This is a genomic window from Flavobacterium sp. (assembly GCF_044341265.1).
Classification (GTDB): Bacteria; Bacteroidota; Bacteroidia; order Flavobacteriales; family Flavobacteriaceae; genus Flavobacterium.
In genome coordinates, this window is sequence record NZ_JBIISA010000025.1 from 1 (window position 1) to 56,051 (window position 56,051).

48 protein-coding genes are annotated in these 56,051 nt (G+C 32.3%); 14 read left to right on the forward strand and 34 right to left on the reverse strand.

All coding sequences use genetic code 11. The annotated features are described in order from the left end of the window. Window positions 1–307: 307 nt before the first annotated feature. The 5 genes from ACIQ06_RS11855 to ACIQ06_RS11875 all read right to left on the reverse strand — a co-directional run bounded on the left by ACIQ06_RS11855 (window position 308) and on the right by ACIQ06_RS11875 (window position 7,088). The gene (locus ACIQ06_RS11855; RefSeq protein WP_396146576.1) at window positions 308–805 is read right to left on the reverse strand and encodes a hypothetical protein; all 498 of its coding nucleotides are present in this window, start codon (window positions 803–805) and stop codon (window positions 308–310) included. Between the two features lie 10 nt (window positions 806–815). After that, window positions 816–1,697, reverse strand: a complete 882-nt coding sequence (locus ACIQ06_RS11860) for a hypothetical protein (protein ID WP_396146578.1) — start codon at window positions 1,695–1,697, stop codon at window positions 816–818. 1,049 nt (window positions 1,698–2,746) lie between these two features. Beyond that, window positions 2,747–3,640, reverse strand: coding sequence for a tyrosine-type recombinase/integrase (locus ACIQ06_RS11865; protein ID WP_396146580.1), 894 nt, complete (start codon window positions 3,638–3,640; stop codon window positions 2,747–2,749). A gap of 61 nt (window positions 3,641–3,701) precedes the next feature. Then, window positions 3,702–4,616 (reverse strand): tyrosine-type recombinase/integrase, encoded by a 915-nt coding sequence (locus ACIQ06_RS11870; RefSeq protein ID WP_396146582.1) that lies wholly within the window; start codon window positions 4,614–4,616, stop codon window positions 3,702–3,704. Between the two features lie 195 nt (window positions 4,617–4,811). After that, the gene (locus tag ACIQ06_RS11875; RefSeq protein ID WP_396146584.1) at window positions 4,812–7,088 is read right to left on the reverse strand and encodes a toprim domain-containing protein; all 2,277 of its coding nucleotides are present in this window, start codon (window positions 7,086–7,088) and stop codon (window positions 4,812–4,814) included. A gap of 156 nt (window positions 7,089–7,244) precedes the next feature. Between ACIQ06_RS11875 and ACIQ06_RS11880 the strand changes: the two genes are divergently transcribed. Genes ACIQ06_RS11880 through ACIQ06_RS11890 form a run of 3 tightly spaced genes read left to right on the forward strand, consistent with a single transcriptional unit; the run spans window position 7,245 to window position 8,085 of the window. Then, window positions 7,245–7,613: a helix-turn-helix domain-containing protein gene (locus tag ACIQ06_RS11880; RefSeq protein WP_396146586.1), complete on the forward strand. Its 369-nt coding sequence runs from the start codon at window positions 7,245–7,247 to the stop codon at window positions 7,611–7,613. A gap of 6 nt (window positions 7,614–7,619) precedes the next feature. After that, entirely contained in the window at window positions 7,620–7,829 is a 210-nt protein-coding gene (locus ACIQ06_RS11885; protein WP_396146588.1) for a hypothetical protein, read from the forward strand. Further along, window positions 7,822–8,085, forward strand: a complete 264-nt coding sequence (locus tag ACIQ06_RS11890) for a Txe/YoeB family addiction module toxin (protein ID WP_396146590.1) — start codon at window positions 7,822–7,824, stop codon at window positions 8,083–8,085. Before ACIQ06_RS11885 ends, ACIQ06_RS11890 begins: the two co-directional genes overlap by 8 nt. 54 nt (window positions 8,086–8,139) lie before the next feature. Here ACIQ06_RS11890 and ACIQ06_RS11895 read toward each other — a convergent pair whose 3' ends face one another. From ACIQ06_RS11895 to ACIQ06_RS11915, 5 genes are all read right to left on the reverse strand, one after another. After that, on the reverse strand, window positions 8,140–8,682 hold the full coding sequence (locus tag ACIQ06_RS11895; RefSeq protein ID WP_396146592.1) for a hypothetical protein: 543 nt from the start codon (window positions 8,680–8,682) through the stop codon (window positions 8,140–8,142). Continuing rightward, the gene (locus ACIQ06_RS11900) at window positions 8,669–9,463 is read right to left on the reverse strand and encodes a hypothetical protein (RefSeq protein ID WP_396146594.1); all 795 of its coding nucleotides are present in this window, start codon (window positions 9,461–9,463) and stop codon (window positions 8,669–8,671) included. The genes ACIQ06_RS11895 and ACIQ06_RS11900 overlap by 14 nt, the downstream gene beginning before the upstream one ends. 1,049 nt (window positions 9,464–10,512) lie before the next feature. After that, the gene (locus tag ACIQ06_RS11905; RefSeq protein WP_396146580.1) at window positions 10,513–11,406 is read right to left on the reverse strand and encodes a tyrosine-type recombinase/integrase; all 894 of its coding nucleotides are present in this window, start codon (window positions 11,404–11,406) and stop codon (window positions 10,513–10,515) included. Between the two features lie 61 nt (window positions 11,407–11,467). Then, window positions 11,468–12,382: a tyrosine-type recombinase/integrase gene (locus tag ACIQ06_RS11910; protein WP_396146582.1), complete on the reverse strand. Its 915-nt coding sequence runs from the start codon at window positions 12,380–12,382 to the stop codon at window positions 11,468–11,470. Between the two features lie 195 nt (window positions 12,383–12,577). Next, a complete protein-coding gene (locus ACIQ06_RS11915; RefSeq protein WP_396146584.1) occupies window positions 12,578–14,854 on the reverse strand; it encodes a toprim domain-containing protein in 2,277 nt (758 codons plus the stop codon). Between the two features lie 156 nt (window positions 14,855–15,010). Here ACIQ06_RS11915 and ACIQ06_RS11920 point away from each other — a divergent pair, with 156 nt between their 5' ends. From ACIQ06_RS11920 to ACIQ06_RS11930, 3 genes are read left to right on the forward strand one after another with little or no spacing between them, the layout of a single operon-like run. Next, window positions 15,011–15,379 carry a helix-turn-helix domain-containing protein gene (locus tag ACIQ06_RS11920; RefSeq protein ID WP_396146586.1) on the forward strand — a complete coding sequence of 123 codons (369 nt, stop codon included), beginning with the start codon at window positions 15,011–15,013 and terminating at the stop codon, window positions 15,377–15,379. 6 nt (window positions 15,380–15,385) lie between these two features. Then, window positions 15,386–15,595, forward strand: a complete 210-nt coding sequence (locus ACIQ06_RS11925; protein WP_396146588.1) for a hypothetical protein — start codon at window positions 15,386–15,388, stop codon at window positions 15,593–15,595. Beyond that, entirely contained in the window at window positions 15,588–15,851 is a 264-nt protein-coding gene (locus ACIQ06_RS11930; protein ID WP_396146590.1) for a Txe/YoeB family addiction module toxin, read from the forward strand. The genes ACIQ06_RS11925 and ACIQ06_RS11930 overlap by 8 nt, the downstream gene beginning before the upstream one ends. Window positions 15,852–15,905: 54 nt before the next feature. Here the strand turns inward: ACIQ06_RS11930 and ACIQ06_RS11935 are convergent, their stop codons facing one another. The 5 genes from ACIQ06_RS11935 to ACIQ06_RS11955 form a co-directional block, all read right to left on the reverse strand. Further along, window positions 15,906–16,448, reverse strand: coding sequence for a hypothetical protein (locus ACIQ06_RS11935; RefSeq protein WP_396146592.1), 543 nt, complete (start codon window positions 16,446–16,448; stop codon window positions 15,906–15,908). Next, window positions 16,435–19,992, reverse strand: coding sequence for a DUF6443 domain-containing protein (locus ACIQ06_RS11940; RefSeq protein ID WP_396146596.1), 3,558 nt, complete (start codon window positions 19,990–19,992; stop codon window positions 16,435–16,437). Before ACIQ06_RS11940 ends, ACIQ06_RS11935 begins: the two co-directional genes overlap by 14 nt. Before the next feature lie 5 nt (window positions 19,993–19,997). Further along, window positions 19,998–23,459 carry an RHS repeat domain-containing protein gene (locus ACIQ06_RS11945; protein WP_396146598.1) on the reverse strand — a complete coding sequence of 1,154 codons (3,462 nt, stop codon included), beginning with the start codon at window positions 23,457–23,459 and terminating at the stop codon, window positions 19,998–20,000. 3 nt (window positions 23,460–23,462) lie between these two features. Continuing rightward, a complete protein-coding gene (locus ACIQ06_RS11950) occupies window positions 23,463–25,433 on the reverse strand; it encodes a T9SS type A sorting domain-containing protein (RefSeq protein WP_396146601.1) in 1,971 nt (656 codons plus the stop codon). A gap of 764 nt (window positions 25,434–26,197) precedes the next feature. After that, the gene (locus ACIQ06_RS11955; protein WP_396146603.1) at window positions 26,198–27,196 is read right to left on the reverse strand and encodes a GntR family transcriptional regulator; all 999 of its coding nucleotides are present in this window, start codon (window positions 27,194–27,196) and stop codon (window positions 26,198–26,200) included. 103 nt (window positions 27,197–27,299) lie between these two features. On the opposite strand from ACIQ06_RS11955, the gene ACIQ06_RS11960 reads away from it, so the two are divergent. The 7 genes from ACIQ06_RS11960 (at window position 27,300) to ACIQ06_RS11990 (ending at window position 36,905) form a co-directional block, all read left to right on the forward strand. Then, on the forward strand, window positions 27,300–28,343 hold the full coding sequence (locus tag ACIQ06_RS11960; protein WP_396146605.1) for an aldose epimerase family protein: 1,044 nt from the start codon (window positions 27,300–27,302) through the stop codon (window positions 28,341–28,343). A gap of 4 nt (window positions 28,344–28,347) precedes the next feature. Beyond that, window positions 28,348–29,430 (forward strand): arabinogalactan endo-beta-1,4-galactanase, encoded by a 1,083-nt coding sequence (locus tag ACIQ06_RS11965; RefSeq protein ID WP_396146607.1) that lies wholly within the window; start codon window positions 28,348–28,350, stop codon window positions 29,428–29,430. Between the two features lie 2 nt (window positions 29,431–29,432). Beyond that, window positions 29,433–30,440, forward strand: a complete 1,008-nt coding sequence (locus ACIQ06_RS11970; protein WP_396146610.1) for an arabinogalactan endo-beta-1,4-galactanase — start codon at window positions 29,433–29,435, stop codon at window positions 30,438–30,440. Between the two features lie 2 nt (window positions 30,441–30,442). Next, complete coding sequence (galA, locus tag ACIQ06_RS11975; RefSeq protein ID WP_396146612.1) at window positions 30,443–32,845, forward strand: beta-galactosidase GalA; 2,403 nt, start codon at window positions 30,443–30,445, stop codon at window positions 32,843–32,845. Window positions 32,846–32,864: 19 nt separating this feature from the next. Then, complete coding sequence (galK, locus tag ACIQ06_RS11980; protein ID WP_396146614.1) at window positions 32,865–34,034, forward strand: galactokinase; 1,170 nt, start codon at window positions 32,865–32,867, stop codon at window positions 34,032–34,034. A gap of 48 nt (window positions 34,035–34,082) precedes the next feature. Further along, window positions 34,083–35,129 carry a UDP-glucose--hexose-1-phosphate uridylyltransferase gene (locus ACIQ06_RS11985; protein WP_396146616.1) on the forward strand — a complete coding sequence of 349 codons (1,047 nt, stop codon included), beginning with the start codon at window positions 34,083–34,085 and terminating at the stop codon, window positions 35,127–35,129. A gap of 105 nt (window positions 35,130–35,234) precedes the next feature. Continuing rightward, window positions 35,235–36,905, forward strand: coding sequence for a sodium/sugar symporter (locus ACIQ06_RS11990; protein WP_396146618.1), 1,671 nt, complete (start codon window positions 35,235–35,237; stop codon window positions 36,903–36,905). A 5-nt stretch (window positions 36,906–36,910) separates the two neighbouring features. Here the strand turns inward: ACIQ06_RS11990 and ACIQ06_RS11995 are convergent, their stop codons facing one another. The 19 genes from ACIQ06_RS11995 to aspS all read right to left on the reverse strand — a co-directional run bounded on the left by ACIQ06_RS11995 (window position 36,911) and on the right by aspS (window position 54,726). Then, window positions 36,911–37,351 (reverse strand): LexA family protein, encoded by a 441-nt coding sequence (locus ACIQ06_RS11995; protein WP_396146620.1) that lies wholly within the window; start codon window positions 37,349–37,351, stop codon window positions 36,911–36,913. Then, a complete protein-coding gene (locus ACIQ06_RS12000) occupies window positions 37,342–38,616 on the reverse strand; it encodes a Y-family DNA polymerase (protein ID WP_396146622.1) in 1,275 nt (424 codons plus the stop codon). The genes ACIQ06_RS11995 and ACIQ06_RS12000 overlap by 10 nt, the downstream gene beginning before the upstream one ends. A 115-nt stretch (window positions 38,617–38,731) precedes the next feature. Further along, window positions 38,732–40,111 carry an NADH-quinone oxidoreductase subunit N gene (locus ACIQ06_RS12005; protein ID WP_298303820.1) on the reverse strand — a complete coding sequence of 460 codons (1,380 nt, stop codon included), beginning with the start codon at window positions 40,109–40,111 and terminating at the stop codon, window positions 38,732–38,734. A gap of 5 nt (window positions 40,112–40,116) precedes the next feature. Continuing rightward, window positions 40,117–41,559, reverse strand: a complete 1,443-nt coding sequence (locus ACIQ06_RS12010) for a NuoM family protein (RefSeq protein ID WP_396146624.1) — start codon at window positions 41,557–41,559, stop codon at window positions 40,117–40,119. Window positions 41,560–41,570: 11 nt separating this feature from the next. Continuing rightward, a complete protein-coding gene (gene nuoL / locus ACIQ06_RS12015; RefSeq protein ID WP_396146626.1) occupies window positions 41,571–43,463 on the reverse strand; it encodes an NADH-quinone oxidoreductase subunit L in 1,893 nt (630 codons plus the stop codon). Window positions 43,464–43,469: 6 nt separating this feature from the next. Further along, window positions 43,470–43,790 (reverse strand): NADH-quinone oxidoreductase subunit NuoK, encoded by a 321-nt coding sequence (gene nuoK, locus ACIQ06_RS12020; protein ID WP_345092040.1) that lies wholly within the window; start codon window positions 43,788–43,790, stop codon window positions 43,470–43,472. A gap of 2 nt (window positions 43,791–43,792) precedes the next feature. Then, window positions 43,793–44,314, reverse strand: a complete 522-nt coding sequence (locus ACIQ06_RS12025) for an NADH-quinone oxidoreductase subunit J (RefSeq protein WP_298303829.1) — start codon at window positions 44,312–44,314, stop codon at window positions 43,793–43,795. Window positions 44,315–44,316: 2 nt separating this feature from the next. Next, window positions 44,317–44,862 carry an NADH-quinone oxidoreductase subunit I gene (locus ACIQ06_RS12030; protein WP_298303831.1) on the reverse strand — a complete coding sequence of 182 codons (546 nt, stop codon included), beginning with the start codon at window positions 44,860–44,862 and terminating at the stop codon, window positions 44,317–44,319. An 11-nt stretch (window positions 44,863–44,873) separates the two neighbouring features. Beyond that, complete coding sequence (gene nuoH, locus ACIQ06_RS12035; RefSeq protein WP_345092030.1) at window positions 44,874–45,905, reverse strand: NADH-quinone oxidoreductase subunit NuoH; 1,032 nt, start codon at window positions 45,903–45,905, stop codon at window positions 44,874–44,876. Continuing rightward, complete coding sequence (locus ACIQ06_RS12040) at window positions 45,905–46,951, reverse strand: 2Fe-2S iron-sulfur cluster-binding protein (RefSeq protein ID WP_396146630.1); 1,047 nt, start codon at window positions 46,949–46,951, stop codon at window positions 45,905–45,907. Before ACIQ06_RS12040 ends, nuoH begins: the two co-directional genes overlap by 1 nt. Window positions 46,952–47,004: 53 nt before the next feature. Next, complete coding sequence (locus tag ACIQ06_RS12045) at window positions 47,005–47,625, reverse strand: hypothetical protein (RefSeq protein ID WP_396146632.1); 621 nt, start codon at window positions 47,623–47,625, stop codon at window positions 47,005–47,007. A 13-nt stretch (window positions 47,626–47,638) separates the two neighbouring features. Further along, on the reverse strand, window positions 47,639–49,006 hold the full coding sequence (gene nuoF, locus ACIQ06_RS12050) for an NADH-quinone oxidoreductase subunit NuoF (protein ID WP_396146634.1): 1,368 nt from the start codon (window positions 49,004–49,006) through the stop codon (window positions 47,639–47,641). A gap of 4 nt (window positions 49,007–49,010) precedes the next feature. Beyond that, a complete protein-coding gene (locus ACIQ06_RS12055) occupies window positions 49,011–49,541 on the reverse strand; it encodes a complex I 24 kDa subunit family protein (protein WP_396146636.1) in 531 nt (176 codons plus the stop codon). A gap of 79 nt (window positions 49,542–49,620) precedes the next feature. Next, complete coding sequence (gene nuoD / locus ACIQ06_RS12060; protein ID WP_298303839.1) at window positions 49,621–50,856, reverse strand: NADH dehydrogenase (quinone) subunit D; 1,236 nt, start codon at window positions 50,854–50,856, stop codon at window positions 49,621–49,623. Between the two features lie 28 nt (window positions 50,857–50,884). Next, window positions 50,885–51,406 (reverse strand): NADH-quinone oxidoreductase subunit C, encoded by a 522-nt coding sequence (locus tag ACIQ06_RS12065; protein WP_396146638.1) that lies wholly within the window; start codon window positions 51,404–51,406, stop codon window positions 50,885–50,887. A 1-nt stretch (window position 51,407) separates the two neighbouring features. Then, window positions 51,408–51,953 (reverse strand): NADH-quinone oxidoreductase subunit B, encoded by a 546-nt coding sequence (locus ACIQ06_RS12070; RefSeq protein ID WP_298116535.1) that lies wholly within the window; start codon window positions 51,951–51,953, stop codon window positions 51,408–51,410. Window positions 51,954–51,985: 32 nt separating this feature from the next. After that, window positions 51,986–52,351 carry an NADH-quinone oxidoreductase subunit A gene (locus ACIQ06_RS12075; RefSeq protein WP_298303847.1) on the reverse strand — a complete coding sequence of 122 codons (366 nt, stop codon included), beginning with the start codon at window positions 52,349–52,351 and terminating at the stop codon, window positions 51,986–51,988. 202 nt (window positions 52,352–52,553) lie between these two features. After that, window positions 52,554–52,754 carry a cold-shock protein gene (locus tag ACIQ06_RS12080; RefSeq protein WP_298116537.1) on the reverse strand — a complete coding sequence of 67 codons (201 nt, stop codon included), beginning with the start codon at window positions 52,752–52,754 and terminating at the stop codon, window positions 52,554–52,556. A gap of 220 nt (window positions 52,755–52,974) precedes the next feature. After that, window positions 52,975–54,726 (reverse strand): aspartate--tRNA ligase, encoded by a 1,752-nt coding sequence (gene aspS, locus ACIQ06_RS12085; RefSeq protein WP_396146641.1) that lies wholly within the window; start codon window positions 54,724–54,726, stop codon window positions 52,975–52,977. Window positions 54,727–54,885: 159 nt separating this feature from the next. On the opposite strand from aspS, the gene ACIQ06_RS12090 reads away from it, so the two are divergent. Continuing rightward, window positions 54,886–55,884, forward strand: coding sequence for a TlpA family protein disulfide reductase (locus ACIQ06_RS12090; protein WP_396146643.1), 999 nt, complete (start codon window positions 54,886–54,888; stop codon window positions 55,882–55,884). The last annotated feature ends 167 nt before the right edge of the window (window positions 55,885–56,051 follow it).

Here is a 56,051-nt window from a genome sequence, read left to right on the forward strand (position 1 = left end):
GCTTTAATAACATCTATAAAACTCTATAATTACAGCTAAATATACAAAAAAAAGAGCAGAAAAACTAAGTTTTCTACTCCTTAAATTATTATACTTATTACTTAAAGGACTTTTTCAGTGCCCTCCTATATAGCTCATCTTTTTTACAATTATTTTTAATTTTTATTGATTATCAATTTGTTAGATGTTAGAAAAGAAGTCATCACTAACTTTGAAACATTACCCTTATTTGTACTTTGATACATATTTATAACAAAAAACCACATCTACTCGATGTGGTTTCGTTTTTTATTAAAAAGAGATTTATTTATTTGGAATATTCTAATAAATAATAACTGGATTTCTGAATAGGTTTGCCTTTACCTAAAACCTCATTTATAGAATATTTAGCACTCTCATAACCTAATTCATTAGATTTTACTAAATGATACAAAGCTAGGTTTTTGGTCTTATCATCTAATTCATTAAATGGCTTACCGTTGTTAGTATTACTTAAAATTAAAAAAATATGAAAATGTGCTTCAGGAGAATTATATTTATTTGCCATAATTGTTGAATAATATAATAATCCTTGATAATTTGCATCTAAAATATAGTTTCCAGCCACATTATTATATGCTTTTTCATCTCCCTTGCTGATGGCTAAATTAAATAAACTATCAGTCAACTTAATGTTATTATTCATCTTTACATATTGAGGAACTTCATCATGGTCTTTAACTATAGGTTTTTGCTTTTCTTTGTTAGAACAAGAAGTAAAGGTTATATATATGACAATTGCTAAAATGCTTGTACCTATTTTCATAATTTTGTTTTTATTTCTTCAATGTTGCTGTTATTTGAGATGCTATTAAAGCTACTTGTAGATTTGTTTTAAAACCAACTTGGTTGCCGTTTCTGAATGTTAAAAATCCACCGTCATTTCTAAAATTTGAAACGCCTGTAATTTGAGGTTGTCCATTTCTCCAACCGTAATTTACATACCCATCAGGAGCAATAACAGTTACACCATTTAGTTTAGAGACTTTTTCAGCAAAAGTTACTTCTGTTTTAGTTCGTACACCACTATGAGTATCGTATTCTTCCGAGGCAACATTACAAGCGTAAAATGTTAAAGTGATAAATTTACCGTCTTTCCTCGCTTGTTTCCATGCTTCACTTTTTTGTGACATCATCGCATCAAATTCCTCTGCTGTAGTTATCCATTTTTTCTCTCCTTTATCATCCCAATACTCAATACCACTAGGAGTTGCATGACCAAAGACATTAAAAATACCATCGCCTTCTGTAAACTTAAATTCAGCTGGTACACGGTGAAAGGCAGAACCTTTTGGAGCAGAGTTACCAAACAAGTCTACAGGAGGTTCATCATTATCAGCACTATTTTCATCATCGTTCGTGCTACCACCCATTTGTGCTACTAAAGATTTAAACATACTTTGAGCATCAGCACCAGTATAGGTAGTGCCATTTGCATGTTCTATAACTTCTCTACCATCGGGATCAATAAAATAGACTGGATTGTTAATTGCGTATACATAAGGAGATACTGGATAGAATTTTTCAGCTAAAGGATCCATCCTTAACCACATCTGCACACTTTTCGCCTCGTGCGAGCGCATCAGCTCGCCTGTGCGATGCACTATTTTTAAATTTGGCTGGTATGTTAATTGTAATGCTCCCATTGATAAAGCCAAAAATACATTTTATTTTTCATTTGAGGATTTCAATTGAAAAAAAAATATGCGTTTGTTTTTGATTGGATTTGAAGTAATTAAAATCACTTTTGAGCGTGATTTTAGCTTAGTTTGCTTCGTAAAACTCGCAATGACAGCCTCGTTTTATCGCTAGGTTATACTTTGCTTGTTTTTATATCAAAGTCGTTTTATTTGGTTTATTTCTATAAAACATCCTTTTTTTATCCATCTAATAAAGTGGGCTCTAGTGGGCTTATGGTGGGCTTATCCTCGGGACATCTACGGGACATCCTCGACTGAAGTATCAATCAATTTTTCCTTCAGATGAAAAAAAAATCGTTTTTGTTTATCCAATAATCCAAAGCAAAAAAGCCGGAACATTAAATTTAAAAACTAATTCGGCTGATTGGGTTCAACTTTTGGCTCGATTTTTTTGGAAGATTGCCCTTTCCGATGGGTTCTATTTTACTGTAAACGCTCTGGGCAATCTTCCGAAAAAATGAGCATAGTCCCGTCTTTTTCTGACGGGACGATTAACCACTATCTACTTCCCTTTAGTGATGATTTGTGCAAAAAAACGAGCAAAGAAAGACGGCAATCTCGTCCCAAAAGACGAGACTGGCTTTTTTGTGAAGCTTTTTTTGTGCAAAGTCATTACTAAATAAATAAAACTTTCGTAGTGCGGTGGCAGTAGCGTTGGCAGTGGGTGGGAGCGTTGGAGAGGGGCTATTTTACATAATGAGCTTATAGTTTCGAGGCGCAGCGTACCCGTAGGGCTTGAACTATAATGGCTTATTATGTAACATAGCTTTGGGAGTGGTTGAGCGTGGGGTTTCGGCTCTTGTTTTTTGAGCGTGGGAAGTAAGCGGATAAAAAAAGGTTTTTTTGTGTGCGATGGGCTTGGGAAAACAAAAAACCTTTTTTTATTGGCTTACTGTGGGGAAAAACAAGTGCCGATGCGGTGGCAGAACCACTGGAGCGTTGGGAAGCGTTGGACTGGGTGGGTGCAAATAACTCTGCGAAGCAAACCGCTTTTTTTTATTTGGGTTTTATTTAATCGGGTGGTAATTATTAACGGCGTTTTGTAGTAGTTCAAATTCTGTTTGTTTGTATTGGATTGTGGTTGATGCTCGACGATGTCCGCTAAATACTTGTACTATTCTCGTATCGTTTTCCTTTTTTAAAAAGTTTGCTATAACGCTTTGCCGTATCTTGATTGGCTTTATTTGTTCTGTCTTTGGTTTGGTTTCGTTTATCATTTTTCCTATGCCGTGAGGATTGATTTTTTCACCGTATTGACCGAGTATAAAACCGGTTTCTGTTTCCTTTTTATTGTTGTATTGTAGTAGTTTAACTCTGTCTTTTTCTAAATAATTGTAGATTAATAATATTTGTTTGGCTTGTAGTGGTAAAGTTCTACTTTGTGGACTTTTGGCTGTTAGTTCTTCGCTTGCTTTGATGAAGATTTCGCATTTTTCTAAATTTATATTTTGAACTTCTAATTCTGCTATTTCTTTAACGGTTAAGGCTTGATAAATCAATAAACTAATAATTACTTTGTTTCTGTTTTCTAAATATTTTTTCTTTTTGATTTGGTAAGTTTCAAAAAAGGTTTCTAGTGTTTCTGGGCTGTAGAGTGTGTCGACTTGTATTTGTTTATCAATTTTATCTTTTAAAAATAATTCACTGCAAGGATGATCATTTCTTTGTCCTGTTTCAAGTAGATAATTGAAGTATATTTTTACTCCATACAAGCAATGGCGTAATGTTTTTGGGTGTAAATTGTAGTTTTTCCGTAAGTGTTCTATGTAGCTTAAAACTTCTTTAAATGTGGCTTTTGGTGCTTTATTTTGGTAATAATCTGTAAACCTTTTTATTAAAAATAAATTGCTGTAAAGTGTGCTTTTGCTATATTTCTTCTGTAAATATTCTTCTAATTTCATTATTTAAAAATTTAAAAATTGAATGATTAAAAGATTGTCAAACAACTTAATTTTTAAATACTTAAATCATTAAATCTTTTAATTGTGAAGCCGTGATATGTGTGTAAATTTCTGTACTCTCGATGTGGCTATGTCCTAAAAATGTTTGAACCTGTTCGAGCTTCATTCCGTTTTGTAGTAAGTGTGTTGCGATGCTGTGGCGTAAATTATGTATGCCGATTGTATTTAATTCAGTTTCATTTAAGTTTAATTTTGCTTTAAGAATAATGTTTTTTAAAGTGCTGTTAAACGTCCATTGTTGCATTCTCCGTTTTTTGCTATTGATAAAAAGTTCTTTTTGTTTTTTATCCGTTGAAAAAATAAACTCTTCTAATTCTGTTTTGATTTTATCACTTATAGGAACTAATCTGCGTTTGCTGTTTTTACCTTTTTGAACGATTACTAAATTCTCACTAAATCTAATATCTTCTTTGTTTAAGTCGCTCATTTCTTGTACTCTTAACCCACAACCATAACCAATATTTAATATCGTTCTTTCTTCTAAATTGGCCACTTTGTAGAGTTCTTGTATTTGGTCCTGGCTAAATATAAATCGTGCTACATTTTCGCTTACTGCCGTAAATTTTAGATGTGATGCTGGATTACTTTTTATAGTTTCAATTTCTAATAAATAACCAAAATATTGCTGAAGGTTTCGCATATGGTCGTATATGCTTTTTTGCTTTAGTGCTTTTCCTGTTCGTTGGCTTTTCTTGGCTTTTAAATAGTCGTTGTATTGTGCTATTTCTTTTGGTGTAACTTCTTTTATAGCAAAGATTTTATTGTTTTCTAAATAACTAAAAAATTCTCTTAAATATAAATATCTGCTTTGTGTAGTTTCGGGATTTAATCCTAAAATGTCTAAATGTTTTTTGTAGTTTACGGCTTGTTCTTGGTAAAATTCTGTATAGATTTTGTGTTTACTTGGTGCGCCCATCTTCTTTTTAGTTTAAAGTTTCAAGTTTTTTTAGTTTCAAGTTGTTACGATGTTTTTAAGGTTTATGATTGTTTTGCTTACTCAATATTTTAGTTTTTGGGTCGCTAGATTTATTTTTATTGATTATCAATGATTTGTATTTATTTTATTGACTTCTAGTGACCCATTAGCGAACCATTGGCGACCCGTTGTGGTTCATACTTTGTTTTTAAGTTCATCTATTTGATTGTACAAAAAGTCCTTTATTTCTGCTCTTAACTTTTGATGATTGTCCCAATACGCTATTTTATATTTAACGCCTTTATTGTTGTAACCTCCTGATTGTTTGATATATTCTAGTTCTAAAAGTGTATTGATAAAGCGTTGTAATTGTGTTTTAGAGATATTAAAAATTTGTCTTATTTCTCGTTGTAAAAACTCTTGATTTTCGGTTTTAACGTGCTTTTTTAGTCGTTCAAAAAATTGTCTTAAACTTCCATCAAGTTCATCAACTTTGAGTATTATGCTTTCAAAAAGTACTTCGGTTGCTTGTTCTATGTCTTCGATTTCGGTTATTAATTGGTTGTTGTTTGTGAGTTTTCTTTGGTATTGATTTAAGAATGTTACTTGTTTGATTACGGCTTGATACATTTCGTTTAATCGGCGTATTTTATGCACTTTCTCTGGTAGATGTAATTGTGTGGCATACGGATTAATGACTTCATATATTTTTAAACTTCTAATGATTTGCTGTATAAAGTGGATTGTTTTTTGGCTTTGGTTTGGATCTATTTCTCCTGCGTTTCGTTTGTTTTGGTATTCTATTATTCTTTTTGTTTGTTCTTTGCTCTCGTCAACGGCTATTAAAAAACTTCTGCTCATATTGTCCTCGTAAGTTTCGCCTTTGGTTGTTGCTGATAGACTGGAGAACTGACCTTTTACAATCTTGTGAGAAGATTTGTTATTTCCTTTTTTGTCTTTGATGGTTACAGAACTTCGTAATACTTGATTGCTTATAAACTCTCGCAGTGCATATAGTGCATCTTCTTTTAAACCGTCTAAATCTTCAATAATTACTACCTTTTGGAATAAATCAAACTCGCCCCAATTGTATAAACTACTTTCTGTAATTCGTGTAAATCGTAGTACATCTTCTTGAGGCATTAAATCTGCTATTCTGCTTATAATATGTGTTTTTCCGCTACCGCTTGAGCCTTGAACTAGTGCGTGTAATGGGCTTTTGTTTAAATAACTGATAATTATTAAGAATAATAACATTCTGCTGTTTTCTTCTCCAACTATTCCTGCTTTGCCGATTTCTATATTTAAGTTTTTTAGTAGATGTTTTCGTTTTAAGAAGTCGATAGCGGTTGGAAGTTGGGAGCTGGAAGCTGGAAGTACTTCGGTTTGTGGGATTGCTTCGCTTTGGCTCGCAATGACTGGCTGTCTTTTGTCTAAAAGTTCAATAAATAGTTCTTCGTTGTGTAGTTGTAGTGTTTCGTTGATGTCTTTGTTTATAGGTTCTAACACACTTATTTTTATTCCTGGTACTTCTTCTAAAAGTAGGTTGGCATATTTTGTAATGGCTTCTTTTCCTGCTGTATCATTGTCAAAAGCAAAGATTATTTCTTCTAGTTGTTTGAGTTCCTTAATGGCTTTGATGTGTTCTTCAGTTAGTCCGTTAGTTCCATAACACGCTAATAGGCTGTAATTTTCTGCTATTTGATTGACTTGTAATAAACTCGCTCCATCAATAATACTTTCGGTTAAAATGAGGTGTTTGGTGTTAGGTTTTGGGTAATGGGGATAAAGTCCTTGTCTATTTTTTAAGTAAAAATGTTTACTTTCTTTTTCGTTTAGTGTGCTTCTAAAGTATAAACTCACTACTTTATTTTCTTTGTTTTTTAAAGCAAAAACAATACACCATTTACCAAAAACGTTGTAAGCGGTTTCTCCTGTTCTGCCTTTGTTTCCTTTATCAATTAGTAATCCATATTCTAAACATTGATTGATTAAAGTTTCTTCTTTTCTTGCTCCGTGATGGAACTGCCCACCATTGTAGCCGACTTCTATTTTTTTATTGTCTAAACTTCTGCTTTGTAGATATTCTTTGGCTGGTTTGCTGTTGCTGATGGCATTTTTAAAGTATTGGTACATATTACCCAAAAATTGCTCTCTACTTAAATCTTGCTGATACCTTTCGTTTTTGTTGGGTTCTTTGTGTCCTAAAATTTCAACCGCTTTGTTAATGGCTTCGTGTTTGGTGCAGTTTTCTTTATGCAGTATAAAATCAATCACATCAATACTTTTGCCGTGTGTTTTGCAGTTGGAACTAAAACAATATGCTGTTTGTGTCTTGTAATACACTTGAAAACTTGGGGTTTTGTCTTCGTGGAACGGACAATTTAAACGACTTTGTTTGTCAGTCTTTAAGCCGTAGTAATGCAATACGTTTGACATTGAGAGCTGCTCTTTTATTTGAGTGATTTCCATTGTTTACAAGGTTAAAATTATTTTTATCTTTTTTAGACACTGCAAATATAGAAATAAATATCTTTTTTAGATATTTAATATTTAACAAAAAAGATAAATATTGCTTATTATCTCTTTTTTAGATATTTTTGTGCTGTTGTTTTAAAATTCAAATCAATGAGTGTAGCTGATAATCTTAAACTATTTAGAGAAAGTAAAAACCTGATGCAAAAAGAGGTTTATACTGAAATTGGGTTAAAGCCTGCCCATTACAATAAACTTGAAAAAGGATTAGTTGAGCCTTCTATTGATATTCTAGAAAAGCTATCTGCCTTTTACAATGTTACTATTGATGAGATTATACATTATAGTAACGCAACGCCTAAAGAAGTAACTATTGAAGATAAAACGGCAAGCGAACAAGTTAAATTGATTGCTCAATTAAACGAAAAAGATAAAAACACCGTTATGAATATTATCGATACGATGCTTACTAAACAGAAGTTTCAAAACTTTTTTGAACAAAATTTGCAACCTAATAAATAAGAAAAAATGAAATATATTTTAGAAATACCCGAAAATAAAATAGCTTTTGCCGAAGAATTTTTTAAGTCTATTTCTTTTGTGAAAAAAGTAAAAGCTATTGCTCCTAATGAAATTACCAATACTGCTATTTTAAAAGGAATTGAAGATTATGAAAGTAAAAAAGTAGTTCCTACACCACTTAATTTAGCCGAACTTAAAGCAATGATTAATGCGTAATTTAGTCTTTATGCCAAAAGCTTGGCAAGATTTGGGCTGGTGGATGAAAAATGATATTAAAAACGTTAAGAAAATCTACAACCTTTTAGAAAACACTTGCAAAACTCCATTTGATGGAATAGGACAACCCGAACCATTAAAAGCCAATTATAGCGGTTACTGGTCTCGAAGAATAAACCTCGAACACCGCATTATTTATAAAGTGGAAGATGAACAAATTGTTGTCTTTTCGCTTTATGGTCATTATCAAGATTAAACAATAAAGCCCCGATTTCGGGGCTTTATTGTTTTATTAAGTATATTTTAAAAGTTAATTTTTATCAATTATAATGTATTTTCCTAAATAGTCATCCTCGCCAACATAATAGTTGTTTTTAAAAAAAAAGTACATAATAGTTTTTTTCTCGTTCAAATCCAAACTTGTTTTTATGTAAAGATTTTTATTAGAATTATCCCTTTCACAATAAACATCTTTTAGGTGGTTAAGCCCTTCTTTTTTAAACTCATCAACGATTGTATTGTTTAACTCAAAAGAACTTATAGAATTAACCTCTAGTTTTTCCCTTGACAATAAATCATTATTTATGGCTTCTATCAGAAAACTATCAAAGTCTTTAAACTTTTTATATTCTTTTTCTTTAATAGAATAAAGTTGTCTCAAACTTGTTATAAATACAATATTGTTTTTCTTTATAAAAATCATTAAGGATTCATTAACCATTGGTAATTCAAAATCTATATCATCTGACAGGTTTTGAATAAATTTATTGTCGTTAATCAACTCATTTTTACAACTTAAAACAAGAAAAATTAACGCAATAGAAAGTATAACATTTAATTTATCTCTGTACATTTTCAACTTGTTTATTGTTTGGTGGATTTTCTAATTCTTTTGGATCTATTTTTTCTCCTCCATATGTTGTTCTGTGTTTTTTCCCTAGAATATCATTAGCTCTGTTTTCATTATGAACAGCTCTGATTTCGGCTGGATCTTTCGCAGTAGAATCTGGATGTGCATCTATCATATTACCAATATCATAATCAAATTGATGTCTCATTTCATGCACAACAGTTTCAAATGGAGTTTTTCCTGTAACATCAAAATCAAATTGAGTCTGTGTTCCTGTAGGTATTCCCAAAGCCGCTTTATCACTTCTCAAATCGTTAACTGAATTATCCCTATTTGGACTTTTCTCTACATAATGTTTCTCATCACTAGTTTCTAGTTTATGTAGTTGAGATTTTAATACTTTGTCATTTGAACTCTCTATTTTTCTGTAAGCAGATAAAACTGTATACATCGTAGGACTTAAACTCTCTTTTGCTGGATTATATCTTTTACCATTCTCATGATAGAAATTTCCTTTTCTATAAGTTAACTGTTGATCTTGTTTACGAGTTTCTCCTCTAACAATAAATATTATTTCTCTACCATCAGGGTCTATCGCATTTATCGGATTATTAGCAACGTAAACATAAGGAGATATATTCGGATATTTCTCCGCTAATGGGTCAATACTTAACCACATCTGCACACTTTTCGCCTCGTGCGAGCGCATCAGCTCGCCTGTGCGATGCACTATTTTTAAATTTGGCTGGTATGTTAATTGTAATGCTCCCATTGATAAAGCCAAAAATACATTTTATTTTTCATTTGAGGATTTCAATTGAAAAAAAAATATGCGTTTGTTTTTGATTGGATTTGAAGTAATTAAAATCACTTTTGAGCGTGATTTTAGCTTAGTTTGCTTCGTAAAACTCGCAATGACAGCCTCGTTTTATCGCTAGGTTATACTTTGCTTGTTTTTATATCAAAGTCGTTTTATTTGGTTTATTTCTATAAAACATCCTTTTTTTATCCATCTAATAAAGTGGGCTCTAGTGGGCTTATGGTGGGCTTATCCTCGGGACATCTACGGGACATCCTCGACTGAAGTATCAATCAATTTTTCCTTCAGATGAAAAAAAAATCGTTTTTGTTTATCCAATAATCCAAAGCAAAAAAGCCGGAACATTAAATTTAAAAACTAATTCGGCTGATTGGGTTCAACTTTTGGCTCGATTTTTTTGGAAGATTGCCCTTTCCGATGGGTTCTATTTTACTGTAAACGCTCTGGGCAATCTTCCGAAAAAATGAGCATAGTCCCGTCTTTTTCTGACGGGACGATTAACCACTATCTACTTCCCTTTAGTGATGATTTGTGCAAAAAAACGAGCAAAGAAAGACGGCAATCTCGTCCCAAAAGACGAGACTGGCTTTTTTGTGAAGCTTTTTTTGTGCAAAGTCATTACTAAATAAATAAAACTTTCGTAGTGCGGTGGCAGTAGCGTTGGCAGTGGGTGGGAGCGTTGGAGAGGGGCTATTTTACATAATGAGCTTATAGTTTCGAGGCGCAGCGTACCCGTAGGGCTTGAACTATAATGGCTTATTATGTAACATAGCTTTGGGAGTGGTTGAGCGTGGGGTTTCGGCTCTTGTTTTTTGAGCGTGGGAAGTAAGCGGATAAAAAAAGGTTTTTTTGTGTGCGATGGGCTTGGGAAAACAAAAAACCTTTTTTTATTGGCTTACTGTGGGGAAAAACAAGTGCCGATGCGGTGGCAGAACCACTGGAGCGTTGGGAAGCGTTGGACTGGGTGGGTGCAAATAACTCTGCGAAGCAAACCGCTTTTTTTTATTTGGGTTTTATTTAATCGGGTGGTAATTATTAACGGCGTTTTGTAGTAGTTCAAATTCTGTTTGTTTGTATTGGATTGTGGTTGATGCTCGACGATGTCCGCTAAATACTTGTACTATTCTCGTATCGTTTTCCTTTTTTAAAAAGTTTGCTATAACGCTTTGCCGTATCTTGATTGGCTTTATTTGTTCTGTCTTTGGTTTGGTTTCGTTTATCATTTTTCCTATGCCGTGAGGATTGATTTTTTCACCGTATTGACCGAGTATAAAACCGGTTTCTGTTTCCTTTTTATTGTTGTATTGTAGTAGTTTAACTCTGTCTTTTTCTAAATAATTGTAGATTAATAATATTTGTTTGGCTTGTAGTGGTAAAGTTCTACTTTGTGGACTTTTGGCTGTTAGTTCTTCGCTTGCTTTGATGAAGATTTCGCATTTTTCTAAATTTATATTTTGAACTTCTAATTCTGCTATTTCTTTAACGGTTAAGGCTTGATAAATCAATAAACTAATAATTACTTTGTTTCTGTTTTCTAAATATTTTTTCTTTTTGATTTGGTAAGTTTCAAAAAAGGTTTCTAGTGTTTCTGGGCTGTAGAGTGTGTCGACTTGTATTTGTTTATCAATTTTATCTTTTAAAAATAATTCACTGCAAGGATGATCATTTCTTTGTCCTGTTTCAAGTAGATAATTGAAGTATATTTTTACTCCATACAAGCAATGGCGTAATGTTTTTGGGTGTAAATTGTAGTTTTTCCGTAAGTGTTCTATGTAGCTTAAAACTTCTTTAAATGTGGCTTTTGGTGCTTTATTTTGGTAATAATCTGTAAACCTTTTTATTAAAAATAAATTGCTGTAAAGTGTGCTTTTGCTATATTTCTTCTGTAAATATTCTTCTAATTTCATTATTTAAAAATTTAAAAATTGAATGATTAAAAGATTGTCAAACAACTTAATTTTTAAATACTTAAATCATTAAATCTTTTAATTGTGAAGCCGTGATATGTGTGTAAATTTCTGTACTCTCGATGTGGCTATGTCCTAAAAATGTTTGAACCTGTTCGAGCTTCATTCCGTTTTGTAGTAAGTGTGTTGCGATGCTGTGGCGTAAATTATGTATGCCGATTGTATTTAATTCAGTTTCATTTAAGTTTAATTTTGCTTTAAGAATAATGTTTTTTAAAGTGCTGTTAAACGTCCATTGTTGCATTCTCCGTTTTTTGCTATTGATAAAAAGTTCTTTTTGTTTTTTATCCGTTGAAAAAATAAACTCTTCTAATTCTGTTTTGATTTTATCACTTATAGGAACTAATCTGCGTTTGCTGTTTTTACCTTTTTGAACGATTACTAAATTCTCACTAAATCTAATATCTTCTTTGTTTAAGTCGCTCATTTCTTGTACTCTTAACCCACAACCATAACCAATATTTAATATCGTTCTTTCTTCTAAATTGGCCACTTTGTAGAGTTCTTGTATTTGGTCCTGGCTAAATATAAATCGTGCTACATTTTCGCTTACTGCCGTAAATTTTAGATGTGATGCTGGATTACTTTTTATAGTTTCAATTTCTAATAAATAACCAAAATATTGCTGAAGGTTTCGCATATGGTCGTATATGCTTTTTTGCTTTAGTGCTTTTCCTGTTCGTTGGCTTTTCTTGGCTTTTAAATAGTCGTTGTATTGTGCTATTTCTTTTGGTGTAACTTCTTTTATAGCAAAGATTTTATTGTTTTCTAAATAACTAAAAAATTCTCTTAAATATAAATATCTGCTTTGTGTAGTTTCGGGATTTAATCCTAAAATGTCTAAATGTTTTTTGTAGTTTACGGCTTGTTCTTGGTAAAATTCTGTATAGATTTTGTGTTTACTTGGTGCGCCCATCTTCTTTTTAGTTTAAAGTTTCAAGTTTTTTTAGTTTCAAGTTGTTACGATGTTTTTAAGGTTTATGATTGTTTTGCTTACTCAATATTTTAGTTTTTGGGTCGCTAGATTTATTTTTATTGATTATCAATGATTTGTATTTATTTTATTGACTTCTAGTGACCCATTAGCGAACCATTGGCGACCCGTTGTGGTTCATACTTTGTTTTTAAGTTCATCTATTTGATTGTACAAAAAGTCCTTTATTTCTGCTCTTAACTTTTGATGATTGTCCCAATACGCTATTTTATATTTAACGCCTTTATTGTTGTAACCTCCTGATTGTTTGATATATTCTAGTTCTAAAAGTGTATTGATAAAGCGTTGTAATTGTGTTTTAGAGATATTAAAAATTTGTCTTATTTCTCGTTGTAAAAACTCTTGATTTTCGGTTTTAACGTGCTTTTTTAGTCGTTCAAAAAATTGTCTTAAACTTCCATCAAGTTCATCAACTTTGAGTATTATGCTTTCAAAAAGTACTTCGGTTGCTTGTTCTATGTCTTCGATTTCGGTTATTAATTGGTTGTTGTTTGTGAGTTTTCTTTGGTATTGATTTAAGAATGTTACTTGTTTGATTACGGCTTGATACATTTCGTTTAATCGGCGTATTTTATGCACTTTCTCTGGTAGATGTAATTGTGTGGCATACGGATTAATGACTTCATATATTTTTAAACTTCTAATGATTTGCTGTATAAAGTGGATTGTTTTTTGGCTTTGGTTTGGATCTATTTCTCCTGCGTTTCGTTTGTTTTGGTATTCTATTATTCTTTTTGTTTGTTCTTTGCTCTCGTCAACGGCTATTAAAAAACTTCTGCTCATATTGTCCTCGTAAGTTTCGCCTTTGGTTGTTGCTGATAGACTGGAGAACTGACCTTTTACAATCTTGTGAGAAGATTTGTTATTTCCTTTTTTGTCTTTGATGGTTACAGAACTTCGTAATACTTGATTGCTTATAAACTCTCGCAGTGCATATAGTGCATCTTCTTTTAAACCGTCTAAATCTTCAATAATTACTACCTTTTGGAATAAATCAAACTCGCCCCAATTGTATAAACTACTTTCTGTAATTCGTGTAAATCGTAGTACATCTTCTTGAGGCATTAAATCTGCTATTCTGCTTATAATATGTGTTTTTCCGCTACCGCTTGAGCCTTGAACTAGTGCGTGTAATGGGCTTTTGTTTAAATAACTGATAATTATTAAGAATAATAACATTCTGCTGTTTTCTTCTCCAACTATTCCTGCTTTGCCGATTTCTATATTTAAGTTTTTTAGTAGATGTTTTCGTTTTAAGAAGTCGATAGCGGTTGGAAGTTGGGAGCTGGAAGCTGGAAGTACTTCGGTTTGTGGGATTGCTTCGCTTTGGCTCGCAATGACTGGCTGTCTTTTGTCTAAAAGTTCAATAAATAGTTCTTCGTTGTGTAGTTGTAGTGTTTCGTTGATGTCTTTGTTTATAGGTTCTAACACACTTATTTTTATTCCTGGTACTTCTTCTAAAAGTAGGTTGGCATATTTTGTAATGGCTTCTTTTCCTGCTGTATCATTGTCAAAAGCAAAGATTATTTCTTCTAGTTGTTTGAGTTCCTTAATGGCTTTGATGTGTTCTTCAGTTAGTCCGTTAGTTCCATAACACGCTAATAGGCTGTAATTTTCTGCTATTTGATTGACTTGTAATAAACTCGCTCCATCAATAATACTTTCGGTTAAAATGAGGTGTTTGGTGTTAGGTTTTGGGTAATGGGGATAAAGTCCTTGTCTATTTTTTAAGTAAAAATGTTTACTTTCTTTTTCGTTTAGTGTGCTTCTAAAGTATAAACTCACTACTTTATTTTCTTTGTTTTTTAAAGCAAAAACAATACACCATTTACCAAAAACGTTGTAAGCGGTTTCTCCTGTTCTGCCTTTGTTTCCTTTATCAATTAGTAATCCATATTCTAAACATTGATTGATTAAAGTTTCTTCTTTTCTTGCTCCGTGATGGAACTGCCCACCATTGTAGCCGACTTCTATTTTTTTATTGTCTAAACTTCTGCTTTGTAGATATTCTTTGGCTGGTTTGCTGTTGCTGATGGCATTTTTAAAGTATTGGTACATATTACCCAAAAATTGCTCTCTACTTAAATCTTGCTGATACCTTTCGTTTTTGTTGGGTTCTTTGTGTCCTAAAATTTCAACCGCTTTGTTAATGGCTTCGTGTTTGGTGCAGTTTTCTTTATGCAGTATAAAATCAATCACATCAATACTTTTGCCGTGTGTTTTGCAGTTGGAACTAAAACAATATGCTGTTTGTGTCTTGTAATACACTTGAAAACTTGGGGTTTTGTCTTCGTGGAACGGACAATTTAAACGACTTTGTTTGTCAGTCTTTAAGCCGTAGTAATGCAATACGTTTGACATTGAGAGCTGCTCTTTTATTTGAGTGATTTCCATTGTTTACAAGGTTAAAATTATTTTTATCTTTTTTAGACACTGCAAATATAGAAATAAATATCTTTTTTAGATATTTAATATTTAACAAAAAAGATAAATATTGCTTATTATCTCTTTTTTAGATATTTTTGTGCTGTTGTTTTAAAATTCAAATCAATGAGTGTAGCTGATAATCTTAAACTATTTAGAGAAAGTAAAAACCTGATGCAAAAAGAGGTTTATACTGAAATTGGGTTAAAGCCTGCCCATTACAATAAACTTGAAAAAGGATTAGTTGAGCCTTCTATTGATATTCTAGAAAAGCTATCTGCCTTTTACAATGTTACTATTGATGAGATTATACATTATAGTAACGCAACGCCTAAAGAAGTAACTATTGAAGATAAAACGGCAAGCGAACAAGTTAAATTGATTGCTCAATTAAACGAAAAAGATAAAAACACCGTTATGAATATTATCGATACGATGCTTACTAAACAGAAGTTTCAAAACTTTTTTGAACAAAATTTGCAACCTAATAAATAAGAAAAAATGAAATATATTTTAGAAATACCCGAAAATAAAATAGCTTTTGCCGAAGAATTTTTTAAGTCTATTTCTTTTGTGAAAAAAGTAAAAGCTATTGCTCCTAATGAAATTACCAATACTGCTATTTTAAAAGGAATTGAAGATTATGAAAGTAAAAAAGTAGTTCCTACACCACTTAATTTAGCCGAACTTAAAGCAATGATTAATGCGTAATTTAGTCTTTATGCCAAAAGCTTGGCAAGATTTGGGCTGGTGGATGAAAAATGATATTAAAAACGTTAAGAAAATCTACAACCTTTTAGAAAACACTTGCAAAACTCCATTTGATGGAATAGGACAACCCGAACCATTAAAAGCCAATTATAGCGGTTACTGGTCTCGAAGAATAAACCTCGAACACCGCATTATTTATAAAGTGGAAGATGAACAAATTGTTGTCTTTTCGCTTTATGGTCATTATCAAGATTAAACAATAAAGCCCCGATTTCGGGGCTTTATTGTTTTATTAAGTATATTTTAAAAGTTAATTTTTATCAATTATAATGTATTTTCCTAAATAGTCATCCTCGCCAACATAATAGTTGTTTTTAAAAAAAAAGTACATAATAGTTTTTTTCTCGTTCAAATCCAAACTTGTTTTTATGTAAAGATTTTTATTAGAATTATCCCTTTCACAATAAACATCTTTTAGGTGGTTAAGCCCTTCTTTTTTAAACTCATCAACGATTGTATTGTTTAACTCAAAAGAACTTATAGAATTAACCTCTAGTTTTTCCCTTGACAATAAATCATTATTTATGGCTTCTATCAGAAAACTATCAAAGTCTTTAAACTTTTTATATTCTTTTTCTTTAATAGAATAAAGTTGTCTCAAACTTGTTATAAATACAATATTGTTTTTCTTTATAAAAATCATTAAGGATTCATTAACCATTGGTAATTCAAAATCTATATCATCTGACAGGTTTTGAATAAATTTATTGTCGTTAATCAACTCATTTTTACAACTTAAAACAAGAAAAATTAACGCAATAGAAAGTATAACATTTAATTTATCTCTGTACATTTTCAACTTGTTTATTGTTTGGTGGATTTTCTAATTCTTTTGGATCTATTTTTTCTCCTCCATATGTTGTTCTGTGTTTTTTCCCTAGAATATCATTAGCTCTGTTTTCATTATGAACAGCTCTGATTTCGGCTGGATCTTTCGCAGTAGAATCTGGATGTGCATCTATCATATTACCAATATCATAATCAAATTGATGTCTCATTTCATGCACAACAGTTTCAAATGGAGTTTTTCCTGTAACATCAAAATCAAATTGAGTCTGTGTTCCTGTAGGTATTCCCAAAGCCGCTTTATCACTTCTCAAATCGTTAACTGAATTATCCCTATTTGGACTTTTCTCTACATAATGTTTCTCATCACTAGTTTCTAGTTTATGTAGTTGAGATTTTAATACTTTGTCATTTGAACTCTCTATTTTTCTGTAAGCAGATAAAACTGTATACATCGTAGGACTTAAACTCTCTTTTGCTGGATTATATCTTTTACCATTCTCATGATAGAAATTTCCTTTTCTATAAGTTAACTGTTGATCTTGTTTACGAGTTTCTCCTCTAACAATAAATATTATTTCTCTACCATCAGGGTCTATCGCATTTATCGGATTATTAGCAACGTAAACATAAGGAGATATATTCGGATATTTCTCCGCTAATGGGTCAATATTCATCCAGCGTCCTAGTGCTGGGTCATAATTTCTTGCGCCATAATCGTACATGTTCAACCCCAGCTCGTCTTGTAATTCCTTACCGTTGTATTTATACTGATAACTCAATCTAACAGCAGGACGTATTTTTAGTCCATTTGATCCGTTTATCCAATCATAAGTTTCTTTAGTCATATTAAATCCGTTTTGTTTCAATCCAAAAGGATAATAATTGTTTTCTTCAACAATTTTCAATGAACTTGTAGCGGTTTCGTAGGTATAACTCAATCTAATATTGCCCAAATGATCGGTGTAATTATAAATATAATTATAATTGTTTACACCTGAAACGACGGTGTTTTTTACATAGCCTTCTGCCGTTGGGAAAAAATCCAATAACACTACCGCACTACCGGTTTTACTATACTGAAAACCATCTAAATAATCGGTAGTAGTTATCAGAGCTCCATTGGTCACACTCTTTTGTTTTTTTGTACCATTAGCGTTGTAAAGATAATTAATTTTTCTATTGGTTCCTTTAAAAACAATTTCTGAAGGCAAGTTTAAATGATTATACTTGATACTTGTTATTGCTTTATTTTGGTCTGTAATCATATTGCCGTTAGCGTCATAACTGTAATCATCAACAGTATCATTTGTTCCGTTACTATCGTCAATAAAACCTTTACTATTATTGGTTGCATCAGTTACTTTCATCAATCTGTTGCTGTTGGTAGGATAAAAGTAATTCAAATTATCGGTTTGTAGTTGGGTGATATCATCTTCATATTCTCCATTTCTTTGTAAGGCTGTAATGTTTCCGTTTTTATCATAACTTAAACTCTCGTTGTAGCTGTTGGTTACTGCTACTGAATTGCCCGGTTTTTGATAAACAGCATTGTTCAATCTATTCAAATTATCATAAAAATAGCCGTATTTTCTTAATGTGTTGTCATTAGATGTTCTCCAATAGGTTTCAGAAATATTGCCATTGTAAAGTGCTTTTCCTGTATAATTGGTTTCGTGTTGTACCGTGTTGTAATTGATTTTGAATGCAAATAAATCCAACGGATCGGTTCCTTGTTGTAATGGGTTTGGTGAACCATCTACTTTATTTATACCCGTCATCCAACCTCTAATGTTGTAGCTGTAATCTACTTTTTGAAGACTTGTTGCACCTGTAACATCAGTTCCTCCTATATTTTTGCTTATAAGTTGCCCTAGTTCGTTGTAGGTGTTTTTTGTCATCAATTGTGGCGTTCCAGAAGTGCCAATTTGATGGGTTTGAGTTAATAACCTGTCTTGATTAGTATAAGTAAAAGCGTCTTTTACATAAAGCTCATTTGCATCTGTCGAAAGCCTTTTGTGTTTTGTTTCTGTATAAAGTACTTTTCCAATAAAATCCAACTTTGTATCTACTTGGGTGTAACCTCCTAAATAATTAGTCGTTCTTGTTCTTATCGCTCTAGCTTTGCTGTCGTAAAGGGTAAAACTTATTTCTGCTTTTATTGGTGTTGTGGTGCTCAATTCTGGTACTCTTACCCAGCTACCAGTAGGCAATCCTGTGGGTTTATTAGTAGTGTTGTTGTAGAAAACAATGCCGCTGTTATCATTAAGTACTGTACCAAAAACAGTTGGTGCAGTTGGAAAGGCATAATTATCATAATAATTCACCGTTAGCAATTTGAAACTTGTTGGAGCAACTGCATTGCTATAATTGGTAGTTACACCATCAATAGTAGTTGTGGCTGTTGTTTTACTTTCGTTAAGTGTTGTGGTTAGTATATTTTGTGCGTCTTGCAAGGTTTTTCTTCCAGCGCTAGTTACTGTTGTAGATTGCTGCCAACCAGTATAGACAGGTCTGCTAAAAGCATCATATTTGGTAATCATCCAGCCCACAATTGGGGTGGCTGGTGGTACAGTTTGTAAATCTGAAAAAGGAGCCAAGGCAGGACCAGTTGCCACAACACGATCTAATTTATCATATACAATAAATTCCCATTGTTTGCCAGGTAGTTTTTTCTCAACAAGACGATTTCTGATGTCGTATTTGTATTGATAGCACAAACCATCAAGAACAGCTGTTGTTATAGTTGCTGTTGCATTAACTAATGGTGGGATAACAAACGTTAAATTTCCAAATTGGTCATATACATAATAAGTGTCATGTGCATCACCATTGTTATAAGTTCTTTTTAAAACTACTTTGCCTTCTTTGTCTTTAAACTCTTCGGTGGTATTGTTAGTGCTATCTACAGTTTTCCAATTTTCGTCTTTAGTTATGTTTTTGTACAATTGAAATTCAGAATAATTTGAAGGTGTCAATGTTGTTGGAATATCATAAAGAACTTTTGAAGTATTCCAAGTAGCATTAACAGTAAATAATTTTACCGCATCTGCATTTGTATTGGTTTGATAATCAAATTTAATAGTTTGATTGTTTGCCAAAGCCCAATTGTTTCCTGGTGCGGCTTGTTGCAATACTCGGTTTAATGGCGATGCCTCTAGGAGTTTTTGGCTGTAAGGGTTTAAGGTATTTTCGTAAGCTGCTGTATTATAAAACGTGGCTACATCGGTTAGCGCACTGGTTTTATAGTCTTGCGAAGCCATAGTTGTAGGCACATAAGGCAGATATTCTTTGTCTTGCCTGGCAAAGGCATCATAGGTTATGGGTGTAACAATGTCTTTTCCTGAGGCAGATTGTCCATGAGCCACTTGTTGAATAGGACGACCCAAGCCATCAAAATAACTCACATTAACTACTTTTTGCAACGCAGTTGGGCTAGGTGTGGTAGATGTGGGTACTCTGTACGTAGTGGTTTTAACGTAATTTTCTGTGGTAGTTTGACCAATAACCATTATTGGAAACAACGCTAAAATGTATAGTATTTTCTTCATGGTTATTAGTTTTGAGTTCTGTAATTGTATTGGTTCTCAGAAAGTATGTTTCCGTTTTTATCTTTAACAGTACTTAATCTTCCAAATGAATCATATTCATAAGTTATGGTATCGCCTTTTGGGTCGGTTATGGTGCTTACACCAACAAGCGGTTTGTAGGTAAAGGTGGTAATCATAGCGTTAGCCAAGTTTTCATTTGTTCGTAACGAGTTTAATGCTGTAATAACACTTGCCTCTGTACCTGTATTCGTAGCCGACTGAATAGCGGTTATCAAATTAGCAGGAATGCTACCATAAGCCATGTTTTCTAGTTTGGCTACGGGTAGGGTTTGGTTGTAGCCGTAGATGTAACTTATTATTGTACCATTTTCTTGTTGTACTTCTAACGGTTTGCTAAATTCATCATAGGCATTGTAGCGCACTCTTGCTTCAAGGGCATTGTTTCCTTTGGATGTGGTGATGGTTTGGGGCAAATAGGAAACATTACCAGCAAAAGCGGTTGAGTAGTTTATTTTGCTCGAAGACAATAAGGCATTATCTCTATAAGTTTCTATTTTTTCAATGGTCGAAATATTATTTTTAGAAGTTGGTGTATCAACCGTTGGTAAATAAAAATACTTTGTTTTCATAACTTCACCAAAGCTGTTACTAATAGTTGACTCGCTTATTTTCTTATTGATAGGGTTATACGCATAGGTTTCATCGGTTTGTACTATTTTTTGAGTATTGCCTTCATAAAAGTAATTTTTGGTGGTTTTGGAGGTGAGTTTAGCCCAGCCGAATGATTCTTTTAATAATTCTATATTAACATACTCGTTTGGTTGAATAAAGCCTGAACAACTGCCAAAATTAAAAGGACAAGTACTACATAAAACGCCTAAATTATAGTAAACATCATAATTGATTGCATAGGGAGCATAAGGATTATAAAACAAATTAGTGCTATTGAAACTTAAAACATAAAAATATAATCCATATACTTTATCAGTTTCAGAGGCTTCTTCAATTGTGTATGAATAGGTATTATCATTTATAATTTTATTAGAAGAATCATAAACTTTCTCATTTTTAAGTAATCCTCTTTTAAAATCTAAATTTTCAGAAATTAGAAATGGATAAAAGTTATTTCTTGTTTCTGGATAGTCCCTTGGAGATGTATATTCATAACTTGTATATCCTTTACCTATTTCAATTACTTTAACTGAACTATAGCCTATATCTGCGCCTTGTGTTTGGATTGTTTTAATATTGTTGTAAGATGTTAACTTTTTTAAGTTGAATATTGGTGTTAAACTATTATAGCATCCAGGCAAACAAGGAGAAACATCGTGTACTTTTTGTAGCTTATAGTCGTATTGAAAAATAGGTTTTTTTGTAACTAAAGCCCCATTTGAAATATTGTTTTGATGGTAGTTATAATTAATAAGTTTTGCAGGTGTTGCCGTCAATGGTGAATCAAAGACATTTTTTGCTACATTATCCTTGAAATACGCTATTTTATCAATTCGAACGCCACCACCAAAATCATATTGATAGGTGTTATTATTTACTTTATATATTGCTTTTATTGTTGCGTTAAAAGTGGTAGGAAAATTTAAATCAACAGATGTAAATGTAACAAAATATGCCCCTGGCGATAAATTATAAAGTATAGCGCTACAGTTTCCATCTGCACAAGTAGACTCGTCAATTCCTCCAACTGATGTATAAACATTGTTTTCATACTTATATATTATAAATCGGAAGTCTGACGAATTGACATTAAGTGTTGATACTAAATTTATATCTTGTGATTCGGTTAACGTAAAAAAAGGTTTGTACACATTTGAGAGGTTATTAAAGCTGACCGTTTGATCAAAAACATCCCAATTTTTAATATTATCATTATAATTGGTTATTGCTTCATCTCCTTCAAATGAATATGTATTGGATTGAAAATCAAATATAGCAGAGCCACCCGAAGGGTAAACAATTTTTTGTAGTACGTCAGTAGCTGTATAATCAGGATTTACTTCATTATAGTAAAAGTTAGATAAATAAGATGGAACAATAGTCAAATAGCCAAATACGTCGTTTTTAAAAATTTCATTATTATATGAAAGCGGTAAATCTTTATATTCAAATTTATAATCTTCAGTTTTTAATTGTGTTTGGTCTTTTGTTTGAATAGATTCTAAGAATAATCTATTATATTTTGAAGTTCTATAAACATGATTTAAACTAACTTTTTTGATAAAAATATCTTGCCAATTTTTTATAACAAATTCTTTCAAAATTAAAGAATTTTGAGCGCTAATTAACTTGGAATCTAGCCTACCTAATTGATAATTAAATTCAATTATGGCAAAATCTATTACCTTTATGGTACTTATTTTTTTTGTGAATACTTTTGTTTGTTGAGTTGTTACCACTGATTTTGGTGCTAAAGAGTTTAATGAACCTGAACAATTAGTTTCTTGAGTATGAATATAATCAGTCATAAAAATACTTTCTGTCAAATTCTCGGGAACATAATTCTCCTCAGTATGAGAAATTGTAAACTCGATATTTTGTTGTGAGGTATATATGAAATCAATTAATAGTTTGTTATTTGGGCTAAATATTTTTGAAAGATTATAGGCTGATGCAAATTCATCATCTTCACTAATATTACTAATAGGTGAAGAAGCTGGCACAAAACTAGTTGATGTATTAATAGTTGTGTTTTTTGATTTTTCAATAATATCAAATAAATATCTATATCCTAAATTATCAAAAATTTCAATCGTATTTACTACAAATGTTTGCGGATCATAATTCAATTTAATCTGAATATCATTTGCTAGGCTTAAATTTTTTACGAATAATGTGTTATTGCCAAAATTTTTTTCAATTATAAATCTTCCTGTTTTGCCCATAAAATTAAATTGCCACAAGTCATACTGCGTATCCATTTTATTTTTTTCAACAATATCAAATAAGTATTCATTCATTTCATAGAATGTAAAAGGCAGTGAAACTCCAAGAACTTGAAAACCAAACATTTTATGATAAATATTTTTATAATAGGTGTTATTTTGATAAACACCAATTTTATGACCGCCATTTGCACCACTTCTAATGGAATAAATTTCATCTGGTAAACCTCTAACAGTCCTACTAATAGTCCCTCCTGCAAGTAAAGACCAACCTAATCCTGTATCACTAGAGACTGTTTCAGGTCTAATACTTCCCGAATGATAACTCAAAGCTAAATTAAAATTAATATCTTTAGAAAGTGTTGGAGTACTAAACAATGGTATAGAAATATCAGGTACTCCAGTATAATTACTTACAGGTACTTCTTCAAATTTCATAAGAGCAGCAACTGTTGGTGAAGGCGGTATTACTGTAGGTAAATCAGTTTTTATTTCAGGATTCTGAGCAGTAGCCTTAAAAAATGTTAACCCTAAAAAAAAGATTATATAGTTTAAATTATTTTTCATCATTTCTTAATTTTTTGTAATTCCTTTAATAATTTTCACTCCATCACTTTGCACATTGGTTTTTATATTGACGATATAAATTCCTTCGGGTTGTGCGGTTAAGTCTATGGGTATTGTTCTGCTTGTAATTTCGATTTTTTGGATGACTCTTCCTGATAAATCTACTATGGTTGCAGTTCCTGATTCGAAGTCGTAACCAATGACTATGTTGGTATATCCTAAAGTTGGGTTTGGAGATGCTTCAATAGTTAGTTTTGGTTTTTCTTTTTTGGTTTCATCTTTTACTTTGACTACCCAAAAATCTTTGTTTCCAAAGCTGTTCTTTTTGTCACCAGATGGAGGTGTTTTTTTTTGTGGTGAGCTTGCTCCTTTACTATTATTATTTCCATCGCCTAGACTTGGTGCATTTAACACGTTTCCTAATTCACCACCACCTAATTTTAAAGGTGAATCTTCTTTTAAACCTATTGCATCTTTAACCTGATTAGTTGCATTAGTGGTTGTGTTGTTAATTTCCTTATTAATAGAATCGGTTGTTTGACTAATTGTTGAGTTGACTTCACTTTTTGCTTTATTGAACTGTTGGTTTTCACCAGTCATTCCACCTAGCATACTTGAATTTTTTGAAGAACTAGAATTTCCGTAAATAACAGATGGTGTCATTTGTGGGTTGGAAGTTCCTGCAAAAAGATAACCGCCATCTCTGGTTTCAATTACTCTTTTTAAAACATCTTCACCATTGCTACCAACCGTTTTACTCCATAGTTCTTGTCCTTTTTCGTCAATTTTAAGCGCTATGTAGTCATCTGTTCCTGATTTTGCTTTAGCATTTTTCAGTTTCAATTTGGCATCACCGTTTAGTTCTCCTTTTGCAAAACCACCAATTAAATAAGTATGATCATCGTTTTCTACTAAAGAGGTAAGAATATCATACTTACCAAAGTTGTAAGTTTCTTGCCATGTAATTACACCATTTTCGTCTAATTTCAACACCCAAAAATCAGTTCCTTCGCTATTGGTTCTGCTTTTTTCTTCGCTTGCATTTGAATTGGAATTACCTCCTAGAATATAACCTTTATCAAAAGTTTGATGTGCTACATATAATTGGTCGTCTTTATCACCACCAATTGTTTTTTGCCAAATGATTTCACCTTTAGCATCAGTTTTAAGAATCCAATAATCTCCAATTCCTTTGTTATCGTCAGCTTTGTTTCCTGATTTTGGTGAGTTGGAATACCCTCCAATAATAAAACCTCCATCAAAGGTTTGCTCAATGCTTCTTAATTCGTCGGCATAAATCCCACCATAAGTTTTTTGCCATTCGATTTTACCTTTACTATCTAACTTTACAACCCAGTAATCTAAATTTCCGAAATATTCTGATGTTTTATGAGTATCTCCGTTAGGATTTGTAACCGTCTGTTGTTTTTCTTCAGGTTCTGAAGCTGATGAGCCACCTATAATGTAACCCCCATCTTTAGTTTGCACGATGGTACTAAGTTTTTCTTGCGCACTACCACCAATTGTTTTTTGCCATTCTATGCTACCTGTAGCTGTAAGTTTGATAATCCAAAAGTCGTCTTGACCTTTTGAATCTGCTTCTTTGTTAAATCCTTTATTTGAATTTGATATTCCTGCAAGTATGTAACCTGCATCATTTGTTAGTGTAATACTTTGAAGAAAATCACTTCCTGTTCCACCAAAATTCTTTTGCCAATCTAATTCACCTTCTTCATTCATTTTCCAAATCCAATAATCGAGGTCTCCATTATTATCTTCGGTTTTGTTTCCTGATTTTTTAGACAATGAACTTCCTGCTAGGATAAATCCATAATCAGGAGTTGGTTTTGCATCCATTAAATAATCTGCATGTTTGCCACCATAACTTTTTTCCCAGAGAATTTTTTGGGAATAAGAGTAGGTGTTTAAAAAACAAAATGCAATTGGCAATAGCATTTTTGACAGGTTGTGTTTCATAGGTGAGGTTATTAAATTATTTTATAAATCTATTTAAACGGATTGGAAATTATTTTGCTTAAAGTTTACTAAAACTCAAAGCTATTGTAAATTGATTTTATGATTTTACGGGAAACCGTAAAATGGATAATTTTAAAAAAAAAATGAATTGATTATGCAAATCTATAAGAACGTAAACAATAAATAAGTAAGCAAAAAGTGTACATTTTAGAAAATAGTTAACACTTTTTTTGTATGATTTTTACTTCATAAAGCTAATCATAATTATTTATAAAAAAAGCTTTTTTTAAAATATTTTTTTAATAAAAAAACGTTTGTACAACATAATCTACAAAATATGTTGATTTTTATTGACGATATAATAATATTAAAAACAAACATTAATCCTTGATTTTAAAGGTCTTTTAATGATTGAAAACCAAAATTATCTGCGTCCAAAAATATTTTATTTGGTTGTATTATTTACACGTAGTTTTACTTGATTTTAATTGAAAAAAGAGTTTTTGTGTTGAATAAACTTTTGAAGTAGTTTGAATTGTGATTTACTTTTTTGCCTAACATTATATAAAGCTTTTCTAAATCCTTTTCAGGAAGGTGTATTGCAATAGAATAGATATTTTCAGCAATCATAGTATGTAAAATATTTAACAAAAAAGTGATTTGTAAAAGCTACTAAAAATTTCATAATCAATCAACAATTGGTTAGATATTTTACCTGAATCGTGTACGTAAAAAGCTTCTGATTTTTCAGAAGCTTTTTTTATTTACAAAGAATTCCTAATAATCAAATTGTTCTTATTCTCGATTTGGACTTTTTTATTTTCTAAAATCATTTCCGCAAGTTGTTTTCCCATTTCATTAAAATCTGTTGAAATGGTTGTGATTCCGTTTTCTACAACTTTTTTTAAAGGTGTTTCATTATAGGAAATGATTCCGAAGTCTAAGCCCAATTTTAAATTTTGAGTTTTGGATTTTTCTATGACTTTTACTAAATCTCGATCGTCTGGAATTACAAATACTTCACCATTTTGTAACGTTCTTTCTTCAAATTGATTGATAACTTCATGATTCAAATGATAGTCATTACAGAATTTTTCAAATCCAATTTTCATTCCTAATGGTTCCCGAAATCCAGGAAAAATTAAAATTAACTTTTGGTATTTGTCAATTAGATGTCTTCCTTTTAATAAAGCTTCATAGATATCTTTTACAAAATTTTGATGAATAGAAGGATAATCTTTCAGATCTGAATTCGTTTGGTCTAAAATATAAACATCTTGTTTGGGAAGTGTTTTTATTAATGATGCCGCACCTACTAAATTTGTTGGCATAATGATGTATTTTGAATAGTTTCCATTACTTTCATTAATCAGTTTCTTAAACATTTCAATATTAAAATGATGAAAGAAAATATCAATCTGAGCCGCATTATTCATCTTTTCCAAAAAGGAATTGTAGATGTCTTCTTTAAAAATATTCAATTCATCAAACAATAAAAAAATTCTTTGCTCAAAACTAAATTCAACACTTTTTACATAATATCCCTTTCCTAAAATAGCGTAAATAATCCCTCTTTTTTTAAGTTCATCATAGGCTAACAAAACAGTATCTCTTGAAATAGAAAACTCTAAACTTACCTTGTTAACAGAAGGTAATTTGTCATTTTTTTTTAATCGATTTTCAGAAATAGCCGCTTCAATTGAAAACACTATTTGTTTATACTTAGGTAAATTGGAATGTTTGTCAACAGTAATAATTTTCATGTGAAATAAATTAACTGGTGGCAAGTTACATAAAAACTGGTAGGTACTGGTATGGTTTAGAAATGTATTTTTTTACTTTTGATACAATATTAATAAAATAGCGATGTTAAAAATTCGTAATTCACATTTTAAAGAATCTAAAAAAGACAAATCATTTGGTTATTTACCTAGTGATAAGGAAGTGTTTTGTTACAATTTGTCCAATAAAAATGGTTTTGAAGTTGAAGTGATTAATTATGGAGCAGTAATTTCTTCAATAAAAATTCCCATTTCCAAAAAGGAAAAAGTTGATATTGTTCTAGGCTTTGAAACTTTAGAAAATTATATTCAATCATTTAATTTACCTAGTGCTCCATATTTAGGTGCTATAGTCGGAAGATATGCAGGAAGAATAAATAACGCTGAATTTATTTTAAACGGAAATAGAGTAGAACTTACTAAAAATCATGGTTCTCATCAACTTCACGGAGGAATCAATGGTTTTAGCAAAGCATTATGGAATGTTAAGAATGTTACGACAAATGCAATTACGTTGGAATATATAAGTCAGGACAATGAAGAAAATTTTCCAGGACAATTAACAACACAAGTGACTTATATCTTAACTGAAGATAACGAATTGAAAGTAGATATGTTTGCAAAATCTACTGAAGATACCGTAATAAATCTCACACAACATAGCTATTTTAACTTAGACGGACAATCTGAAGATATTGTGAATCAAGATTTATTTGTAAATTCATCCAAAACTTTGGAAACCAATATTGATAATATACCAACAGGTAGATTTTTTGAAGTTGCTAGAAGTCCATTCGATTTTAATTTACCAAAAGAATGTCCAACTAAAATTGATAACACCTTTGTTTTAAATGATAACGATACTGTTTCGGCTATATTAATAAGTAAAAAGAATAATTTGAAAATGTCGGTTTTTACTAACCAACCAGCAATTCATATTTATGTTGGTGGAAATTGTTTTAATCAAATCAAAGGAAAAGAAAATGCGAGTTACCATCCATTAAGTGGTATTTGTTTTGAAGCACAAAATTTTCCAGATGCACCAAATCACGAACATTTTCCAAGTGCAGTTTTGAAAAAAGACGAAACTTATCATCATAAAACCACATTCAAATTCGAAAAAATATAAAGTTATGAAAAAGCTATTTATTTTAATTTTCAGTTTTTTATTAGCATCATGTTCCTCAAGTGATGATACTCAACAAACACCAACACCTAATCCAATGCCAACGGATGATTTTATTCGTGCAGCTGATATGTCATTTTTACCTTTAATTGAAAGTGAAGGAATAACATATAAAAATAATGGTGCTGTACAAGATGCATTAACAACTTTAAAAAATGCAGGTTGCAATACCATTAGAATTCGTCTATGGAAAAATCCAACCGTAAATCAATCTACTTTTAATGAAGTTAAAACATTTACAACAAGAGCCAAAAATGCAGGATTTAAAGTTTGGCTAACGGTTCATTATTCTGATACTTGGGCTGATCCTGCACATCAAACTACTCCAACAGAATGGCAAAGTTTAAATTTTAATGATTTAAAAACAGCAGCTGAAAATTATACGTCAACCATTTTAACAGAAATCAATCCAGATATTATCCAAATAGGTAACGAAATCAACAGCGGATTGCTTTGGCCTCAGGGACATTTAATCAACAATGAAAGTCAAAGTTTGCAATTGATTGCAGCCATAAGTACCAAAATTAGAACACAAAAACCAGCAACAAAAATAATGCTTCATTATGCCGGAATCGGAAGTGGATCCACATGGTTTTTCAATAAAATGAGTGCAATAAATTATGATTATATCGGATTGTCTTATTATCCAATTTGGCATGGAAAAAACCTTTCAGATGTAAATGCTACAATTACATCTTTAGGACAAACACACAATAAAAAAGTCATTATTGCCGAAACAGCTTATCCATTTACACTCAATTGGAACGATTGGACCAACAATATAGTGGGACAAAATGATCAATTAATTACAACTTATCCAGCATCCAATGAAGGTCAGAAAAATTTTATTTTGGCAATAAAAAATCTCGTAAAACAAAATTCTCATGGACTAGGTTTTTGCTATTGGGGTTCAGAATGGGTTGCTTTTAGAGGAACTCAATCTACAAATGGTTCTTCATGGGAAAATCAAGCTTTATGGGATTTTAATAATAATGCACTTCCTGTAATGGATGCTTTTAGTCCAAATTAATAATGAAAAATTTATTTTACATAGTATCGATTGCATTAATTTTGACATCATGTACTGTTTACAAAGCTGCTTTCGCAAAAGGCGCCGATGTGGGTTGGTTGCCTCAAATGGAAGCCACAGGTTACAAATTTTATGACCAAGACGGTACTGAAAAAGAATGTTTACAACTACTTAAAGACAGAGGAATGAATTCGGTTCGTTTGCGTGTTTGGGTAAATCCAAATGATGACAAAGCAAGCGGACATTGTGGTAAAGATGAAACTGTAGCAATGGCATTACGTGCCCAAAAAATGGGCATGCGTGTGATGATTAACTTTCATTATTCCGATTCTTGGGCTGATCCTGCAAAGCAAAATAAACCTGCTGCGTGGAAAAATCATTCGTTTCCGGAATTACTAAATGATGTTTACAATCATACTTTTGAAGTGATTTCTGCTTTAAAAAATGCAGGTGTAACTCCAGAATGGGTGCAAGTTGGAAACGAAATTCCAGGCGGAATGATGTGGCCAGAAGGAAGCACCGATAACTGGAATCAACTTGGGCAACTTTTAAATAAAGGTTACGATGCTGTAAAAGCGGTTGATAAAAAAATCAAAGTAATCGTTCACGTTGATGAAGGAAATAACAATGCAAAATTTAGAACGTTCTTCGATAATGCTAAGGCTCAAAAGGTAAAATACGATATCATCGGACTTTCGTATTATCCTTATTGGATTAAAAAAGATTATTCAGAAACCATTGCCGACTTAGAATTCAATCTTAACGATATGGTAAATCGTTACAATAAAGATGTTATGATTGTTGAAGTTGGTGGTGAAGATGACAAAGTTCAAAACACTTATGAATTATTAAAAGCTACTATTGAAGCCGTTAAAAAAGTTCCAAATAAAAGAGGTTTGGGAGTGATGTATTGGGAACCACAAGGCGCAAAATCATGGAGTGGATACAGTTTAAGCGCATGGCAAGCTGACGGAAAACCATCACCAGCATTAGATGCATTTAAAGAATAATTATGATGAAAAAAATATACTATTTTGCTCTACTTCTAATGGGTTTAAGTACAACTTTTGCTCAGAAAAAAATCAGTTTAGACGAAGATTGGAAATTTCATTTTGGAAATTCATCTGATGTTTCCAAAGATTTCGATTATGGAAAAACAGCGTTGCTTCACAAGTCTAATGTATATGCAACTACTATTGTAAACCCAAAATTTGTAGATTCCACTTGGAAAAAAATCAACGTTCCACACGATTGGGTTGTTGAACTTCCTTTTGTAAAATCTGAGCAAGTTGAAATGGATAGTCACGGTTACAAGCCTGTTGGTGGTGCTTATCCGGAAACGAGTGTTGGTTGGTATCGCAAACATTTTTCTGTCGATAAAAAAGACGATGGAAAACGATTCGAACTTCAATTTGACGGTATTTATAGAAATGCGGAAATTTGGTTCAACGGATTTTATGTAGGAACTAATTTTAGTGGTTACGTTGGTAATTCTTATGATGTTTCAGATTATGTAAATTTTGAAGGCGATAATGTTATTGTAGTTCGAGTGGATGCCACACAATATGAAGGATGGTTTTATGAAGGTGCCGGAATTTATCGTCACGTTTGGTTGAATGTTACTGATAAAGTTTTCATCCCAAATGATGGTGTTTTTGTGCATTCAAAAGTAAACGGTAAAAACGCAACTGTAACTGTAGAAACTGAAGTTGAAAGTAAAAATCTACAACCTTCTAATGCTGTTGTTTATTCAATAATTACCGATAGAAACGGCAAACAATTAGGTAAAACTTCGGAACAAAGAATTGCACTTTCGGTAAACGGAAAAACTACCATTAAGCAAAATTTGAACTTGAACAACGTTACATTTTGGTCACTTGAAAATCCGTATTTGTACAAGGTAATTTCTGTTGTAAAATCAGGAAACCAAGTGGTACATCAAACAAAAACACGTTTCGGAATTAAAACTGTAAAATTTGATTCCAAAGAAGGCTTTTTCTTGAACGGAAAAAAAATCAAAATTCAAGGCACAAACAACCATCAAGACCACGCCGGAATTGGAAGTGCACTACCTGATTTTATGCAATATTATCGTATAAAATTACTGAAAGAAATGGGTTCTAATGCTTATAGAGCAAGTCATAACGCACCAACTCCAGAACTTTTGCAAGCTTGTGATAGTTTGGGAATGTTAGTTGTTGATGAACAACGTTTGCTAAACAGCAGTCCAGAATATATCGACCAGTTTAAACGAATACTTAAACGAGATAGAAATCACGCTTCCGTTTTTTTATGGTCCATTGGAAATGAGGAACAGAATATTCAAGGAAACGATTATGGAAAGCGAATTGCAAAAACACTTTTAGCTATTCAAGCAGAGTTAGACCCAACGAGAACGTCAACATATGCAGCTGATATGCCTAACGAATTCAAAGGTGTAAATGAAGTAATTCCAATCCGCGGATTTAATTATCGTGAATATGCTGTTGCCGATTATCATCGTGATCATCCCAATCAACCTTTACTTGGAACTGAAATGGGAAGTACCGTAACTACTCGTGGAATCTATGAAAAAGATGAAATTCGCGCCTATGTTCCAGACCAAGATATTACACATCCTTGGTGGGCAAGCAAAGCTGAAACTTGGTGGAAATTGGCTGCAGAAAATGACTATTGGCTTGGTGGTTTTGTTTGGACAGGATTTGATTATCGCGGTGAACCAACACCATACAAATGGCCCAATATCAGTTCGCATTTCGGAATTTTAGATGTTTGTGGTTTCCCAAAAAACATTTATTACTATTATAAAAGTTGGTGGACGAATGAAGATATTCTGCACATTTCACCACATTGGAATTGGCCAGAAAAGTTAGGTAAACCAATTGATGTTTGGGTAAATACCAATGCTGATGGTGTAGAATTATTCCTTAACGGAAAAAGCTTAGGTAAAAAATCCATGCCAAGAAATAGCCATTTGCAATGGGAAGTCAACTACGAACCAGGAACTTTAGAAGCAGTTGCTTATAAAAACGGGAAGAAATTAACTTCAAAAGTTGAAACTACAAATCACGCTGCAAAAGTTATTGCTGTAGCCGATAAATCTTCGGTTTTAGCTGATGGTAAAGATGGAGTAATTGTGAATATTTCGATTGTTGATGATAAAGGTAGAGAACTACCAAATGCTAACAATATGGTTTATTTCAAACTAATTGGCGATGCTAAAATTATTGGCGTAGGTAATGGTGATCCGAGTTCGCATGAACCAGATAAATGTTCTGATGGTGCTTGGCAAAGAAGTGCATTCAACGGAAAATGTCAAGTGATTATTCAAGCCGGAAAAACAGTTGGAGATGTAAAATTGGAAGTAAAATCAAATAGACTCACATCATCATCAATCCTATTAAACATCAAATAAAAGCCGCAATATTTATCTCATGAAGAAAAAATTAATAAAAAACACAACGGAACATTTTGAAAAATCCTTTCAAAATAAACCGGAACATATTTTCCTTTCACCAGGAAGAATCAATATTATTGGTGAACATGTTGATTATAATGATGGTTTTGTTTTGCCAGCCGCAATCAATAAATACGTTTGCATCGCAATTTCACCTAATAAAAACTCTGATTGTAAAATCATAGCTAAAGATTTGAATGAGGTTTTCGAATTTAATTTGAAAGACACTTTAGTTCCTAATCAAATCATGTGGATTAATTATATTCTTGGTGTTTTGCAACAATTAAAAGAGCAAAAGCAATTCGATAACGGATTTAATGCCGTTTTTAGTAGTTCTGTTCCTATTGGTTCTGGACTTTCATCTTCGGCTGCAGTCGAATGTGGATTTGCTTATGCGTTCAATAAAATGTTTGCTTTAGGTTTAACCAAAGAAGAAATTGCACTCATCGGACAAAAATCAGAACATACTTTTGTTGGTGTAAATTGTGGGATTATGGATCAATTTGCTTCGGTTTTTGGCAAGAAAGATAAAGTCATCAAACTTGATTGCAACACATTGGAATACGAATACCATAAAGCTGATTTCAAAAAATATTCACTACTTTTATTGGATAGCAATGTAAAACACACGCATTTAACATCAGGTTATAACGATAGAAGAAACGAGGTAGAACAAGGTTTAGCCATCATAAAAAGTCATTTTCCAGAAGTAAAAACCTTTAGAAATTGTACTGAAGAAATGGTAAATGCTCTTAAAAATGAATTAGGAGAAATCGTTTACAAAAGATGTCATTTTGTAGTAAAAGAAATTCAACGTGTTCAAGATGCCGTTGATGCTTTAGAAAATTCAGATTTTAATAGACTAGGAAATTTAATGACCGAAACACATCATGGTTTGTCTAAAGAATATGAAGTGAGTTGCGATGAATTAGATTTTTTAGTTGATGCTGTAGCCAATGAAACTTCGGTTTTAGGAGCAAGAATGATGGGTGGCGGTTTTGGAGGTTGTTCTATAAATCTAGTAGAAAAAGGTTCAGAAAAGGAACTAAGAGAAAAAATTTCAGCGCAATATCGTTCCAAATTTGGAATAGATTTAAAATCATACAAAGTAAAAATATCCAAAGGAACATCAGAATATAAGAATTAATTAAACCTGACAGGTTTCTAAAACCTGTCAGGTTTAAAAAATAAAAACATGCAAAACTTCAACCATAACGAACATCCACACAGAAGATATAATCCTTTGCTAGACGAATGGATTTTGGTTTCGCCACATCGCGCCAAACGTCCATGGCAAGGTCAAAACGAGAAAATTGCAGAAGACAATCGTCCAGAACACGATGAAAATTGCTATTTGTGCTCAGGAAATGTTCGTTCAAATGGAGTAAAAAATGACAATTATACCGATTGTTATGTGTTTGAAAATGATTTTTCTGCTTTGTTACGAGATGAGGTTGATTTTGAAAATAATTTCAACAATTTATTTCAGTTAAAACCAGAACGAGGAATTAATAAAGTCATTTGTTTTTCACCAAAGCACAACCTTACTTTACCCGAAATGGATGTTTCAGATATTGAAAAGGTGGTAAAAGTTTGGAAAGAACAATACATCGAATTAGGAAGTCAAGATTTCATCAATTACGTTCAGATTTTTGAAAATAAAGGAAGCGTTATGGGTTGTAGCAATCCACATCCACATGGTCAAATTTGGGCGCAATCTTCTTTGCCAACTCAAATAGAAAAAACACAAAAAAGCCTGCGTTCTTACTACGATAAAAATCAATCTAGTTTGTTGAAAGATTATGTTGAGCAAGAATTAAAGTTGCAAGAACGTGTCGTTATTGAGAATGATCATTTTGTGGTTTTGGTTCCTTTTTGGGCAACTTGGCCTTATGAAACTATGATTATCAGCAAAAGACATTTCGGAAATATCATAGCAATGACCAATGATGAAACGAAAGCATTTTCAGAAATTCTGAAAGGAATTACCGTTAAATATGATAACTTATTCGAAACGTCTTTTCCTTATTCAGCAGGAATTCATCAATCACCAACCGATAGAGTTTCGCATCCAGAATGGCATTTTCACATGCATTTTTATCCACCATTATTGCGAAGCGCGACTGTAAAAAAATTTATGGTCGGTTATGAAATGCTTGCTGAAGCACAACGCGATATTTCACCAGAGCAAAGTGCTAAAATTTTAAGAGAATTATCAGATGTTCATTTTAAAAAGAGATAATTAAATTATAAACTTTAACCATTAAGAAATTAAGATTCATTAAGACTTAATTACCTTAATACCTTAATGGTTAAAAAATTGAAAACTAACTATTAAACTAAACCAATGCAAACACTAGCAACCAAAGACTATATTGTTTTCTTCCTCTATTTTATAATAATTGTAGGTTACGGATTTTGGATTTACAACCGAAAAAAGAAAGCGCAAACCAGTAGTAACGATTATTTTCTTGCCGAAGGTTCGTTAACTTGGTGGGCAATTGGAGCGTCTTTAATTGCGAGTAACATCAGTGCTGAGCAGTTTATTGGAATGAGTGGAAGTGGTTTCAAAATGGGATTGGCTATTGCCACTTACGAATGGATGGCGGCAATTACTCTGGTAATCGTTGCGGTTTTCTTCATGCCAGTATATCTCAAAAACAAAATATTTACCATGCCTCAATATTTAAAACAGCGGTATAATGGCAATGTTGCAATGATTATGGCCGTTTTTTGGTTGTTGTTATATGTTTTGGTAAATCTAACTTCAATATTGTATTTAGGAGCTTTAGCAATTAGTAGTATTTCAGGTTTGAATATTACTTTGTGTATGATATTCTTAGCAGTTTTTGCAGTTATGATTACACTTGGCGGAATGAAAGTTATTGGTTACACTGACGTTATTCAGGTATTTTTCTTGATTTTAGGTGGATTGATTACCACATATTTAGCTTTAAATTTAGTAGCTACCGAATTTGGTTCTGATGGAGTTATCAACGGATTTAATATTATGCGAGATAAAGCCGATGACCATTTTCATATGATTTTTGATAAAACCAATCCAAATTATATGGATTTACCAGGACTTTCAGTACTAATTGGTGGAATGTTAATTATCAATCTTAATTATTGGGGTTGCAACCAATACATTACTCAAAGAGCTTTAGGTGCCGATTTGAAAACCGCCCGTGGTGGAATTTTATTTGCTGCTTTCTTGAAGTTATTAATGCCAATTATAGTCGTTTTGCCAGGAATTGCCGCTTATGTTTTATATCAAAACGGACATTTTCAAACGGAAATGTTACAAGACGGAAGTGTAAATCCAGATCGAGCTTATCCTATTTTATTGAATTTATTACCAGTTGGATTAAAAGGACTTTCGTTTGCCGCATTGACAGCAGCGATTGTAGCTTCTTTGGCAGGAAAAGCGAACAGTATAGCAACGATTTTTACATTGGACGTTTACAAAGAAAAAATAAATGTTGAGGCAAGCGAGAAAAAATTAGTAAGCATTGGAAAACTTACGATAATCACAGCAATGATTATTGCTGTTGTTGTAGCGCCATTTTTAGGAATAGATAAAAAAGGAGGTTTTCAATACATTCAAGAATACACAGGATTTGTGAGTCCAGGAGTTTTTGCGATGTTTATTTTGGGTTTCTTTTGGAAAAAAACTACTTCAAACGCCGCTTTGTTTGCAACGATTGGCGGATTTATTCTTTCAATCATTTTCAAATTCATGCCAGCTTTTGTTGATTTATCATTCTTAAATCCAATGGGATTTGCTGTGCCAAATGCTGATGGCGTATATGAAATTCCGTTTATTGATAGAATGGGATTTGTATTCTTAATTTGCGTTATTGGAATGTATTTTATTAGTATGTATGAAACTAAAAAAGGTGTTCAAACCAATGGTTTAGAAGTTGATAAAACGATGTTCAAAATGTCACCAAGTTTCACTGTAGGAATGCTTGTGATTGTTGCAGTTACAGCAGCTTTGTATACTGTTTTTTGGTAGAAATATTATAAGTTTTTAATCACATAAGTAACAATACCCCAAATTATCAACTCATTTTCGTCACTGACTTTTATGGGTTGGTAATTTTTATTTTCAGGCATTAGGTAGATACAATTTTCTTCTGTTTTGATTCGTTTTACGGTGAACTCACCATCGATGAAACAAACCGCAATTTTGTTGTTTTGAGGTTCTAAACTTCGGTCAACAACAAGAATGTCTTTATCATTTATTCCGGCATTTATCATCGAATTTCCATTTACTTTTATGTAAAACGTAGATAAAGGATTTTTACATAATTCTTTATTTAAATCAATGCCACTTTCCATAAAATCGGTTGCAGGCGATGGGAATCCAGCAGAAACACCTTCTTTTATGTAAGGTATTTTCAATTCGCTTTCTAAGTTTGGACGGAAGAAAATTAAAGAAGGTTCTCTTTTTAGTGACATTTTATTTCTAGTATTTCGTTAAATCTTGTAGTGAATCTAGGTGACAAATGATTTTGCTTCATGTTCCAAGTTAGATTTAAATTTTGTGTTCCTAATTTTACTTTTCGATCTCCAATTTTAGCATTCAAAAAATCCATTGCTTTCATGATTGCCAAATGCTTCGGATTTTCTTCTTCAAATAATTGAAGCTGTTTTTTATCTTCATCAATTAATTCAGTAACTATTACACCTGCTTTTTTGAATTTGATTCCTTCATTTCCTTTGTACAAATCTTTCAACATGGATATGGCAACATTTGAAATTGTCAAAGTCGAATTGGTTGAATAAGGCAAAGTAACCGCTTTGTTGAAATAATATTTTTGAGATTGGTATTTGTGTTTATCAATGACCAACATTACAATTATTGTTTGACAACATGATTTTTGTTTGCGTAATTTTTCGGCACAAACCGCAGAAAATGTTGCTATGCGTTCTCGTAAATCGTCAAATTCTGAAATCTGTTTCGGAAAACTTCTAGTAGTAGCAATACTTTTCTTTTGTTCCCGAATAGGTTCTAAATCTAAAACCGATTTTCCCTCCAATTCATATTTTAATCGCATACCAATAACGCCCATTTCTTTTCTAATCCATGCTTCGTGTTGAGGTTTTGTAAAATCATAAGCTGTTAGAATATTGTGCGCCATCATTTTCTTTGTTAACCTGCGACCAATTCCCCAAACGTCCTCAATTTTAGTCCATTTTATAGCTTTGACACGTTTTTCTTCCGTATCAATTACATAAATTCCTTGTGTTCTGTCTTGAAACTTTTTTGCAATTCTATTGGCTACTTTTGAAAGCGCTTTAGTTGGTGCAAATCCGACACAAACAGGAATTCCAACCCATTTTTGTACACGTTTCTTAATCTGAATTCCATAATCATGATAATCAGAAATTGACATTCCGTCAAAGTTTAGAAAGGCTTCATCAATACTATAAATTTCAAGATTTGGAGTAAACGCTTCTAAAGTTTTCATCACACGATTACTCAAGTCACCATATAAAGGATAATTAGAAGAGAAGACTTTAACATTTTTCTCTTTCAGAAGTTCACGAATTTTAAATTCAGGTGCACCCATTGGAACACCAACTTCTTTAGCTTCGTTACTTCTAGAGATGACACAACCGTCATTATTAGATAAAATAACAACCGGTTTTCCATTATATTGAGGTTGGAAAACACGTTCGCACGAGGCATAAAAATTGTTACAATCGACTAAAGCATACATATTGTAAATTTAGTCAATAATTGAATTTCACAATTGTTAAATAGTTCGATTGTTGATAAATAAAAAACCATCAAAATTGCTTTTGATGGTTTTGAGTATTTTAAAAATAGTCTTCCTATTTGATTAAATCTGTAACTAAAGATGGATACAATCCGATGATGATATTTAATACAATTGAAACTATTCCAACTGCATAATATACAAATGGAGTGCTTTGTTTTTCTTCACTTGGTTCTTTAGTATACATTGCTAAAATTAGTTTGAAATAATATCCAACACTAATTATAGAATTAATAACACCAGCAATAACTACGATTAAGAATCCGGCTTGAATGGTTTGTGTAAACAACATAAATTTAGCAAAAAATCCAGAGAAAATTGGGATTCCAGCCATTGATAAAAGTGACGCTGTTAAAACTGCTGCCATTACTGGATTTGTCTTTCCAAGTCCGTTGAAGTTTAAAATATCTTCATTGTCTTTATTTCTTGTAACATTTATGATTACTGCAAAGGAAGCAATTCCTGCTAAAGCATAAGCAACCGTATAATAAAGTAAGTTCCCAGATGAATTAGATAGACTCAATAAAGTCATCATCATAAAACCTGCATGTGAAATACCTGAAAACGCCAACATACGTTTTACATTATTTTGACGTAAAGCCATAATATTTCCAACAGTCATAGAAGCAATTGAAACTATTATAATGATGTTTTGGTATGCCGAAGAGATATCAGCATTCATAGTAGCCAATAATTTATATAATGTTGCAAAAGCCACAACTTTTGCTAAAGTACTCATCGTAGCTGTTACAATTGAAGGTGCACCTTCATAAACATCTGGTGCCCAAAAATGAAACGGTACAGCAGCAATTTTAAATAACATACCAACAGTTAATAACGAAATACCTATTGGAAACCAAATTGGTAATTCTGCTGAGCGCGACATTTCGCTAATCTCTGTAACATCAAAACTTCCCATAGCACCATAAATTAAACAGATACCAAATAGAATAAATCCTGATGCAAACGAACCCATTAGGAAATATTTCATTCCGGCTTCATTACTTTTTATATCCAATCTGCTACTTCCTGCAAGAATGTAAAGAGCTATTGATAATGTTTCAATTCCTAAAAAGTACATTGATAGGTTAGAGAAAGAAACCATCGCAACAGCACCTGCTAAAAGGAAAATTTTTATTGCTATAAAGTCAGAAATTTTTGTTTCATGATCTTTGTAAACATCGTGACTCATGGCTACTAAAAATATAGTAAGAACAATGAATAATGATGAAAAAGCATTAGAAAATTTATCAGCAACAATCATATTGGTGTATTGACTGTTTAACAATTCTCCAAATGACCAAATATTTAGTGTTGTGCCTAGTATTGCTAATAGACCTAAGATAACTACAGGTACAATTGCTTTTCTAAAATTAAAGATTTCAGCTATAAGACAGAAAACGCCTAAACCTGATATTGCTATTAATGTATTCATTATAATTAGTTAAATCTATTAATTTGAATTAGAGTTTCTTTTATGCTTGGCATTACCAAATCTACAATTGGTTTTGGATACAATCCGTAGAAAAGTAAAAAGGCAATTATTATCACAAAGACAATTATTTCGGTTGTTGTAACGTCTGCAAATAATTTAGTATTTGTTTCTCCTAGCATTACATTTTGGAACATTTTTAACATATAATAAGCTCCTAATATTATGGTTGTTCCACCAAGAACTGCATACCAAATGTTTACTTGAGATAAACTATACAAAACGGTAAACTCTCCAATAAAGTTGAATGTTCCTGGCAAAGCAACAGATGCTAAAACCAAAATCATAAACATAGAAGTGAATTTTGATGCTTGCGAACGAACACCGCCCATTTCATCAATTTTGTATGTTTCAAATCTTCTAAAAATTACTTCAGCAGCAAAGAATAATCCAACGATTACAAATCCGTGAGCAATCATTTGAGAAACAGCTCCGCTTAAACCATCTGCTGTTAAAGTATAACAACCAGCAGCAATTAATCCTACGTGAGCAAGAGAAGAATAAGCAAGTAATTTTTTCAAATCCTTTTGGCGCAAAGCCACTATAGAACCATAAATAACTCCAGCAATACTTAAACCAATTAAAACTGGCATGTAAGTTTTAGCAGCTAACGGAGCAATTGGTAATTGCCAACGAATTACACTATATAATCCCATTTTTAACATGATTCCTGATAGAAGCATTGTTCCAACGGTTGGTGCTTTTTGATATACTTTCGCCTGCCAAGTGTGGAAAGGTATGATTGGAATTTTAATAGCATAAGCTAAAAAGAAGGCTAAGAAAATCCAAGTTTGTTCGGTTGTAGATAAATTTAATTTTGTTAAATCTTCCAATAGAAAACTTCCAGCTTTGGTGTACAAATAAGCAAATGCAATAAGCATAAATAAGGAACCACCTAAAGTATAAATGAAGAATTTAACTACGGCTTTTTTACGTTCTTCAGTATCGCCATTACCCCAAACTAATGCTATAAAGTATATTGGAATTAAAGCAAGTTCCCAAAAGATATAATATAATAATCCGTCGCTTGCTAAGAAAGTTCCAACCATCGCAAATGCCATGAATAATACTAATCCATAGAAGTTTTTAGAATTTTTGAAATTATTTCCGAAAGAAGATAATACAATTAATGGAAGCAATGAAGTTGTTAAAAGTACCATTGCTAATGATAATCCATCGGCTTTAAGTGCAAAGGAGATATTAGGTTGTAAAATCCAAGGATTTGATAAGCTAATGTTTATTCCGCCCAAAAATTGATTTACTAATATTGAAGAGCATACTAAAGCAGCCAAACTAAATAATAAAGCCACTTTTGAAGCGAATTTATCTCCAGAAAGGAAGGTTGCAATGGCACCAACTAAGAGTAGTATTAATATAAGTGATACGTTCATTTTGTTTTAAATTATTGAGCTAAAAATAAATAACTAACTATGGCTAAAAGTCCTATTACGAATGCAAATAAATACAATCCGATACTTCCAGTTTGTAATTTTTTTCCTTGATTTCCAATTCCATTTGCAACGGTTCCAAATCCGTAAACTACTTTTCCTAGAGCAGGTTCTAAAGTTGTTCTAAAGAAATTTGAAAGTCCATTCAAAGGTTTTACTATTAATGAAGTGTAAAATTCATCAACATAATATTTGTTATAAATGGTTTTTGATAAACCTGAAATTTCAGAATCTTCTTTTGGAACAAATCCTTGTTTGATGTATTTAGAATACGCCCAAACAATTCCGATAATTGCACCAGTTAAAGCAATTGCCATCAACATATATTCTTGACTTCCAAGAGCATGATGTTCATGTTTAGTAACTAAAATTGGTTCTAAGAAATGATTTAACCAATTGCTTCCAGGTAAATTAATTAATCCACCAACAGTAGCTAATGCAGCAAGTATGATAAGTGGCAAAGTTATTAAACTTGGACTTTCATGTAAGTGATGTTTTTGCTCTTCCGTTCCTCTAAATTCTCTAAAGAATGTTAAGTACATTAATCGGAACATATAGAATGCTGTCATGATTGATGCAATAGAACCAACAATCCAAAGTACTTTATTATGTTCAAAAGCTACCATTAAAATTTCATCTTTTGACCAAAATCCTGCGAAAGGAAAAATACCTGCAATTGCTAATGTTGAAATTAACATTGTTGCAAAAGTGATTGGCATTACTTTTCGTAAACCACCCATTTTACGCATATCTTGTTCGCCATGCAAAGCGTGAATTACAGAACCAGAACCCAAGAATAAACAAGCTTTAAAGAAAGCATGTGTTATTACATGAAATACAGCTACAGTATATGCACCCATTCCTAAAGCTAAAAACATTAGTCCTAATTGAGAAACTGTTGAATAAGCTAATACTTTTTTAATATCGTTTTGAAGTAATCCAATTGATGCTGCAACTAATGCTGTTATTGCTCCAACAACTGCAATTATGTGTTGTACATCATGAGTTAAATCAAATAAGAAATTCATTCTTGTAATCATGAAAATACCAGCCGTTACCATCGTTGCAGCATGAATTAATGCCGAAACTGGAGTTGGCCCAGCCATCGCATCTGGTAACCAAGTGTAAAGTGGTAATTGTGCAGATTTTCCTGTAGCTCCGATGAAAAGGCATAATGCGGCTAATCCTAATAATGTAGGGATTGTATTTGTTGTGAAATTCATATTGGTTAAAATCTGTTTCATTTCAACAAAATCAATTGTAGAAAATAAACTTGCCAAAATAAATATCCCAATCAAGAAACCTAAATCACCAATTCTATTCATGATGAAAGCTTTCTTTGCAGCATCGTTATAATCTTGGTTTTTATACCAAAATCCGATAAGTAAGTAGGAGCAAAGTCCAACGCCTTCCCATCCGATAAACATTACTAATAAGTTGCTTCCAACTACTAATGTTATCATGAAGAAGATAAACAAATTCAAATACGCAAAAAACTTGTGCATATTTTCATCATCGTGCATGTAGCTGATAGAGTATAAGTGAATCAAAGAACCAATTCCGGTTACAAATAATAACCACAATAATGATAATTGGTCTAATAAAATTCCAAAATCAATTTTCAGATTTCCTAATTGAATCCAATCAAATAATTTAATAACTTGAATTGCTTTGCCTGAAGTATTTAATTGCATGAAGAAGTAAACACTCATCACAAAAGAAACTGCCACAGCAATTGTTCCTATTGCACCTGAAATGTTTTTTCCTGCTTTCTTTCCGAAGAAAACATTGAATAAGAACCCAACAAATGGGGTTAATAATAAGAGTAAAACTAAACTATTCTCCATTAGGGATTATCCTTTTAAGTTTTTTAAATTTGATATATCTACCGAACCAATATTTCGGAAAACAGCAACTAAAATCGCCAAACCTACAGCAACTTCTGCAGCAGCAACAGCCATTGAAAAGAATACAAATACTTCTCCTTTTGCATCTTGCCAATACGTTGAAAAGGCAACAAAAAGTAAGTTTACTGCATTCAACATAATTTCTATTGACATAAAAACAATGATGGCATTTCTTCTGTACAATACTCCAAAGACTCCTATACAAAATAGAAGAACAGAAAGGAAAATGTAATTTTCAATACCAATTTGATTTAAAATATTCTCCATGATTATTTAGTTGGTTTTTCTTTTTTTGATAATAAAACAGCTCCAATCATTGCCACTAAAAGTAGGATAGAAGCAAATTCAAATGGAACCATAAATCCTTCTTTGTCATCCAATAAAACAGTTCCTAATTTTTTTATGGATTGAAAATCTTCACCAGTTGTAGGATAATCACCAACGAAAGGTTTTGAGTACATAAATATTAAAACTAATGCTGTACTCAATAAAATAAATGTTGTTATGGCACCAAGTCTAGTAATTCTTGGTTTGTGAACTTCATCTTCTTTATTCAAATTCATTAACATGATGGTGAATAAGAATAGAATCATAATGGCACCAGAATAGACTATAACATGAACTATTGCAAGGAATTGTGCATTAAATAATAAATAGTGTCCTGCAATTGAAAAGAAACATAACACTAAATAAATAGCACTATGAATAGGATTTTTGCTGTATATGGTCAAAAACGCTGTTGCTAATGTGATAGCAGCTAAAACGTAAAATATGATAAGTATCGGTGACATAATTAATTAAGTTTTTTAGTATTTGCCATAGCCATTTCTAGTGGCATCACTAATTTATCTTTTCCGAAAATAAAATCTTCTCTATTATATTGTGCTGGAACTAATTCTTTAGAAATTGTAAGGTAAATTGCGTCTTTTGGACAAGCTTCTTCACACAATCCACAGAAAATGCAACGCAACATATTGATTTCGTAGATTGAAGCGTATTTTTCTTCTCTGTACAAATGTTCTTCACCTTTTTTACGTTCTTCGGCTTTCATGGTAATTGCTTCTGCTGGACATGAAAGAGCGCACAAACCACAAGCCGTACAATTTTCTCTTCCTTGTTCGTCGCGTTTCAACATGTGCTGACCACGATAAACAGGACTAAACTCACGTACTTGTTCTGGATAATGAATCGTTGCTTTTTTCTTAAAAAAGTGTTTGATGGTAATCCATAAACCTTTAAAAATTGCTATCAGGTACATTCTTTCAAGAAAAGTCATTTCTTTATTAGAAACTTGTTTTTTCTTACCTGATAATGATATACTTTGTATCGATGTTGACATAATTTCTTTTCTTATTTAAAAGCTAGAATGCAAATTCCTGTTATAATAATATTGACAATAGATAGTGGAATTAATATTCTCCATCCTAAATTCATCAATTGATCGTATCTAAATCTTGGTATTGTCCATCTAATCCACATAAAGAAAAAGATGAAGAAACATAATTTGGCAAATAAGGCAAATATACCTATCACATTTCCAATATTTACACCCCAATTTTCTATAGCCCAACTCATTCCTGGATAATTGTATCCACCAAAGAATAAGACTGAAATTATTGTTGCCGAAATAAACATATTAGCATATTCAGCAAATAAATAGAATCCCATTTTCATGGAAGAATATTCGGTATGATAACCACCAATTAATTCTGATTCACATTCTGCCAAATCGAAAGGTGTTCTGTTAGTTTCTGCAAAAGCACAAATCAAAAAGATTAAGAATGACAATGGTTGATAGAATACATTCCAGTGTAAACCATGTTGTTGAACAGAGATTTCTTTTAAACTCAATGTTCCTGTCATCATCAATAAAGCTATTATAGATAAACCCATTGCAATTTCATACGAAACCATTTGTGATGCAGCACGAACTGCTCCCATCAATGAAAACTTATTGTTAGAAGCCCAACCTCCAATCATAATTCCATAAACACCAAGAGAAACTACAGCGAAAATGTATAAAATTGCACTGTCTGTATCGGTTGCTTGAAGTATTACTGTTCTACCAAAAATTTCTAATCTATCACCCCAAGGAATTACAGCACTGGTCATCAATGCCGTACTCATTGCTACCGCTGGACCAACAAAAAATAAAAATCTATTTTTAGTATTTGGTTCAAATTCTTCTTTGGCAAAAAGTTTCATTCCATCGGCAAGTGGTTGTAATAATCCACCCCAACCAGCACGGTTTGGTCCAACTCTGTCTTGAAGATATGCAGCAACTTTACGTTCTGCCCAAGTTGAATACATTGCCATAACCATTGTGACTGCAAATATCACAACAATAAAGATACTTTTTTCTATTATAAATGCACTATCCATTATTTTGTATCTATTTTGTTACCGTCAATTTTTTCGTTATAATCAATTTCCGACATACTGATTTTTTTACGATCGATATCTCTTCCCATTAATATTCCTTTTTCTGTTTCAATCACCACTTTATCCATTTTACGTGTATAATTGTTTTGATTGATAACAGAGTCTTTTTCAAATCTTCTCGGACCTTCAATTACCCAGTCAGAAACTTCTTTTTTGTCAAAACGACATGTGTTGCAGATAAAATCTTCTACTTCATGGTATTCGTCTTTTCTTGCTGTAACTCTTTGAATTTCGTTTCCAAACATCCAAAGTGTTGTTTTTCCGCAACATCCTGGAGTGGTACATTCTCTGTGAGCGTTGAAAGGTTTGTTGAACCAAACTCTAGATTTGAATCGGAATGTTTTATCTGTCAAAGCTCCAACAGGACAAACATCAATCATGTTTCCAGAGAATTCGTTATCAATTGCTGCTGAAACGCAAGTTGAAATTTGTGAATGGTCGCCACGATTTAAAACTCCGTGAACTCTTCCATCAGTTAATTGATCTGCAACTTCTACACAACGTTGACAAACGATGCAACGGTTCATATGTAATTGGATGTGTGGGCCAATATCTTCAGGTTCGAAAGTTCTTTTTTCTTCTATGAAACGAGTTTCCGATTTTCCGTGTTCGAATGATAAATTTTGCAAATCACATTCTCCTGCTTGATCACAAACCGGACAATCTAATGGGTGATTTATCAAAAGGAATTCGGTTACTGCTTTTCTAGCTTCGGTTACTCTTTCAGAAGATTTGCTAGCTACTTCCATTCCGTCTTGACAACCAGTAACACAAGATGCTACTAATTTCGGCATTGGTCTTGGATCGGCTTCGCTACCTTTTGTAACGTCAACTAAACAACAACGGCATTTTCCACCAGTTCCTTTTAGTTTAGAATAATAACACATGGCTGGCGGAACTGATTCTCCACCAATCATACGAGCAGCTTGCAGGATTGTTGTTCCTGCTTCTACTTCTATTTCTTGACCGTCTATGGTTACTTTCATTGTAAATTTTCTTTTTTAAGTTTTCGGATTCATTTTTAATACGAAACTTGAAACTATTCTTGAATATTTTTAAAATGTTCGTTATATAATTCTATTACTTGTAATGATTGATGTAACTTATAATTTTTATTTCCATCAATCCATAATTTAAAGAGTTCTGGATAATCAATTATTATTGAACCGATATCATCTCTATAACTAAATGAAGACACGTTTTTTATTTCATCGTCTTTTACAAAAATTTCTTTTGTAGTTAAATTTGCCCTCATGTCTTGATTATACTTGTGGTAAACAGAAATCTTACCAACAATTATTTCTCTGTAAAAATATTTATAATTATCTTCTTTTAATCCTACAAATTTTATTTCTTGGAAACCGGTTGTATTTTGTGGTAAATATGGCATATTGTATGCGTTTTCTGACATGTAAATATGTATACTACTTAATGCAAATGGTTTGTAAATATATTGGTCTCCATTTTCTAATTGAATAGTAATTTTTTTATCACAAACAGCTGCAGGATTAAGAAGCTTTTTGTTAAACATATTTGAAATACCAATAAAAGTACATTTTATTGTGTCATTTTTGGCGTCAACTATGTAACCTTTGATTGAGTTTTCTTGAGAAAACGAAATATGAGTTACAAATAATAAAAATAAAAATATTTTTTTCATCAAAAATATATATTTAGACCTCTTGTTTTGCTACTAAATGTTTCACTTTTTCAAATGGCTCATTCACAAAATGATCTCTATTTTTTACTTTTTCTGGGAAACGAATGTGGTATTCAAATTCATCTCTAAAATGACGAATTGCCGCAGCAACTGGCCATGAAGCCGCATCACCTAATGGACAAATTGTATTTCCTTCAATTTTTGATTGAATACTCCATAATAATTCGATGTCTTCTTCGCGTCCTTGTCCATTTTCTATTCTCCATAAAACTTTTTCTAACCAACCTGTTCCTTCACGGCATGGCGTACATTGACCGCATGATTCGTGGTGGTAAAATCTTGAAAAATTCCAAGTATTTCTTACGATACAAGCTCTGTCATCATAAACAATAAATCCTCCAGAACCTAACATAGAACCAGTTGCGAATCCACCATCAGATAAACTTTCGTAAGTCATTAATCTGTCTTCACCAGCTGCAGTTTTGTAAATTAAATTGGCTGGTAAAATTGGCACCGAACTTCCTCCAGGAACTAATGCTTTTAATGGTCGGTCGGTTTGCATTCCACCACAATATTCATCAGAATTCATGAATTCGTAAACAGAAACACCCAATTCAATTTCGAAAACGCCTTGATTTTTTATGTTTCCAGATGCTGAAATTAATTTTGTACCAGTTGAACGACCAATTCCAATAGCAGCATAATCAGCACCAGAATTATTTACAATCCAAGGCACAGCAGCAATTGTTTCTACATTATTTACTACGGTTGGATTTTGCCAAAGACCTTTAACAGCTGGAAATGGTGGTTTCAATCTTGGATTTCCACGATTTCCTTCTAGTGATTCAATTAATGCAGTTTCTTCTCCGCAAATGTAAGCTCCACCACCAATTTGAACAAAAAGTTCTAAATCGTAGCCTGAACCTAATATGTTTTTACCCAACCAACCAGCAGCTTTTGCTTCGGCGATGGCTCTTTCTAAAATTTTGTAAACCCACATATATTCTCCACGAATGTAGATGTAGGATAAGTTTGCTCCAAGCGCGTAACTTGATGTAATCATTCCTTCAATTAATAGGTGAGGAATGTACTCCATTAAGTAACGGTCTTTGAAAGTTCCAGGTTCTGATTCGTCAGCGTTACAAACTAAATGTCTTGGATTTCCCGATTTTTTATCGATAAAACTCCATTTCATTCCAGCTGGAAATCCTGCACCACCACGACCACGAAGTCCAGAAGTTTTTACTTCTTCAACCACTTCATCTGGAGTCATTTTTTTCAAGGCTTTTTCTACTGATGCATAACCGCCTTCACGACGATATACTTCATAAGTTTTAATTCCCGGAACGTTTATTTTGTCTAATAATATTTTTCTTCCCATGATACTATTTATCGTGTAAAGTGATTTTTCCGTCTTTGCAATCAGACACTAACTGATCGATTTTTTCTTTTGTTAAATGCTCTTGGTAGAAATCACCCAATTGCATCATTGGCGCATATCCACAAGCACCAAGACATTCAACTCCACGAACTTCAAATAAACCATCAGCTGTTGGTTCGCCAACTTTTACACCCAATTTAGAACAAGTGTAATCCATTAAATCTTCTACACCGTTTTGACAACAAGGAGAAGTTTGACAGAATTCAAACATGTATTTTCCAATTGGACGTTGGTTGAACATCGTGTAAAAAGTTACTACTTCGTACACTTCAATATTTTGGATTTGTAAAATTTCAGCAACTTTGTTTTGCAATTCAATACTCAACCAATTGTCGTGAGCATCTTGAACTTCGTGCAAAACTGGAAGTAAAGCCGATTTTTGTTTACCTTCAGGATAATGACTAATCAATTCATTGATACGATTCATCAATGATTCAGTTATGTTTATCTCTTGTTTTATATGTGATCTTTCCATTTCTAATTTTAGATATTAAATTTTAGATTTTAGATATTTGAATATGTAATCTAAAATCTGCATTCTGCAATCTTTCTTCTTATGCGTCTAATTCTCCAGCAATTACATTTAAACTTGATAATATTACGATGGCATCTGATAACATTCCGCCTTTAATCATTTCAGTGTAAGCTTGGTAATAAATAAAGCAAGGTCTTCTAAAGTGTAATCTGTATGGCGTTCTACTTCCGTCAGTTATTAAATAAAATCCTAATTCTCCGTTTCCACCTTCTACTGGATGATATATTTCTGCTACTGGAACTGGAACTTCACCCATCACAATTTTAAAGTGATAAATTAAGCTTTCCATATTATGGTAAACATCTTCTTTTGGAGGTAAGTAATAATCAGGAACATCAGCATGAATTGGTCCTTCCGGTAATTTAGCTAAGGCTTGTTTGATGATGCTTAAACTTTCCCAAACTTCGGCATTTCTAACACAAAATCTGTCGTAAGTATCACCTGATTTTCCTACAGGAACATCAAATTCAAAATCTTCATAAGAAGAATAGGGTTGTGCTTTTCTAACGTCATAATCAATTCCGGCAGCACGTAAATTAGGTCCAGTTAAACCATATTGCATTGCTTTTTCAGCAGTGATTGGTCCGACATTCACAGTTCTATCTATGAAAATTCTATTTCTTTCGAAAAGGTTTTCAAATTCTTTCCAAGCAACTGGAAAATCAGTTAAAAAAGTGTCTAATTTTTTGAAAGCAGCTTCTGACCAATCTCTTTCGAAACCACCGATTCTACCCATATTTGTTGTAAGACGAGCTCCACAAATTTCTTCGTAGATTTCGTATACTTTTTCTCTAAATTGGAATACATAAAGGAAACCGGTATAAGCTCCAGTATCAACACCAAGAATCGAATTACAGATTAAGTGATCTGTTATACGCGCTAATTCCATTACGATAACTCTTAAATATTGAGCACGTTTTGGAACTTCAATTTCTAGTAATTTTTCAACGGTCATCCACCAAGCCATGTTGTTAATAGGAGAAGAACAGTAGTTCATTCTATCTGTTAAAACGTTTACTTGATAAAACGGACGGTTTTCAGCAATTTTTTCAAAAGCACGGTGAATGTATCCTATGGTAGGTTCTGCATCAAGAATTTTTTCACCATCCATTAACAAGATATTTTGAAAAATACCATGTGTTGCTGGATGCGTTGGACCAAGATTTAATATTGAAAGTTCGCTTCCGTCTTCGTTGCGAGTTTGTTCAATAACTTTGGCATATCGATGCTCTGGTAATAATAATAAGTCTGACATTTTATAATGTTGAATTATTTATTTTGTTTTATATTTTTTGTGCCGTTCTTCCAAAGAAACGATCGTCTTTATCTGTTCTACCGCTATCTTCCATTGGGAATTCTTTTCGCATTGGGAAAGACACCATTTCATCCATATTCAAAATACGTTTCAATTGTGGGTGACCAATAAAATTGATTCCGTAGAAATCGAAAGTTTCTCTTTCCATCCAATTGGTGCAAAGAAACAAATCGGTCATTGAATGAACTTCAGGATTTTCACCATTAAGATAAGTAGTTATTCTTATTCTAACATTTTCAACCCAATTGTGAAGATGATAAACCACTGCAAATTGATGATTTTCATCATTGTCTGGATAGTGAACTCCACATAAATCGGTTAAGAAGTGAAAATTTAAATCCTCTTCTGTTTTTAAAGTTCTAATTACTTCGTAGATAGCATCTGAAGTAGCTTCGAATGAAAAAACATCTCGACTCATAGAAAAATTCAAAACTTTGTTTCCAAATTTTTGAGTCATTTTTTCTTGTATGTATGCCGTTTCTAAAGCCATATTATAGGTTGTAAGAAGCTAATAATTCTTTATATTCTGGAGAATTTCTTCTGCGTACAGATTCATTCTTCACTAATTCTTGTAATTGCATTACACCATCAACAATTTGTTCTGGTCTTGGAGGACAACCTGGTACATAAACGTCTACTGGAATTACTTTGTCAATTCCTTGTAAAACTGAATACGTATCGAAAACTCCACCTGAACATGCACAAGCACCAACAGAAATAACCCAACGAGGTTCAGACATTTGTTCGTAAACTTGACGTAAAATAGGTGCCATTTTTTTAGAAATTGTTCCCATTACCATTAGCATATCGGCTTGTCGCGGAGAAAAACTTACTCTTTCTGAACCGAAACGCGCTAAATCGTAATGTGATGCCATTGTAGCCATGAACTCAATTCCACAACAAGAAGTTGCAAAAGGTAAAGGCCAAAGTGAATTAGCTCTTGCCAATCCCACAACGTCGTTTAATTTAGTAGCGAAGAACCCTTCACCTGTTACTCCTTCTGGTGGAGCAACCATTTTTGTTTTAGAATCACTCATTTATAATTCGTAATTTAAAATTCGTAATTAATCTATTCCCACTCTAATGCTTTCTTCTTGATTATGTAGAAGAAACCAACTAAAAGTAACAACATGAAAATAACCATTTTGATCATTCCATCCACTCCTAATTCTCTAAAATTTACTGCCCATGGATATAAGAAAATTACCTCTACATCGAAAAGCACGAAAAGAATTGCAACAAGAAAATATTTTACAGAAAACGGAATACGCGCATTTCCTACGGATTCAATACCGCACTCGAAGTTTTTATCTTTGTTTTTAGAATGTCTTTTTGGTCCAAGGAAACTAGAACCAATAATTGTTGCGACAACAAATCCTATTGCTAGTCCAGCTTGCATTAAGATTGGTAAATAATCAATTTGAGTAGATTGCATGTCTCTAAAAGTTAGTATTTGTAAAATAGCCACAAATATACATTGCATTATTTAATTCTCAAAAATCATTAGATAAACGTTTGTTATTTATGCGTTAAAAACGTTTATTTAAACCTATTCTAAATAATATTTATGAAAACAAAAAAACGCTCTGAAATTTTCAGAGCGTTTGACCATTTAGGCAATCAAAAAATAATATATATTAGTCTTCGATAACTACTACTTGAGCAGCTACTTTACCTTTTCTTCCTTCTTCTTCTTCGTAAGAAACTTTGTCTCCTTCGTTTAAGTTTTCAGCTTTAATACCTGTAGCGTGAACGAAAATGTCTTTTCCATTTTCATCATCTGTAATGAATCCGTAACCTTTAGACTCATTGAAAAATTTAACTGTACCTGTGCGCATTTTGTAATGTAAAAAAATTAATAATGGTCAAAGATATACTTATTTATGACATAGCAAACAAAAATTAAATAAAAGTTTAAAAAATTTACAATAATTTAAAATTATAATTGAATGATTTTCAGTGTAATATTTGAAAAATTCTAAATTTTGCAATAAAAAAAGCAACTATTTATAAATTTTTAAATAGTTGCTTTTAAATTATTTGAGAATTTGATATAAATTACTTCAAATCAACTTTTATATGTAATTCATTTAATTGTGCGTCATCAATTACAGATGGTGCATCAATCATAACATCTCTTCCTGAATTGTTTTTTGGGAAGGCGATAAAATCACGAATCGTTTCTTGTCCGCCAAGAATTGCTACTAATCTATCCAATCCAAAGGCTAAACCTCCATGTGGTGGTGCACCAAATTGGAAAGCATCCATTAAAAATCCAAACTGATTACGAGCTTCTTCTTCTGTAAATCCTAGATATTTGAACATTAATTGTTGGGTTGCTTTATCGTGAATTCTGATTGAACCACCACCAATTTCGTTTCCGTTCAAAACCATATCATAAGCATTAGCACGAACTTTTCCTGGATTTGTTGCTAACAATTCCATGTCTTCAGGTTTTGGCGAAGTAAATGGATGGTGCATTGCATGCCATCTTCCAGATTCTTCATCCAATTCTAATAATGGGAAATCTACAACCCATAATGGAGCAAATTCAGCTGGATTTCTCAATCCTAATCTTGTTGCTAATTCCATTCTTAATGCAGAAAGTTGTGCGCGAGTTTTATCAGCCGGACCAGAAAGTACAAAAATCATGTCTCCAGCTTTTGCACCAGTAATTTCAGCCCATTTTTTCAAATCTTCCTGATCGTAAAATTTATCTACAGATGATTTATAAGTTCCATCAGCTTCACATTTTACATAAACCATTCCAGATGCGCCAACTTGTGGACGTTTTACCCAGTCAATTAAAGCATCGATTTCTTTACGAGTATAAGTTGCACAATTTGGAGCTGCAATTCCAACTACTAATTCAGCGGAATTGAAAACAGGAAAATCTTTGTGTTGAGAAACTTCATTCAACTCACCAAATTTCATATCAAAACGAATGTCTGGTTTGTCGTTACCGTAAGTTTTCATCGCATAATCGTAAGTAATTCTTGGGAATTTCTCTACTTCAATACCTTTTATTTCTTTTAGTAAATGACGCGTTAAGCCTTCAAATACATTTAAAATATCTTCTTGTTCCACAAATGCCATTTCGCAATCGATTTGTGTAAACTCGGGTTGTCTGTCGGCACGTAAGTCTTCGTCACGGAAACATTTTACTATTTGAAAATATTTATCCATTCCGCCAACCATCAATAATTGTTTGAATGTTTGTGGCGATTGAGGCAAGGCATAAAATTGACCTTCGTTCATTCTACTAGGAACTACGAAATCTCTTGCGCCTTCTGGAGTTGATTTGATTAAATATGGAGTTTCAACTTCACAAAAATCCAAATCAGAAAGGTAATTTCTAACGGCTTGTGCTACTTTGTGACGGAATAACAAACTATTCTTAACTGGATTTCTTCGAATATCCAAATAACGGTATTTCATTCTGATATCTTCACCACCGTCGGTTTCATCTTCAATAGTGAAAGGTGGCGTTAGTGCTGCATTTAGAATTGTCATTTCTTTTACTAGAATTTCAATTTCACCAGTTGCTATATTTTTATTTTTGGCTTCACGCTCAATTACAGTTCCTTTTACTTGAACTACAAATTCTCTTCCAAGAGTTTTAGCCAATTCGAAAACTGATTTTTCAGAACGACTTTCGTCAAATAATAATTGTGTAATTCCATAACGGTCGCGTAAATCAACCCAATTCATGAATCCTTTATCTCTTGATTTTTGAACCCAACCAGCAAGTGTAACTTCTTGATTGATATGCGAGGCGTTTAATTCGCCACAATTATGACTTCTATACATTTGGAATAAAATTTTTTTATAAATAACAATTCGACCTTTGGTCTTGGGTGCAAAAGTAAAAAACTTCAACCGAAATAAACACTAAATATTTTCATAATGAATAATTGATGGTAAATAAATTTAACTACATTTGGTTTTACTTAAATTAAAATTAATAATATGAAAAAATTTGGATTCTTTTTATTTGCGCTTTTTTTATCAAATATAAGCTTTGGGCAAGATAATGTAGTAAAGTTTGAAGCAGATATTGCTCATAGAAATGGGGATATACTTTTTATTAAAAACAATAGAATTATTGTGAAAGAAATTAAAGTAGAAGGTGATGGACATTTTAGTTCGTCATTTGAAATTAAAGAAGGAATGTATCAATTGTTTGATGGGGCTGAGTACAGTGAACTGTTTTTAAAAAATGGTTTTGACTTAAAATTGAAAATGGATGCAGAGAATTTCGATGAATCGATTGTTTATTCAGGAAAAGGTGCTTCTGAGAATAATTATTTAGCTCAAAAAATATTGAGTGAAAGTAAATTTGATGCAGAAAGTCTTTTTGCTGCTAAAACTATGGAAGAGTTTACAGCTAAAATTACAGAAAAGCAAAAAGCTGATATTGCAAAATTAGAAGCTGCTAAATTGGATCCTAATTTTGTTGCACTTCAGAAAAAAGCAATGGAAACAGAAATGTTTCAAATGAAAATGTATTTTGGAGAGAAATTAAAACAACAAAAATTAAACAACACACAAGCACCATCTTTTGATTATGAAAACCATGCTGGTGGAAAAACTAAGTTAGAAGACTTGAGAGGAAAATATGTTTACATTGATGTTTGGGCTACTTGGTGTGGACCTTGTCGTGCAGAAATTCCATCTTTGCAAAAAATTGAAGAGAAATATCACGATAAAAAAATTGCTTTTGTAAGTATTTCTGTTGATGAGCAAAAAGATTATGAAAAGTGGAAAAAGTTTGTAGTTGAAAAACAACTTGGCGGAATCCAATTGTATGCAGATAAAAACTGGATGTCTGATTTTATTAAAGCATTTGGAATTAATTCTATTCCAAGATTTATTTTAATCGATCCAACTGGAAAAGTGGTTAATGCTGATGCTGATAGACCATCAAATCCTAAATTACAAGAGCAACTTGATGCACTTTTAAAATAGTTTAGATTTAGTACAAAATAAAAAAGCTCCGAATATTTTTGAGGGCACTGAAAAAGTCCTTTAAGTAATAAGTATAATAATTTAAGGAGTAGAAAACTTAGTTTTTCTGCTCTTTTTTTTGTATATTTAGCTGTAATTATAGAGTTTTATAGATGTTATTAAAGCAG

What these genes read in the sequence shown, in the direction of transcription:
- ACIQ06_RS11855 (WP_396146576.1), bottom strand. Translation starts at nt 805, where the DNA reads ATGAAAATAGGTACAAGCATTTTAGCAATTGTCATATATATAACCTTT.
- ACIQ06_RS11865 (WP_396146580.1), bottom strand. Translation starts at nt 3,640, where the DNA reads ATGAAATTAGAAGAATATTTACAGAAGAAATATAGCAAAAGCACACTT.
- ACIQ06_RS11870 (WP_396146582.1), bottom strand. Translation starts at nt 4,616, where the DNA reads ATGGGCGCACCAAGTAAACACAAAATCTATACAGAATTTTACCAAGAA.
- ACIQ06_RS11875 (WP_396146584.1), bottom strand. Translation starts at nt 7,088, where the DNA reads ATGGAAATCACTCAAATAAAAGAGCAGCTCTCAATGTCAAACGTATTG.
- ACIQ06_RS11880 (WP_396146586.1), top strand. Translation starts at nt 7,245, where the DNA reads ATGAGTGTAGCTGATAATCTTAAACTATTTAGAGAAAGTAAAAACCTG.
- ACIQ06_RS11885 (WP_396146588.1), top strand. Translation starts at nt 7,620, where the DNA reads ATGAAATATATTTTAGAAATACCCGAAAATAAAATAGCTTTTGCCGAA.
- ACIQ06_RS11890 (WP_396146590.1), top strand. Translation starts at nt 7,822, where the DNA reads ATGCGTAATTTAGTCTTTATGCCAAAAGCTTGGCAAGATTTGGGCTGG.
- ACIQ06_RS11895 (WP_396146592.1), bottom strand. Translation starts at nt 8,682, where the DNA reads ATGTACAGAGATAAATTAAATGTTATACTTTCTATTGCGTTAATTTTT.
- ACIQ06_RS11905 (WP_396146580.1), bottom strand. Translation starts at nt 11,406, where the DNA reads ATGAAATTAGAAGAATATTTACAGAAGAAATATAGCAAAAGCACACTT.
- ACIQ06_RS11910 (WP_396146582.1), bottom strand. Translation starts at nt 12,382, where the DNA reads ATGGGCGCACCAAGTAAACACAAAATCTATACAGAATTTTACCAAGAA.
- ACIQ06_RS11915 (WP_396146584.1), bottom strand. Translation starts at nt 14,854, where the DNA reads ATGGAAATCACTCAAATAAAAGAGCAGCTCTCAATGTCAAACGTATTG.
- ACIQ06_RS11920 (WP_396146586.1), top strand. Translation starts at nt 15,011, where the DNA reads ATGAGTGTAGCTGATAATCTTAAACTATTTAGAGAAAGTAAAAACCTG.
- ACIQ06_RS11925 (WP_396146588.1), top strand. Translation starts at nt 15,386, where the DNA reads ATGAAATATATTTTAGAAATACCCGAAAATAAAATAGCTTTTGCCGAA.
- ACIQ06_RS11930 (WP_396146590.1), top strand. Translation starts at nt 15,588, where the DNA reads ATGCGTAATTTAGTCTTTATGCCAAAAGCTTGGCAAGATTTGGGCTGG.
- ACIQ06_RS11935 (WP_396146592.1), bottom strand. Translation starts at nt 16,448, where the DNA reads ATGTACAGAGATAAATTAAATGTTATACTTTCTATTGCGTTAATTTTT.
- ACIQ06_RS11940 (WP_396146596.1), bottom strand. Translation starts at nt 19,992, where the DNA reads ATGAAGAAAATACTATACATTTTAGCGTTGTTTCCAATAATGGTTATT.
- ACIQ06_RS11945 (WP_396146598.1), bottom strand. Translation starts at nt 23,459, where the DNA reads ATGATGAAAAATAATTTAAACTATATAATCTTTTTTTTAGGGTTAACA.
- ACIQ06_RS11950 (WP_396146601.1), bottom strand. Translation starts at nt 25,433, where the DNA reads ATGAAACACAACCTGTCAAAAATGCTATTGCCAATTGCATTTTGTTTT.
- ACIQ06_RS11955 (WP_396146603.1), bottom strand. Translation starts at nt 27,196, where the DNA reads ATGAAAATTATTACTGTTGACAAACATTCCAATTTACCTAAGTATAAA.
- ACIQ06_RS11960 (WP_396146605.1), top strand. Translation starts at nt 27,300, where the DNA reads ATGTTAAAAATTCGTAATTCACATTTTAAAGAATCTAAAAAAGACAAA.
- ACIQ06_RS11965 (WP_396146607.1), top strand. Translation starts at nt 28,348, where the DNA reads ATGAAAAAGCTATTTATTTTAATTTTCAGTTTTTTATTAGCATCATGT.
- ACIQ06_RS11970 (WP_396146610.1), top strand. Translation starts at nt 29,433, where the DNA reads ATGAAAAATTTATTTTACATAGTATCGATTGCATTAATTTTGACATCA.
- galA (WP_396146612.1), top strand. Translation starts at nt 30,443, where the DNA reads ATGATGAAAAAAATATACTATTTTGCTCTACTTCTAATGGGTTTAAGT.
- galK (WP_396146614.1), top strand. Translation starts at nt 32,865, where the DNA reads ATGAAGAAAAAATTAATAAAAAACACAACGGAACATTTTGAAAAATCC.
- ACIQ06_RS11985 (WP_396146616.1), top strand. Translation starts at nt 34,083, where the DNA reads ATGCAAAACTTCAACCATAACGAACATCCACACAGAAGATATAATCCT.
- ACIQ06_RS11990 (WP_396146618.1), top strand. Translation starts at nt 35,235, where the DNA reads ATGCAAACACTAGCAACCAAAGACTATATTGTTTTCTTCCTCTATTTT.
- ACIQ06_RS11995 (WP_396146620.1), bottom strand. Translation starts at nt 37,351, where the DNA reads ATGTCACTAAAAAGAGAACCTTCTTTAATTTTCTTCCGTCCAAACTTA.
- ACIQ06_RS12000 (WP_396146622.1), bottom strand. Translation starts at nt 38,616, where the DNA reads ATGTATGCTTTAGTCGATTGTAACAATTTTTATGCCTCGTGCGAACGT.
- ACIQ06_RS12005 (WP_298303820.1), bottom strand. Translation starts at nt 40,111, where the DNA reads ATGAATACATTAATAGCAATATCAGGTTTAGGCGTTTTCTGTCTTATA.
- ACIQ06_RS12010 (WP_396146624.1), bottom strand. Translation starts at nt 41,559, where the DNA reads ATGAACGTATCACTTATATTAATACTACTCTTAGTTGGTGCCATTGCA.
- nuoL (WP_396146626.1), bottom strand. Translation starts at nt 43,463, where the DNA reads ATGGAGAATAGTTTAGTTTTACTCTTATTATTAACCCCATTTGTTGGG.
- nuoK (WP_345092040.1), bottom strand. Translation starts at nt 43,790, where the DNA reads ATGGAGAATATTTTAAATCAAATTGGTATTGAAAATTACATTTTCCTT.
- ACIQ06_RS12025 (WP_298303829.1), bottom strand. Translation starts at nt 44,314, where the DNA reads ATGTCACCGATACTTATCATATTTTACGTTTTAGCTGCTATCACATTA.
- ACIQ06_RS12030 (WP_298303831.1), bottom strand. Translation starts at nt 44,862, where the DNA reads ATGTCAACATCGATACAAAGTATATCATTATCAGGTAAGAAAAAACAA.
- nuoH (WP_345092030.1), bottom strand. Translation starts at nt 45,905, where the DNA reads ATGGATAGTGCATTTATAATAGAAAAAAGTATCTTTATTGTTGTGATA.
- ACIQ06_RS12040 (WP_396146630.1), bottom strand. Translation starts at nt 46,951, where the DNA reads ATGAAAGTAACCATAGACGGTCAAGAAATAGAAGTAGAAGCAGGAACA.
- ACIQ06_RS12045 (WP_396146632.1), bottom strand. Translation starts at nt 47,625, where the DNA reads ATGAAAAAAATATTTTTATTTTTATTATTTGTAACTCATATTTCGTTT.
- nuoF (WP_396146634.1), bottom strand. Translation starts at nt 49,006, where the DNA reads ATGGGAAGAAAAATATTATTAGACAAAATAAACGTTCCGGGAATTAAA.
- ACIQ06_RS12055 (WP_396146636.1), bottom strand. Translation starts at nt 49,541, where the DNA reads ATGGAAAGATCACATATAAAACAAGAGATAAACATAACTGAATCATTG.
- nuoD (WP_298303839.1), bottom strand. Translation starts at nt 50,856, where the DNA reads ATGTCAGACTTATTATTATTACCAGAGCATCGATATGCCAAAGTTATT.
- ACIQ06_RS12065 (WP_396146638.1), bottom strand. Translation starts at nt 51,406, where the DNA reads ATGGCTTTAGAAACGGCATACATACAAGAAAAAATGACTCAAAAATTT.
- ACIQ06_RS12070 (WP_298116535.1), bottom strand. Translation starts at nt 51,953, where the DNA reads ATGAGTGATTCTAAAACAAAAATGGTTGCTCCACCAGAAGGAGTAACA.
- ACIQ06_RS12075 (WP_298303847.1), bottom strand. Translation starts at nt 52,351, where the DNA reads ATGCAATCTACTCAAATTGATTATTTACCAATCTTAATGCAAGCTGGA.
- ACIQ06_RS12080 (WP_298116537.1), bottom strand. Translation starts at nt 52,754, where the DNA reads ATGCGCACAGGTACAGTTAAATTTTTCAATGAGTCTAAAGGTTACGGA.
- aspS (WP_396146641.1), bottom strand. Translation starts at nt 54,726, where the DNA reads ATGTATAGAAGTCATAATTGTGGCGAATTAAACGCCTCGCATATCAAT.
- ACIQ06_RS12090 (WP_396146643.1), top strand. Translation starts at nt 54,886, where the DNA reads ATGAAAAAATTTGGATTCTTTTTATTTGCGCTTTTTTTATCAAATATA.